Origin of the sequence: Streptomyces prunicolor NBRC 13075 (assembly GCF_000367365.1) — a bacterium.
Lineage (GTDB): Bacteria > Actinomycetota > Actinomycetes > Streptomycetales > Streptomycetaceae > Streptomyces > Streptomyces prunicolor.
In genome coordinates, this window is the sequence record NZ_BARF01000067.1 from 1 (window position 1) to 56127 (window position 56127).

General features: G+C 70.7%; 56 protein-coding genes and 1 riboswitch (1 of these 57 only partly in view). Of the genes, 30 read left to right on the top strand and 26 right to left on the bottom strand.

The features are described 5' to 3' along the window. The 9 genes from SPR02S_RS29550 to SPR02S_RS29590 form a co-directional block, all read right to left on the bottom strand. The coding region (locus SPR02S_RS29550) for a cobyrinic acid a,c-diamide synthase CobB (protein WP_373283350.1) at positions 1–836 on the bottom strand (836 nt) is incomplete at its 3' end. 25 nt (positions 837–861) lie between these two features. Further along, the gene (gene cobO, locus SPR02S_RS29555) at positions 862–1461 is read right to left on the bottom strand and encodes a cob(I)yrinic acid a,c-diamide adenosyltransferase (protein WP_026150966.1); all 600 of its coding nucleotides are present in this window, start codon (positions 1459–1461) and stop codon (positions 862–864) included. Next, the gene (locus SPR02S_RS29560) at positions 1461–3494 is read right to left on the bottom strand and encodes a putative cobaltochelatase (RefSeq protein ID WP_019060639.1); all 2034 of its coding nucleotides are present in this window, start codon (positions 3492–3494) and stop codon (positions 1461–1463) included. Before SPR02S_RS29560 ends, cobO begins: the two co-directional genes overlap by 1 nt. Beyond that, positions 3491–7144 carry a cobaltochelatase subunit CobN gene (gene cobN, locus SPR02S_RS29565; RefSeq protein ID WP_019060640.1) on the bottom strand — a complete coding sequence of 1218 codons (3654 nt, stop codon included), beginning with the start codon at positions 7142–7144 and terminating at the stop codon, positions 3491–3493. Before cobN ends, SPR02S_RS29560 begins: the two co-directional genes overlap by 4 nt. Then, positions 7141–8652 carry a cobyric acid synthase gene (locus SPR02S_RS29570; RefSeq protein WP_019060641.1) on the bottom strand — a complete coding sequence of 504 codons (1512 nt, stop codon included), beginning with the start codon at positions 8650–8652 and terminating at the stop codon, positions 7141–7143. Before SPR02S_RS29570 ends, cobN begins: the two co-directional genes overlap by 4 nt. Beyond that, positions 8649–9590 (bottom strand): cobalamin biosynthesis protein, encoded by a 942-nt coding sequence (locus SPR02S_RS29575; RefSeq protein WP_019060642.1) that lies wholly within the window; start codon positions 9588–9590, stop codon positions 8649–8651. The genes SPR02S_RS29570 and SPR02S_RS29575 overlap by 4 nt, the downstream gene beginning before the upstream one ends. 98 nt (positions 9591–9688) lie before the next feature. Further along, positions 9689–9831: riboswitch (cobalamin riboswitch) on the bottom strand. 135 nt (positions 9832–9966) lie between these two features. Next, positions 9967–10188 carry a hypothetical protein gene (locus SPR02S_RS29580; RefSeq protein WP_019060643.1) on the bottom strand — a complete coding sequence of 74 codons (222 nt, stop codon included), beginning with the start codon at positions 10186–10188 and terminating at the stop codon, positions 9967–9969. A 33-nt stretch (positions 10189–10221) separates the two neighbouring features. After that, positions 10222–11484, bottom strand: coding sequence for an inorganic phosphate transporter (locus SPR02S_RS29585; protein ID WP_019060644.1), 1263 nt, complete (start codon positions 11482–11484; stop codon positions 10222–10224). Positions 11485–11582: 98 nt separating this feature from the next. Continuing rightward, positions 11583–12383, bottom strand: a complete 801-nt coding sequence (locus tag SPR02S_RS29590; RefSeq protein WP_019060645.1) for a lysozyme — start codon at positions 12381–12383, stop codon at positions 11583–11585. Between the two features lie 196 nt (positions 12384–12579). Between SPR02S_RS29590 and SPR02S_RS29595 the strand changes: the two genes are divergently transcribed. The 3 genes from SPR02S_RS29595 (at position 12580) to SPR02S_RS29605 (ending at position 16741) form a co-directional block, all read left to right on the top strand. Continuing rightward, the gene (locus tag SPR02S_RS29595; RefSeq protein ID WP_026150967.1) at positions 12580–13323 is read left to right on the top strand and encodes a class II aldolase/adducin family protein; all 744 of its coding nucleotides are present in this window, start codon (positions 12580–12582) and stop codon (positions 13321–13323) included. A 553-nt stretch (positions 13324–13876) separates the two neighbouring features. Then, positions 13877–15004: an alpha/beta hydrolase family protein gene (locus SPR02S_RS29600; protein ID WP_019060647.1), complete on the top strand. Its 1128-nt coding sequence runs from the start codon at positions 13877–13879 to the stop codon at positions 15002–15004. Between the two features lie 312 nt (positions 15005–15316). Further along, entirely contained in the window at positions 15317–16741 is a 1425-nt protein-coding gene (locus SPR02S_RS29605; RefSeq protein ID WP_078623032.1) for a hypothetical protein, read from the top strand. Between the two features lie 6 nt (positions 16742–16747). Here the strand turns inward: SPR02S_RS29605 and SPR02S_RS29610 are convergent, their stop codons facing one another. Both SPR02S_RS29610 and ypfJ read right to left on the bottom strand, forming a co-directional pair. Further along, on the bottom strand, positions 16748–17212 hold the full coding sequence (locus SPR02S_RS29610; protein ID WP_078623036.1) for a VOC family protein: 465 nt from the start codon (positions 17210–17212) through the stop codon (positions 16748–16750). 112 nt (positions 17213–17324) lie between these two features. Next, a complete protein-coding gene (gene ypfJ, locus SPR02S_RS29615) occupies positions 17325–18215 on the bottom strand; it encodes a KPN_02809 family neutral zinc metallopeptidase (RefSeq protein ID WP_019060650.1) in 891 nt (296 codons plus the stop codon). 344 nt (positions 18216–18559) lie between these two features. Here ypfJ and SPR02S_RS29620 point away from each other — a divergent pair, with 344 nt between their 5' ends. The 3 genes from SPR02S_RS29620 to SPR02S_RS29635 all read left to right on the top strand — a co-directional run bounded on the left by SPR02S_RS29620 (position 18560) and on the right by SPR02S_RS29635 (position 21688). Beyond that, positions 18560–20158 carry an ABC-F family ATP-binding cassette domain-containing protein gene (locus SPR02S_RS29620; RefSeq protein ID WP_019060651.1) on the top strand — a complete coding sequence of 533 codons (1599 nt, stop codon included), beginning with the start codon at positions 18560–18562 and terminating at the stop codon, positions 20156–20158. A 381-nt stretch (positions 20159–20539) separates the two neighbouring features. Next, complete coding sequence (locus SPR02S_RS29630) at positions 20540–20758, top strand: helix-turn-helix domain-containing protein (protein WP_019060653.1); 219 nt, start codon at positions 20540–20542, stop codon at positions 20756–20758. Positions 20759–20875: 117 nt separating this feature from the next. Further along, positions 20876–21688, top strand: coding sequence for an enoyl-CoA hydratase/isomerase family protein (locus tag SPR02S_RS29635; protein WP_019060654.1), 813 nt, complete (start codon positions 20876–20878; stop codon positions 21686–21688). 20 nt (positions 21689–21708) lie between these two features. Here the strand turns inward: SPR02S_RS29635 and SPR02S_RS29640 are convergent, their stop codons facing one another. Continuing rightward, positions 21709–22491 carry a hypothetical protein gene (locus SPR02S_RS29640; RefSeq protein ID WP_019060655.1) on the bottom strand — a complete coding sequence of 261 codons (783 nt, stop codon included), beginning with the start codon at positions 22489–22491 and terminating at the stop codon, positions 21709–21711. Positions 22492–22578: 87 nt separating this feature from the next. Here SPR02S_RS29640 and SPR02S_RS29645 point away from each other — a divergent pair, with 87 nt between their 5' ends. The 5 genes from SPR02S_RS29645 to amaP are packed head-to-tail and all read left to right on the top strand — an operon-like array spanning position 22579 to position 24949. Further along, positions 22579–23064 (top strand): Asp23/Gls24 family envelope stress response protein, encoded by a 486-nt coding sequence (locus SPR02S_RS29645; RefSeq protein ID WP_019060656.1) that lies wholly within the window; start codon positions 22579–22581, stop codon positions 23062–23064. A 55-nt stretch (positions 23065–23119) separates the two neighbouring features. Further along, positions 23120–23305 carry a hypothetical protein gene (locus SPR02S_RS29650; protein ID WP_019060657.1) on the top strand — a complete coding sequence of 62 codons (186 nt, stop codon included), beginning with the start codon at positions 23120–23122 and terminating at the stop codon, positions 23303–23305. After that, positions 23302–23691: an Asp23/Gls24 family envelope stress response protein gene (locus SPR02S_RS29655; RefSeq protein WP_019060658.1), complete on the top strand. Its 390-nt coding sequence runs from the start codon at positions 23302–23304 to the stop codon at positions 23689–23691. Before SPR02S_RS29650 ends, SPR02S_RS29655 begins: the two co-directional genes overlap by 4 nt. Next, positions 23688–24365, top strand: coding sequence for a DUF6286 domain-containing protein (locus tag SPR02S_RS29660; protein WP_019060659.1), 678 nt, complete (start codon positions 23688–23690; stop codon positions 24363–24365). The genes SPR02S_RS29655 and SPR02S_RS29660 overlap by 4 nt, the downstream gene beginning before the upstream one ends. Positions 24366–24370: 5 nt before the next feature. Beyond that, positions 24371–24949: an alkaline shock response membrane anchor protein AmaP gene (gene amaP / locus SPR02S_RS29665; RefSeq protein ID WP_019060660.1), complete on the top strand. Its 579-nt coding sequence runs from the start codon at positions 24371–24373 to the stop codon at positions 24947–24949. A gap of 62 nt (positions 24950–25011) precedes the next feature. Here amaP and SPR02S_RS29670 read toward each other — a convergent pair whose 3' ends face one another. The 5 genes from SPR02S_RS29670 to SPR02S_RS29690 all read right to left on the bottom strand — a co-directional run bounded on the left by SPR02S_RS29670 (position 25012) and on the right by SPR02S_RS29690 (position 29792). Then, positions 25012–25767 carry an SDR family oxidoreductase gene (locus SPR02S_RS29670; RefSeq protein ID WP_019060661.1) on the bottom strand — a complete coding sequence of 252 codons (756 nt, stop codon included), beginning with the start codon at positions 25765–25767 and terminating at the stop codon, positions 25012–25014. A gap of 5 nt (positions 25768–25772) precedes the next feature. After that, entirely contained in the window at positions 25773–27560 is a 1788-nt protein-coding gene (locus SPR02S_RS29675) for a glycoside hydrolase family 15 protein (RefSeq protein ID WP_019060662.1), read from the bottom strand. A gap of 71 nt (positions 27561–27631) precedes the next feature. Beyond that, entirely contained in the window at positions 27632–28426 is a 795-nt protein-coding gene (locus SPR02S_RS29680; protein WP_026150968.1) for an SURF1 family cytochrome oxidase biogenesis protein, read from the bottom strand. Between the two features lie 49 nt (positions 28427–28475). Continuing rightward, positions 28476–28709 carry a metallothionein gene (locus SPR02S_RS29685; RefSeq protein ID WP_078623033.1) on the bottom strand — a complete coding sequence of 78 codons (234 nt, stop codon included), beginning with the start codon at positions 28707–28709 and terminating at the stop codon, positions 28476–28478. A gap of 93 nt (positions 28710–28802) precedes the next feature. Then, on the bottom strand, positions 28803–29792 hold the full coding sequence (locus SPR02S_RS29690) for a DEDDh family exonuclease (RefSeq protein ID WP_026150969.1): 990 nt from the start codon (positions 29790–29792) through the stop codon (positions 28803–28805). Between the two features lie 172 nt (positions 29793–29964). On the opposite strand from SPR02S_RS29690, the gene SPR02S_RS29695 reads away from it, so the two are divergent. From SPR02S_RS29695 to SPR02S_RS29730, 8 genes are all read left to right on the top strand, one after another. Next, positions 29965–30762 (top strand): acetoacetate decarboxylase family protein, encoded by a 798-nt coding sequence (locus SPR02S_RS29695; protein WP_019060666.1) that lies wholly within the window; start codon positions 29965–29967, stop codon positions 30760–30762. Further along, positions 30762–31646, top strand: coding sequence for an SDR family NAD(P)-dependent oxidoreductase (locus SPR02S_RS29700; RefSeq protein WP_019060667.1), 885 nt, complete (start codon positions 30762–30764; stop codon positions 31644–31646). The genes SPR02S_RS29695 and SPR02S_RS29700 overlap by 1 nt, the downstream gene beginning before the upstream one ends. Before the next feature lie 10 nt (positions 31647–31656). Next, on the top strand, positions 31657–32940 hold the full coding sequence (locus tag SPR02S_RS29705; RefSeq protein WP_019060668.1) for an amidohydrolase family protein: 1284 nt from the start codon (positions 31657–31659) through the stop codon (positions 32938–32940). Further along, positions 32937–34211 carry an amidohydrolase family protein gene (locus SPR02S_RS29710; protein WP_019060669.1) on the top strand — a complete coding sequence of 425 codons (1275 nt, stop codon included), beginning with the start codon at positions 32937–32939 and terminating at the stop codon, positions 34209–34211. The genes SPR02S_RS29705 and SPR02S_RS29710 overlap by 4 nt, the downstream gene beginning before the upstream one ends. Before the next feature lie 25 nt (positions 34212–34236). After that, positions 34237–34971: a VIT1/CCC1 transporter family protein gene (locus SPR02S_RS29715; protein WP_019060670.1), complete on the top strand. Its 735-nt coding sequence runs from the start codon at positions 34237–34239 to the stop codon at positions 34969–34971. Between the two features lie 125 nt (positions 34972–35096). Continuing rightward, positions 35097–35975 carry a sterol desaturase family protein gene (locus SPR02S_RS29720; protein WP_019060671.1) on the top strand — a complete coding sequence of 293 codons (879 nt, stop codon included), beginning with the start codon at positions 35097–35099 and terminating at the stop codon, positions 35973–35975. After that, entirely contained in the window at positions 35972–36679 is a 708-nt protein-coding gene (locus tag SPR02S_RS29725) for a lysoplasmalogenase (RefSeq protein ID WP_019060672.1), read from the top strand. Before SPR02S_RS29720 ends, SPR02S_RS29725 begins: the two co-directional genes overlap by 4 nt. A gap of 42 nt (positions 36680–36721) precedes the next feature. Further along, positions 36722–37768, top strand: a complete 1047-nt coding sequence (locus SPR02S_RS29730) for a zinc-dependent alcohol dehydrogenase family protein (RefSeq protein WP_019060673.1) — start codon at positions 36722–36724, stop codon at positions 37766–37768. Between the two features lie 35 nt (positions 37769–37803). On the opposite strand, the gene SPR02S_RS29735 is transcribed toward SPR02S_RS29730, so the two are convergent. From SPR02S_RS29735 to SPR02S_RS29750, 3 genes are all read right to left on the bottom strand, one after another. Next, positions 37804–38814, bottom strand: a complete 1011-nt coding sequence (locus tag SPR02S_RS29735; RefSeq protein WP_019060674.1) for a CopD family protein — start codon at positions 38812–38814, stop codon at positions 37804–37806. A gap of 100 nt (positions 38815–38914) precedes the next feature. Further along, positions 38915–40327: a CoA transferase gene (locus SPR02S_RS29740; protein WP_026150971.1), complete on the bottom strand. Its 1413-nt coding sequence runs from the start codon at positions 40325–40327 to the stop codon at positions 38915–38917. 129 nt (positions 40328–40456) lie between these two features. Further along, positions 40457–41989 carry a S8 family serine peptidase gene (locus SPR02S_RS29750; RefSeq protein WP_019060676.1) on the bottom strand — a complete coding sequence of 511 codons (1533 nt, stop codon included), beginning with the start codon at positions 41987–41989 and terminating at the stop codon, positions 40457–40459. Positions 41990–42232: 243 nt separating this feature from the next. On the opposite strand from SPR02S_RS29750, the gene SPR02S_RS29755 reads away from it, so the two are divergent. The 3 genes from SPR02S_RS29755 (at position 42233) to moaA (ending at position 45383) form a co-directional block, all read left to right on the top strand. Next, positions 42233–42589, top strand: coding sequence for a DUF485 domain-containing protein (locus tag SPR02S_RS29755; RefSeq protein ID WP_019060677.1), 357 nt, complete (start codon positions 42233–42235; stop codon positions 42587–42589). Further along, a complete protein-coding gene (locus SPR02S_RS29760) occupies positions 42586–44205 on the top strand; it encodes a monocarboxylic acid transporter (protein ID WP_019060678.1) in 1620 nt (539 codons plus the stop codon). The genes SPR02S_RS29755 and SPR02S_RS29760 overlap by 4 nt, the downstream gene beginning before the upstream one ends. A gap of 188 nt (positions 44206–44393) precedes the next feature. Beyond that, a complete protein-coding gene (gene moaA / locus SPR02S_RS29765; protein ID WP_019060679.1) occupies positions 44394–45383 on the top strand; it encodes a GTP 3',8-cyclase MoaA in 990 nt (329 codons plus the stop codon). A 54-nt stretch (positions 45384–45437) separates the two neighbouring features. Here the strand turns inward: moaA and SPR02S_RS29770 are convergent, their stop codons facing one another. Both SPR02S_RS29770 and SPR02S_RS29775 read right to left on the bottom strand, forming a co-directional pair. Next, positions 45438–45656: a hypothetical protein gene (locus SPR02S_RS29770; protein WP_019060680.1), complete on the bottom strand. Its 219-nt coding sequence runs from the start codon at positions 45654–45656 to the stop codon at positions 45438–45440. A gap of 224 nt (positions 45657–45880) precedes the next feature. After that, positions 45881–46279 carry a DUF3099 domain-containing protein gene (locus SPR02S_RS29775; protein ID WP_019060681.1) on the bottom strand — a complete coding sequence of 133 codons (399 nt, stop codon included), beginning with the start codon at positions 46277–46279 and terminating at the stop codon, positions 45881–45883. Positions 46280–46526: 247 nt separating this feature from the next. Between SPR02S_RS29775 and SPR02S_RS29780 the strand changes: the two genes are divergently transcribed. Further along, positions 46527–46805, top strand: a complete 279-nt coding sequence (locus tag SPR02S_RS29780; protein WP_019060682.1) for a GlsB/YeaQ/YmgE family stress response membrane protein — start codon at positions 46527–46529, stop codon at positions 46803–46805. A 66-nt stretch (positions 46806–46871) separates the two neighbouring features. Here the strand turns inward: SPR02S_RS29780 and tyrS are convergent, their stop codons facing one another. Genes tyrS through SPR02S_RS29795 form a run of 3 tightly spaced genes read right to left on the bottom strand, consistent with a single transcriptional unit; the run spans position 46872 to position 51100 of the window. Further along, positions 46872–48140: a tyrosine--tRNA ligase gene (tyrS, locus tag SPR02S_RS29785; protein WP_019060683.1), complete on the bottom strand. Its 1269-nt coding sequence runs from the start codon at positions 48138–48140 to the stop codon at positions 46872–46874. Between the two features lie 45 nt (positions 48141–48185). Then, entirely contained in the window at positions 48186–49580 is a 1395-nt protein-coding gene (locus SPR02S_RS29790; protein WP_019060684.1) for a metallopeptidase TldD-related protein, read from the bottom strand. After that, positions 49577–51100, bottom strand: a complete 1524-nt coding sequence (locus tag SPR02S_RS29795) for a TldD/PmbA family protein (RefSeq protein WP_019060685.1) — start codon at positions 51098–51100, stop codon at positions 49577–49579. Before SPR02S_RS29795 ends, SPR02S_RS29790 begins: the two co-directional genes overlap by 4 nt. Before the next feature lie 240 nt (positions 51101–51340). Here SPR02S_RS29795 and fabG point away from each other — a divergent pair, with 240 nt between their 5' ends. The 3 genes from fabG to SPR02S_RS29810 all read left to right on the top strand — a co-directional run bounded on the left by fabG (position 51341) and on the right by SPR02S_RS29810 (position 53347). Further along, positions 51341–52045 carry a 3-oxoacyl-[acyl-carrier-protein] reductase gene (gene fabG / locus SPR02S_RS29800; RefSeq protein WP_026150972.1) on the top strand — a complete coding sequence of 235 codons (705 nt, stop codon included), beginning with the start codon at positions 51341–51343 and terminating at the stop codon, positions 52043–52045. A 5-nt stretch (positions 52046–52050) separates the two neighbouring features. Beyond that, positions 52051–52818 (top strand): enoyl-ACP reductase FabI, encoded by a 768-nt coding sequence (gene fabI, locus SPR02S_RS29805; RefSeq protein ID WP_019060687.1) that lies wholly within the window; start codon positions 52051–52053, stop codon positions 52816–52818. Positions 52819–52993: 175 nt separating this feature from the next. Then, positions 52994–53347, top strand: coding sequence for a hypothetical protein (locus SPR02S_RS29810; RefSeq protein ID WP_019060688.1), 354 nt, complete (start codon positions 52994–52996; stop codon positions 53345–53347). Here SPR02S_RS29810 and SPR02S_RS29815 read toward each other — a convergent pair. Next, positions 53322–54017, bottom strand: coding sequence for a FadR/GntR family transcriptional regulator (locus SPR02S_RS29815; protein ID WP_019060689.1), 696 nt, complete (start codon positions 54015–54017; stop codon positions 53322–53324). The genes SPR02S_RS29810 and SPR02S_RS29815 overlap by 26 nt on opposite strands. 82 nt (positions 54018–54099) lie before the next feature. Here SPR02S_RS29815 and SPR02S_RS29820 point away from each other — a divergent pair, with 82 nt between their 5' ends. The 4 genes from SPR02S_RS29820 to SPR02S_RS29835 form a co-directional block, all read left to right on the top strand. After that, the gene (locus SPR02S_RS29820; RefSeq protein ID WP_019060690.1) at positions 54100–55449 is read left to right on the top strand and encodes a CynX/NimT family MFS transporter; all 1350 of its coding nucleotides are present in this window, start codon (positions 54100–54102) and stop codon (positions 55447–55449) included. A 48-nt stretch (positions 55450–55497) separates the two neighbouring features. Further along, positions 55498–55614 (top strand): SGM_5486 family transporter-associated protein, encoded by a 117-nt coding sequence (locus tag SPR02S_RS65765; protein WP_019060691.1) that lies wholly within the window; start codon positions 55498–55500, stop codon positions 55612–55614. Between the two features lie 184 nt (positions 55615–55798). After that, positions 55799–56005: a hypothetical protein gene (locus SPR02S_RS29830; RefSeq protein WP_019060692.1), complete on the top strand. Its 207-nt coding sequence runs from the start codon at positions 55799–55801 to the stop codon at positions 56003–56005. A 77-nt stretch (positions 56006–56082) separates the two neighbouring features. Beyond that, positions 56083–56127: the 5' end (the start) of a SixA phosphatase family protein gene (locus SPR02S_RS29835; protein WP_019060693.1), read on the top strand. Its footprint extends 486 nt past the window's final position; the window shows 45 of its 531 coding nt (coding positions 1–45); the start codon lies at positions 56083–56085; its stop codon lies off the right edge, out of view.

Genomic DNA, 56127 nt, shown 5'->3' on the forward strand with positions numbered 1-56127 from the left:
GGGGGCGCTGCATCCATTAGCGGCTCCGCCGCGGGAGCCAGGACCTCACCCGCATCCCAAGCCGCACACGACAACGCACCAGCACTACGCGCCAGCGCAAGCAACCCCTCAAGATCACACCCGGCGACCACCTGCGCCCCCATGGCCGCAACGGCCTCCACCGCAGCCGCCTGCCGCTCAGCAACCGGCACCAACCCCAAATGCCGAGAAGGCGTATCCACCTGAGGCGCCCGCCGCAACACCCCCAGCACAGGCACACCCGCCGAGTCCAACGCCTCCCGCAGCAAAGCCTCATGCCGGTCGGACGCCACCTTGTTCAGGATCACGCCCCCGACCCGAACCTCCGGATCCCAGGAAGCAAACCCATGCACCAACGCCGCAACGGACCGTGACTGCGAAGACGCGTCGACGACCAGCACAACAGGCGCCCGCAGCAACTTCGCCACATGCGCCGTGGACGCCAACTCCCCTTCCCCCGCAGCCCCGTCGTACATCCCCATCACACCCTCGACAACAGCGAGATCACACCCGCGAGCACCGTGCGCGAACAGCGGCCCGACCAACTCCGGCCCGCACAGATACGCGTCGAGGTTCCGCCCCACCCGCCCGGTGGCAAGCGCGTGATACCCGGGATCGATGTAGTCCGGCCCGACCTTGTGCGGAGACACGGCAAGCCCCCGCGAGGCGAACGCGGCCATCAACCCCGTAGCAACGGTGGTCTTGCCACTACCGGAAGACGGCGCGGCAACAACCAACCGAGGAACGGAGACCAAGGAAGCCGAGGAAGCCGAGGAAGCCGAGGAAGCCGAGGAAGCCGAGGAAGACGAGAAGGACAAGGAGGACGAGGAAGTCACGACAGATTCACCACTCGATACCCCGCTGACCCTTCTGCCCGGCGTCCATAGGGTGCTTGACCTTGGACATGTCGGTGACGAGGTCGGCGTACTCGACGAGCTTCTCGGGCGCGTTCCGCCCGGTGATCACAACGTGCTGGTTGCCGGGCCGATCCCGCAGCACGGAGACGACCTCATCGACATCGACCCATCCCCAGTGCATCGGATAGGCGAACTCGTCCAGCACGTACAACTTGTAGGTCTCGGCGGCAAGATCCCGCTTGACCTGCTCCCAGCCCTCCCGCGCCTTCTCCTCGTTGTCCATCTGGGAGTCGCGCTGAACCCACGACCACCCCTCACCCATCTTGTGCCAGTCGACGGACCCGCCCTCACCGGAAGCCCCCAGCACCCGAAGGGCGTTCTCCTCCCCGACCTTCCACTTCGCCGACTTGACGAACTGGAACACCCCGATCGGCCACCCCTGATTCCAGGCACGCAAGGCGAGCCCGAAAGCAGCGGTCGACTTGCCTTTCCCAACTCCCGTATGCACAACGACAAGTGGCCGATTACGGCGCTGACGGGTCGTCAGGCCGTCGTCCGGTACGACACTCGGCTGCCCCTGCGGCATTACGCGGCCCTCCTCTGTACGTCCTTCACGAGCCCGGCGATCGAGTCCGCCCGCAACTCGTCCAACGTCACCGCCGTACCCTCCAGTTCACCGGCCAACTGCCCGGCCAGCCCGAGCCGTACGGGCCCCGACTCGCAGTCCACGACCACGGAGGCGACCCCGTCGGCGGCGAACAACCGAGCCGCCCGCCCGGCCAGCGCGACCGGCTCGGGCCCACCGGTGGCCCGCCCATCGGTCACCACGACCACCAACGCCCGCCGAGCCGGATCCCGCAACCGCTCCACCCGCAGCACGTCATGCGCCTTGAGCAGCCCGGCCGCGAGCGGCGTACGCCCCCCGGTCGGCAACGACTCCAGCCGTACGGCGGCGGCGTCCACGGAGGAAGTCGGCGGCAGGGCAACATCGGCGGCCGAACCCCGGAAGGTCACCAGCCCCACCTTGTCCCGCCGTTGATACGCATCGAGCAGCAACGACAGCACAGCCCCCTTCACCGCACTCATCCGCTGCCGCGCCGCCATCGACCCGGAGGCATCCACGACGAACAGCACGAGGTTGCCCTCACGCCCTTCCCGTGTCGCCTGCCGCAGATCGTCCCGCCGCACGACCAGCCCACGCCCGGCCCGCCCGCGCGCCAGCTGATGCGGTGCCGCAGCCTGCACGGTCGCCGCCAAGTGCAGCTTGGTGAGCGCCCCTTGGGGCCGCCGGGCCCCGGTGGTCCGCCCGTGCTCGGTCCGCGCCCGCGAACGCCGCCCGGCGGCACCCTCGCCGAGACCCGGCACGCTCAACACCTTGGTCCGGAAGGGCTCGGAGGCGCGTACGGGCTGCTGCTCACCGGAACCGGAAGGCTGCGGCTCCCCGCCTTCGCCGGCCTCGGGCTGCGCGGCCGTGTCACCGCCCTGGGGACCGTCCGAGTCGTCCTCGGGCGACTGCCCACCGCCGCCACCCGGACCGTCGGGACCATCCGGCCCCGGATCGTCGTCCTCGGGCCCCTGCGTCGGCTCCTGTTCCTGCGTCTGCTCCTGCTCCGCGAACTCCTCCAACGTCTCGTCGAGCTTGTTCTCGTCAAGTCCCGGCGCGTCGAAGGGATTTCGCCGCCGCCGGTGCGGCAGCGCGAGCAACGCGGCCTGCCGTACGTCCTCGGCGAGCACATCGGTCCGCCCGGCCCACGCGGCCAGTGCGGTCGCCGTACGGGCCATCACGATGTCGGCCCGCATGCCGTCCACCTCGAAGGCGGCACAGGTCGCCGCGATCTGCCGCAGCGCCCCGTCGCCCAGCCGCACGGACGGCAACAGCGCACGCGCGGCGATGATGCGCGCCCGTACGGAGGACTCCTCGTCCGCCCAGCGCGCGGTGAAGGCGGCCGGTTCGTCGTCGTAGGCGAGCCTGCGCCGTACGACCTCCACCCGCTGGTCGGGTTCCCGCGAGGCCGCGACCTCCACGGTCAGCCCGAATCGGTCGAGCAACTGCGGTCGCAGTTCGCCCTCTTCGGGGTTCATGGTGCCGACGAGCAGGAAGCGGGCGGCGTGCCGGACGGAGACGCCTTCGCGTTCGACGTACGACGCGCCCATCGCCGCCGCGTCCAACAGCAGGTCGACCAGATGGTCGTGGAGGAGGTTGACCTCGTCGACGTACAGGATTCCCCGGTGCGCGTCGGCGAGCAGGCCCGGTTCGAAAGCCTTGACGCCCTCGGCGAGTGCCCGCTCGATGTCGAGGGCGCCGACGAGCCGGTCCTCGGAGGCGCCGACCGGCAACTCGACCATGCGAGCGGGGCGTTGGACCCCGGGTCCGGTCTCGTGCGGCCCGTCCGGGCAGGCCGGGTCGGGGGAGGAGGGATCGCAGGAGAAGCGGCAGCCGGGCACGACGGCGACCTCCGGCAGCAGCGCCGAAAGCGCGCGCACGGCCGTCGACTTGGCGGTGCCCTTCTCGCCGCGCACCAGCACACCGCCGACCGCCGGCGACACGGCGTTCAGCAGCAGCGCGAGCCGCAGATCGTCCTGGCCGACAACGGCCGTGAACGGAAAGGGAGTTGTCACTGGTCGTCGCCCTCCAGGTCGCCTTCGAGCTCCAGGTAGGTGGCCCGCAGTCGTTCCAGCGTGTCCGCGTCCGGCTCGGCCCACAGGCCACGCTCGGCCGCTTCGAGCAGCCGCTCGGTGATGCCGCGCAGCGCCCATGGGTTGGACTTCTTCATGAAGTCCCGGTTCTCCGGGTCGAAGACGTACTCCGCGCTGAGCTTCTCGTACATCCAGTCGTCGACGACCCCGGCCGTAGCGTCGTAGCCGAAGAGGTAGTCGACGGTCGCCGCCATCTCGAAGGCGCCCTTGTATCCGTGCCGTCGCATCGCCGCCATCCAGCGGGGGTTGACGACCCGCGCCCGGAAGACCCGGTGCGTCTCCTCGCCCAGCGTGCGCGTCTTCACCTGGTCCGGTGTCGCCGAGTCACCCACGTACGCCTCGGGGCTGGTGCCCGTCAGGTGGCGGACCATGGCGACCATGCCGCCGTGGTACTGGAAGTAGTCGTCCGCGTCGACGAGATCGTGCTCGCGGGTGTCAACGTTCTTGGCGGCTACGGCAATTCGCTTGAACGCGGTCTCCATATCGCCCCGCGCCGCCCGCCCGTCGAGCCCACGCCCGTAGGCGTACCCGCCCCACACCGCGTACACCTCGGCCAGGTCGGCATCCGAACGCCAGTTGCGCGCGTCGATCAGCGGCAGCAGACCGGCGCCGTACGCCCCCGGCTTGGAGCCGAAGATGCGGGCCGTGGCCCGGCGTCGGTCGCCGTGTTCGGCGGTGTCCTCGTCGGCGTGCTTGCGGACGTAGTTGGACTCGGGCGGCTCCTCCAGTTCGGCCACCGCCCGCACCGCGTCGTCGATCAATCCGACGACGTGCGGGAACGCGTCCCGGAAGAAGCCGGAGATGCGCACCGTGACGTCGATGCGCGGCCGGCCCAACTCCGTGACGGGCACGATCTCGAAGCCGGTCACCCGGCGCGAGGCGTCGTCCCAGACGGGACGGCAGCCCAGCAGCGCGAGGATCTCGGCGATGTCGTCACCCTGGGTGCGCATCGCCGACGTACCCCACACCGTGAGCCCGACGGACTGGGGGAACTCGCCGTTGTCCTGGAGGTAGCGCTGCACGAGCGAGTCGGCCAGGGCCTGCCCGACCTCCCAACTCAGCCTGGACGGAATGGCCTTGGGGTCGACGGAGTAGAAGTTCCGGCCGGTCGGCAGGACGTTGACCAGACCGCGGGTCGGGGAGCCCGACGGACCCGCCGGGACGTAGCCGCCGTTGAGCGCGAGCAGGATGTGGTCGATCTCGTCGGTCGTGCGGGCGAGTCGGGGTACGACCTCGACGCAGGCGAACTCCAACACCGCGACGGCGTCCGGGAGTTCGGTGCCGATGACGGCGCGGACGAGCGCGGGGACGGCCGTGACCTCCCACTCCTGGGACTCCATGCCCTCGGCGAACCGGCGGCACAGCTGCTCCAGCAGATCGATCGCGTCGGCGGCGGAACGGGCCGGCCCGTCGACCAGCTCGCTCAGCTCCACCGGCACCTTCACCGGCGCCCCCGGCTCGGCCAGCAACTCCTTCTCCACCAGGCCGAAATGCTCGGCCAGCGCGGCCCGCAGACCCGGCAGCGCGTTCGCCTTACCGCCCCACACCTGCGAGGCGCGCAGCACCGCGAGCACGAGGTTCACGCGCGCCTCGCCGACCGGACCGCCGCCGAGGATGTGCAGTCCGTCGCGGATCTGCACGTCCTTGATCTCGCACAGATAGCCGTCGATGTGCATCACGAACTCGTCGAACACCGCGTCGTCCGGCTGGTCGTCCACATGCAGGTCGTGGTGCAGCTCGGCCGCCTTCACCAGCGTCCAGATCTGCGCGCGCACGGCCGGCGCCTTCGTCGGGTCCAGATCGGACACGAGGGCGTACTCGTCGAGGAGTTGCTCCAGCTTCGCCAGATCGCCGTAGGTGTCGGCACGCGCCATCGGCGGCACCAGGTGGTCGACGACCGTGGCGTGCCCGCGCCGCTTGGCCTGCGTCCCCTCGCCGGGGTCGTTGACGATGAACGGGTAGATCAGGGGAAGTTCACCCAGTACGGCATCCGGCGCGCAGCCGCTGCTGAGCCCAAGTCCCTTGCCGGGCAGCCATTCCATGGTGCCGTGCTTGCCCATGTGGATGATCGCGTCGGCGTCGAAGCTGTTGTCCAGCCAGCGGTACGCGGCCATGTAGTGGTGCGAGGGCGGCATGTCGGGGTCGTGGTAGATCGCGATCGGGTTCTCGCCGAAGCCGCGCGGCGGCTGGATCATCACGACGACGTTCCCGAACTGGAGCGAGGCGAGCACGATGTCGTCGCCGTCGACGTAGAGGTTGCCGGGCGGCTCGCCCCACGCGTCCAACATGCCCTGCCTGAGCTCCGGTTCGAGCTTGTCGAACCATGCCTGGTAGTCGGCGAGCGGCACGCGCGCGGGCGCGGCGGCCAGCTGCTCCTCCGTCAGCCACTCCACGTCGTGGCCACCGGCGTTGATGAGCCGGTGGATCAACTCGTCCCCGTTGTCCGGGTGTTCGTCGACCCCGTACCCGGCGTCCCGCAGGGCATCAAGCACTCGAATCGCAGAAGCGGGCGTGTCCAGACCGACCGCGTTGCCGACCCGCGAGTGCTTCGTCGGATAGGCGGTGAAGACGATCGCGAGCTTCTTCTCGGCGTTCGGCTGGTCCTTCAACTTCGCGTGCCGTACGGCGATTCCGGCGACCCGCGCGGCCCGCTCGGGGTCGGCGACGTAGACCGGGACGTCGTCCGGACCCTGCTCCTTGAAGGAGAACGGGACCGTGATCAGCCGCCCGTCGAACTCGGGGATCGCGACCTGCATCGCGGCGTCCATGGGGGAGAGGGCGGCGGAGGACTCGTCCCAGGTCGCCCTGGACGACGTAAGGCAAAGTCCTTGCAGCACAGGGACGTTGAGGTCGGCGAGCGCGCCGATGTCCCACGCCTCCTCGTCACCGCCGGCCGATGCCTGCGAGGCGTGCGTACCGCCCGCGGCGAGGACGGTGGCGATGAGCGCGTCGGCCTTGCCGAGGATCTCGTACAGCCCGGAGTCGGCACCGCGCAGTGAACCGCAGTACACGGCAAGGGCGTTGGCGCCCTTCGCCTCGATCTGGTCGCAGAGGGTGTCCACGAAGGCGGTGTTGCCGCTGAGGTGATGCGCCCGGTAGAAGAGGACGCCGACCGTCGGCCGGCCCTCGACGAAGGCACGCTCGCCGTGGACGCCGAACTCGGCCATCTTCCGCGGCTCTTCGAAGCCCTCGCCTGTGAGCAGCACGGTGTCCGAGAGGAACCGGGCGAGTTCGACGAGGTTCTCCGGACCGCCCTCGACGAGATACCTGAGCGCCTCGGCGACCACACCCGCCGGTACCGACGACTCGGCCATCAACTCCGCGTCGGGGACGGCCTCCCCGCCCAGCAGCACGGTCGGAATCCCGGACGCCTTCAGCGCGGCGAGCCCGTCCTCCCAGGCACGCTTGCCGCCGAGCAGTCGTACGACGGCGATGTCCGAACCGGAGATCAGGGCGGGGAGTTCCTCCGCCGCGTCCACCCGGGACGGGTTGCCGATCCGGTACCCGGCGCCGGAGGCCCGGGCCGCCAGCAGATCCGTGTCGGCGGTCGACAACAACAACACTGTGCTCATGCGGGCGCTCCCGGTGGAATGAAAGGCAGTCCTTGCGGCGCGCCGGACTCGATGAGTCGCCAGAGCGCGTCCGTGTCCGCGTGCTGTTCGATGAGGTCGCCGAGCCGGTCGAGCTGCTCCTCGCGCAGCGCGGCGAACGAGGTGTCGGGCGCCGGTACGAACCGGCGGCCCGCGGCGGCCGCCACCTCGCGCAGAAACGCCCGCCGGAACCCGTCCGACTCCAGCGAGCCGTGCCAGTGGGTGCCCCAGGTCTGACCGACCCGACAGCCGTCCAAGAAGGTTTCCCCGCCGGTCAGTTGGGCGACCCCGTGATGGATCTCGTACCCCTCGACCGGTTCGCCGAGGGCTTCGCCGACGGGCCGAGTGAGGGTCTTCTCGCGAGCGAACCGCACACGCAGCGGCAGCACCCCAAGTCCCTCCACCGCCCCCTGCCGGCTCTCGACCTCGTCGTCGATGTGCTCGCCGAGGATCTGAAAGCCGCCGCAGATACCGAGAGTTGGCCGCTGCTCGGCGGCCCTGCGCACGAGGGCTTCCGCAAGTCCCCGCTCCCGCAGCCACTCCAGCGCCTTCACCGTCCCCCGGGTGCCGGGGATCACGACGAGGTCCGCGTCGGCCAACTCCTCCGGCCGGTCCACGAACCGCACCACGACGCCCGGTTCGGCGGCCAGCGCGTCCACGTCGGTGAAGTTGGACATGAGGGGGATCGCGCAGACGGCGACCCGCAACACGTCCTCGCCGACCGGCGGCGCGGTGTTCGACTCGCGCACGGTGCCGCGCAGCGAGATCCGCAGCCCGTCCTCCTCGTCGATCCCGAGCCCGTGCCGGAACGGCAGCACGCCGTACGTCCGCCGCCCGGTGAGGTCGTGCAGCATCTCCAACCCCGGTTCCAGCAGCGACACATCGCCCCGGAACTTGTTGACGAGGAACCCGGCGACGAACGCCTGGTCCTCGGGGCTGAGCAGCGCGACGGTCCCGAAGAAGGAGGCGAAGACGCCCCCGCGGTCGATGTCGCCGACGACGAGAACGGGCAGTCCCGCATTGCGCGCGATGCCCATGTTCACGATGTCGGTCCGCCGCAGATTGATCTCGGCGGGACTGCCGGCCCCCTCACAGATCACCGCGTCATACGTGCCCCGCAACTCGGCGAGACAGTCCAACACGGTCCCGAGCAGGGCCTCTTGGCGCCCGCCGTGATACCCACGGGCACTCATCTCGCCAACGGGCTTGCCCATGAGGACGACTTGGCTGGTGCGGTCGCTGCCCGGCTTCAGCAGCACGGGATTCATCAGCGCGGTCGGCTCGATCCGGCACGCCTGCGCCTGCATGGCCTGCGCCCGCCCGATCTCGGCGCCCTCGCGTGTCACGAACGAGTTCAGGGACATGTTCTGTGCCTTGAACGGCGCCACCTTCACGCCCTGCCGTACCAGCCACCGGCAGATCCCGGCGGTGACGACACTCTTGCCGGCGTCCGAGGTGGTGCCGGCCACCAACAGCCCGCCGCCGCTCATGACTTGCGTCCCTTCACGAGGAGCCGCCCGGCGACACTGACGCCGAGCGCGAGCAGACCGACGCGCCGGGACAGCCGTACGGCACGCGCGATGTCCGGCACGGCGACGGCGCGTCCGTCGCCGTTGAGCACGGGCCGGTGTTCGACCCGGCCGCCGTAGGAGAGCGTTCCGCCGAGGCGTACGCCGAGGGCTCCCGCGAAAGAGGCCTCCACGGGGCCGGCGTTGGGGCTCGGGTGTTTGCGGGCGTCGGTGCGCCAGGCGCGTGCCGCTCCGCGTGGGTCGCCGCCCGCGACGGTCGCGAGGGCGGCGGTGAGGCGGGCGCCCGGCCAGCCGGCGACGTCGTCGAGGCGGGCCGAAGCCCAGCCGTAGCGGCGGTACTTGGCCGACTTGTGGCCGACCATGGCGTCGAGGGTGTTCACGGCCCGGAAGCCGAGCAGGCCCGGGACGCCCGCGATGCCGCCCCACACCAGGGCGCCGACGACCGCGTCGGAGGTGTTCTCGGCGACGGACTCGACGACGGCCCGGGCGATCCCGTCGGCGTCGAGGGACTGCGGGTCCCGCCCACAGAGGTGGGGGAGTCGGGCCCGGGCACCGTCGATGTCACCGGCCTCCAGCGCGCGCCCGATGACCCCGGCCTCGCGCGCGAGGGAGGCCCCGCCGAGGACGGCCCAGGTGGCGGCGGCGGTGAGGGCGGCAGAGGCCGTACGGGAAGGTCGTAGGGCCGAAGTGGCCGTGGCGGCGAGGGTGATGGTGCCACCGACGCACACGGCGGTGTGCAGGGCGCCCCAGCCTCGGTGGTCGCGCCACAGCACCTGTTCCACGGCACCGGCGGCACGGCCGAAGGCGGCGACCGGATGCCTGCGGCGGGGATCGCCGAGCAGGTGGTCGCCGAGGAGGCCGGCGGCGGCGCCGTACGCGTAGACGCGATCGGCACGCATCGGCTCAGCCGATCGCTGGGGCGGGCACTGCGCTGGTACGGGACCTCGAACGGCAGCCGAGCATGGCGATATGTCCTCACTCAGGGTGTCCACGCCCTGGTTCGACGAGACCGGCGGTGAGAGTTCCTGGCTCCCGGGGGTGTCTACCCCGGTGACAGTGGCGGGACCGCGCCGGATTCGCACCGGCTTCCTCTCCTGCCGCCGTACATGGCTCCGGCAGTCCACCATGCTGTTGGAAGGGCCGTCAACTTGCTGTTGACCTGCGGGGACGGAGTGTGCTGATGCCCACACGGGAGGGGGCGGAGGGGTCACGCGGACGTGGGGTGCGGGACGGCGATCCGTCCCGCACCCCACGGTGGGTCCAACTGGCGGCCGGTCAGGCCACGATGAGATAGATCCCGTACGCCACCGCCGCCGCGCAGGCCGCGAAGCAGGCGTACGCGCCGGTCAGGGCGAGGGGCGCGGAGTCGCCCTGGGCGGTGGCGCGTTCACGGTGGGAGAGACCGACGATGCCGAGGGTGAAGACGGCCACCAGGGCGACGGTGGCGCCGAGGCTGACGCCGAAGACGGAGCCGAGGGCTGCCCAGTCGATGTGCATGCTGATTCGTTCCTTCGTGTCCGGGGCGCGGGCTCAGACGGCGGCGGCCGGCGGTGTCGCCGGGTCGGACTTCACGACCGGGGCCGGGTTCACGGGCGGCGAGAGGATCGTCGCCGTGAGGCCTTCGGAGAGGGCGACCGACGGGGGCGGCGGGGTCACGGCGGCGATCGCGGTGGTGATCACGCCGGCCGGTTCGTCGATCTCGTTGACGTTCGAGGCGTCGACGACCTGGCGGCGGGAGAGCAGCCAGATGCCGGCGCTGGAGGCGACCAGGAAGACGGCCACCAGTGCGGTGCCCCAGTCGCCGAGGTCGGTCACGGACTCGGCGAGCGCGCCGACCAGTGCGGCGGCCGGCAGGGTCAGGCCCCAGGCGACGAACATCCGGGTGGCGGTCGACCAGCGGACGACCCCGCCCTTGCGGCCGAGGCCCGCGCCCATCACCGAGCCGGAGACGGCGTGCGTGGTGGAGAGCGAGAAGCCGATGTGCGAGGAGGCCAGGATGACCGCGGCGGCGCTGGTCTGGGCGGCGAAGCCCTGCTGCGGCCGGAGGTCGGTCAGGCCCTTGCCCATCGTGCGGATGATGCGCCAGCCGCCGATGTACGTGCCCATCGCGATGGCGAGGCCCGCGGAGAGGATGACCCAGGTGGGCGGGTCCGAGTCGGGGGCGATGGAACCGCCGGCGATCAGGGCGAGGGTGATGATGCCCATCGTCTTCTGCGCGTCGTTCGTGCCGTGGGCCAGCGAGACCAGCCCGGCGGAGGCGATCTGGCCGACACGGAAGCCCTTGTCGGCGGCCTTGCCCTCGGCGTTGCGGCTCAGGGCGTACGAGAAGCGGGTGGCGAGCATCGCCGCGAGGCCGGCGACGATCGGGGCGGCGATCGCCGGCAGCAGGACCTTGGTGACGAGGACGTCGCCGTGGACCGCGCCGGTGCCGGCCGAGGCGATGGTGGCGCCGATCAGACCGCCCATCAGGGCGTGCGAGGAACTGGACGGCAGGCCGACGAGCCAGGTCACCAGGTTCCAGAGGATCGCGCCGACGAGAGCGGCGAAAATGACCTCGGGACGGATGCCGCTCTCATCGACCAGGCCCTTGGAGATCGTGTTGGCGACCTCCACGGAGAGAAAAGCGCCCACCAGGTTGAGGGTGGCCGACATGGCCACCGCGACCTTGGGCTTGAGTGCGCCGGTCGAGATGGTGGTGGCCATCGCGTTGGCGGTGTCGTGGAAACCGTTCGTAAAATCGAACGCGAGTGCGGTGATTACCACAATCGCGAGGATCAGCGAGAAGTTTTCCATTTACCCAGGCAATCGTTCGAAGTCATTGGTGCGTTGACCGTAGGAAACCAGGGTGAACGGAAGATGAACTGAGAGGGTCTCTGTGGTGGCCGGATTGCCTAGTAACCGCGGGCGAACTTCCGCAGCTGACTCACCGTCCCGTTGAAGAGATTCTGATCACCCGGCAGGCTCCCGCTGTTGTCGTACTGCCAGAAGGTCCAGTACGACCATCCGGCGGGCAGCGAGCCCGCGTCCGCCGCGTTGTGGCGGGCGATCCACAGCGCGTGTGTCGAGGCCAGGGAGCTGTTGTCGCCCGTGCAGGTCTTCCACCACAGGGTGGTGGTGTAGATCACCGGGCGGCGGCCGGTCTCCCGGTTCACCTCGGTGCTGAAGGCCTTGATCCAGCTGACCATCTTGGCCTTGCTCAGCCCGTAGCAGCCGTGCTTCTTGTCGTACGGGTTGTATTCGATGTCCAGCGCGGGCGGCAGCGTCCAGCCGTCCGCCTTCCAGTCGCCGCCGTGTGCCACGAAGTACGCGGCCTGGCTCGCGCCCGACGACTTGTTCGGCAGGGCGAAGTGGTACGCGCCGCGGATGATGCCGGCCTTGCGGGCGCCGTCGTACTGCTGACCGAAGTACGGGTTGCGGTAGGTGGTCGACTCGGTCGCCTTGACGTAGACGAACGTGGCGCCCTTCGCCTTCGCGCCCGGCCAGTTGACGTTCTTCTGGTGCGAGGAGACGTCGTGGCCCTTCGGCGGGCTCGCGGCGATGTCCGCGGCGGTGGCCGGGATCTCGGCGAGCGCGAGGGTGGTGCCGCCGACGGTGAGCGCGGCGACGGCGGCCGCGGCGAGGCGGGCGCGGGGGTGGAGATGGAGGTGGAGGCGGCGGGCGTGGGTCAGGGACGGTTTGCGATCACGGGCCATGGTTCCCCCGGAAATGGCGGCGTGCACGACAAATCCCCCAGAGGTTATTGGAAGATCCGTCAACGCCGGTCGGTCTCCGGCCAAGCGGCCGGAGTGGGTGGTTGGCACCCATATGTCATCTTTCGGATGCGCGCCTTCCGGCCTAAAGTGCCTTCGCCCGAACGTGCGTTGGAGCACCGGCTGACAGGATCACGGCATGGCTGAGCAACGGCGGGACCAGCGGGGCGGGCGAGACACCCGGGAGAGTGCGGGCACCGTGGGGGAGACGCGGAGGAGGAGTGTGCGCGCCGAGGAGGCGCACGCCTGGGGCGCACTCGTCGCGACCGCCCGCCGGACGGTCTCCGACGGCCTGGTCGTCGGCACCTCCGGAAACGTCTCGGTACGCGTGGGCGACACCGTCCTGGTCACACCCTCAGGCGTCCCCTACGGCCGCCTGGCTCCCACCGACACGGTCGGCGTCGACCTCGACGGCCGACAGGTCCTCGGCACCCTGCTCCCGACGAGCGAACTCCCCATGCATCTCGCCGTCTACCGCAGCACCGACGCCCACGCCGTCGTCCACACCCACGCCGTCCACGCGACGGCCGTCTCGACCCTCGTCCCCGAACTCCCCTCCGTCCACTACATGTCCGGCGCCCTCGGCGGCCCGGTCCGGGTTGCCCCGTATGCGACCTACGGCACGGAGGAGTTGGCCGAGAACATGCTCCGGGCCCTGGCGGACCGCTCGGCCTGCCTCCTCCAGAACCACGGCACGATCGCCTACGGCGCGTCTCTGGACCAGGCCTTCGACCGCACGGCCCAGCTGGAGTGGATGTGCCGGTTGTGGCTCACGGCGTCGTCGGTGCCGGGGCTGTCGCCTACGTTGCTGACGGGGGAACAGGTGGCGGAGGCTGGGGAGCGGTTGCGGGGGTATGGGCAGGGGGAGCGGGCGGTGGGGTGAGGGGGAGGGTGCGCGGTGGGGTGAGGGGGCAGGGGGTGGAAGCGGGGGTGACGGTGAAGGGGGCGAGGTCCGCTGGGGTGAGGGTGGCCGGAGTTGAGGGCAGCCCGGGTGAGAGCGACGGAGTGACGGCAACAGGGGCGGATGGCGACGGGGCTTGAGGGCGACGGGGATGAGGGCAACAGGTGTGACGGTCGCTGTCTGCGGTGGGCCTCTTGCCGGTGCTGACGCCTTTCCCGGCGGTACCCCTGCCGTCGTCGACAACTCCTGCCGGTCCTCCCACCGCCGTGCCGCCCCCCTCGCCGACGCGTTCGGCCAGTCGCGTCGCTGCTCGGCCGTGGTGAGCTTTTCCGGTGACGCCGAGCCGCCGAGCCGCTGTGCCGCCCCCTGTCGCTGACGCGTTCCGCCCGTCGCGACGCCGCTCGGCCGCCGTGAACCCTTCCGGTGACCCCGAGCCGCCCCGCCTCACCCGACCCCCGCCGCTGAAATCGCCTCGCCCGTCACCCCAGACCCGCTCCGGCTGGCCGCCCGCCCGTTGCGCCGGGACACTGGACCCGTGCGCACAGTCAAAGCGACGGCCGCGGCCGTCTCCGTGGCCCTCGCGGCCGGTGCGGCCGGCGTCGCCGCCGGCCGGTACGCCAGCGACGCCGCGCTGAAGGCGCCGCCCGGCCGCCCGCTGCCGGGCGAACCCCGGCTCACGGTGCACTCCACCGCTGCCGGCCAGATCACCCTCACCCGGGACCTGGCCTCGCTGCGCCCCGGCACCTACGGCCTCGCCGGTGACGGCTCCCACGCGGTCGTCGGCCCGGTCATCGATACGGCGGCCCCCTCCGCCGACGCCGTCGTACGCCGCCTGGAACGCGTCACCCACGGCACCCTGCGCCCCGGCGACAAGGTGTGGCTCACCCCGAACGTCCACATCGGCAACCCGAGCGCCGCCCTCGGCCTGGACCACGCCGACATCGACATCCCCGGCGAACTCGGCTCCCTGCCCGCGTGGTTCGTGCCCGGAGCGCGGAGCACCTGGGTGATCGCGGTGCACGGACTGGCCGCCACCCGCGAACTCGCCCTGAACGTCATGGAGTTCCTGCACCGCAGCAGCTTCCCGGTGCTCGCCCTCGCCTACCGCGGCGACCTCGGCGCACCCCGCAACCCCGACGGCCTGAACCACCTCGGCGAGACCGAGTGGCGCGACCTGGACGCGGCGATCCGCTACGCCGTGCGGTACGGCGCCGAGCACGTCGTGCTGTACGGCTGGTCGACCGGCGCCACCATGGCGCTGCGCGCCGCCGCCCACTCCGCGATGCGCGACCACGTCTCCGGCCTGGTGCTGGACTCGCCGGTGCTCGACTGGGAGACCACGCTGCGCGCCCTCGCCACGGCCCGGCACACCCCGGGCGCGCTGCTGCCGCTGGCGGTCCGCGCCGCCCAGGGCCGCACCGGTCTGCACGGCGACCGCATCGCCGAGGCCGCCGACCCGACCCGGCTCAGGGTCCCGACCCTGATCTTCCACGGCCCCGACGACACGGTCGCCCCCTGGACCCTCTCCCGCCGCTTCGCCGCCCACCGCCCCGACCTGATCACCCTCCAGCCGGTCGCCCACGCCCCGCACAGCGCGATGTGGAACGCCGACCCGGCCGGCTACGAGGAGATCCTGCGCCGCTTCCTGACACCGCTGATGTGAGCGGATGCGATCCGCACACCGCGGATGCGATCCGCACACCGCGGATGCGATCCGCGCACCGCGGATGTGCCCCGCACACCGCTGACGTGATCCGCGCACCGCTGATGTGATCCACCGGCCCGTACCGGACACCCCCCTTCACTACCCCGGACTCGCACCCCCACCCCATCCCGCCGACCTTCCGTTTAGCCCTGTACCACTGGCCTGATCCCGGTCCCCAGCTGCCCGCGGGACCCCGTGCCTTGGCCCTCCCCGTCGCCCGCCGTGACATTCCGTTTGGGTTTTCGGACCGTCAACCGGAAGACTGCACCCGTGACGTCCCGTATCCCGCGCGACTCCAGGCTTCGACTCGTCCGCCCGCGACCCCTGGCCGCCGCCCCCCGAGCGATGAACCAGCGGCGCTCGCGCCGCCCCGCACCCCGCCCTCCGGAGGGCACACCGGCCCCCGCGGAACTGGCCAGAATGGCACGCTCCGGCCTGGCCGGAGCCGCCCGCGTCGCCCACTGGGCCGACGCCGCACTACGCCCCGGCCGTGACAGCGCGAGCCCCGACGGCAAGGGCACCCTCTCCGACGCGACCGCCGAACTCGCGGCCGAGGAGCTGGGCCTGACCCCGGCTCAGGTCCGCGCCGACTGGGACACCGCCCGCCTCGCCGGCCTCGTCGAGGTGCACGGCGACGAGGCCCGCCCCGGCTGGCGGCTGCGTGCCTGGGACCGCGACGACAGCGCCGTACTGCGCGGCTGGGTCGCCCTCTTCGACGCCTGGTCGCTCGCCCACCCGGAACCCCGGGAGCACGAGCCCTCAGCCGTCGCCGAGGTCGTCTCGGCCATGCCCCAGGTGCTCTCCTTCCTCCAGCTCTCCGCCGGGCCCGTCCCCGTCGAACAGCTCCTCGACCTCCTCGGCCAACGGGTCACCGAACTGCGCACCGAGCGCTGCGAGATCCCCTACGGCCCCCAGCCCGAACCCGTCCAGCAGCCACCGGCCGCCGACGCCTCCATCGACACCCCCCTCGACACCCCCCTCGACCCCCTCCTCGACTGGGCCCTGCACGCCCTCGCCTCCGTCGGCGCCCTCACCTACGGCGACGCCCAGGCCACCCTCACCCCGCTCGGCAGCTGGGCGGTCTGGGTCAAGCTGGAGCAGATCTGCGTCGCCGCGCAGAGCCCCGCCGGGAACATCGAGCAGTCCGCCGAGGACATGCTCCGCGGCTGCTCCCAGCTCCGCCCGAACGCCGCCCGCGCCGAGTACCGCGCCTGGCTCGCCGCCCGCACCGTGGGCACCGCGGTCGGCCAGCTGATCGACGCCGCCCGCGGCGAGGACGCCCTGCTGCGTGGCCTCGCCTTCGAGGCGCTGCGCGTCGTCGGAGCCCCTGCCGAGCCCGACGTCCGCGCCGTCGCCGACGAGGCCACGCTGCGGCCGTACGCCCTGCTGTGGCTCGCCGAGCACGACGGGATCGACCCGGAGGACGCCCACGAGGTCCTCACCCGCGAAGAGGCCACCTGGCTGTGGGTCGACAGCGCCGCCGCCGTCGCCGACCACGGGGAGGCCCCGCTGCTGGTGCGCCACCTGGAGTCCGCGATCCAGCCGACCGTCCCGATGCTCCTCGACGAGGTGCGCGCCGTAGGCCATCCCCGCACCGTGCAGGTCCTCGTCGCGCTCGCCGCCGCCCACCCCGACCCGGCCCTCGCCAAGGCCGTACGCCGGGCGGCCTTCCAGGTGCACACGGGGGGAAGCTAGGCGGGGTCAGGCCCCTGTCTTCGGTCTCTCCGGCAGCTCCGGAGCGTATGTACCGAAGCTCCAGATGTTGCCCTCGGCGTCCCGGGCCATGTAGTCCCGCGAGCCGTAGTCCTGGTCCGTCGGGGGCATCAGGATCTCCGCGCCGTGCTCCACGGCCCGCCGGTGATGGGCGTCGACGTCGTCCACGACGATGTACACCCCGGCGGGACCCGCGCTCTTCATCGCCTCGTCGAAACGGCCGCCGCGGCCCTTGGAGCCGAGCATCACCGCGCCGTTGCCCTGCACCAGCTCCGCGTGCATCACCGAGCCGTCCTCGCCCTCGTACACCGCCAGCTCGGTGAAGCCGAAGGCCTCCGTGAGCTGGCGGATCGCCGCCTTCGCGTCCGCGTACAGCAGGGACGGGTAGATGGACGGGGAGATGCCGGGACGCCCGCTGTCCTCGCCTGCCATGCCGATCACTTCCTTGTGCATCGGGTGTTCGTCGCCCATCGGGTGTTTTTCGATGGTCTGAGTGCTTTCGACGAGTCTTGCACCTGCCACTGACAACGCCCCTCGAACCGGGAACAGCGGCCGACGACGGCCGTCAGCGGAAGGTGTTGCACTGCGCCATGTCCCCGGTCCGGTAGCCCTGGTAGAACCACTGCTGCCGCTGCGCCGCCGACCCGTGCGTCCAGCTCTCCGGCGTCACCCGGCCCTGGAACCGCTCCTGGATCCGGTCGTCGCCCACGGCCGCCGCCGCGTCCAGCCCGTCCTGGATGTCGGCGTCCGTGAGGCTGGTGATCAACGGCCGTCCGGTCGACTCGTCCTTCGTGGTGGTCGCGTGGTGCGCCCAGACCCCGGCGTAGCAGTCGGCCTGCAGTTCCACCTTCACCGCGTTGCTGTTCGCGCCGGTCCGCCCGTCCTGCGACCTGCCGAGCGTGCCCATCAGGTCCTGCACGTGGTGCCCGTACTCGTGCGCCACGACGTACGCCTGCGCGAACTGCCCGCCACTGGAGCCGAACTTCGTCCGCAGCTCGTCGAAGAACCCCAGGTCCAGATAGACCTTCCGGTCGCCGGGGCAGTAGAACGGGCCCACCGCGGAGGTCGCCGTCCCGCACGCGGTGGCGACCTGCCCGCTGAAGAAGACCGTCGGCGACCGCGTGTACGTACCGCTGCGCCGCTCGAACTCCTGCGTCCAGAAGTCCTGCACGCTGTTGACCACCGCCACGATGCGGCAGTCCTCCTTGGTGTTCGCGTCCTGCCCGGTACGGCAGGTCGACTGCACCTGGGCCAGCGAGGACGCGGTCGCCACCGGTGAGTCGCTGCCCGACGACAACCCCAGGTTGTCGGGACCGACACCGAAGAAGAGCCCGAGCAGCAGCGCGATCAGCCCCGCGAGGCCACCGCCCACGGTCGCCCGGCCACCGGGAATCCGGCTGCCGCGCACGTCCTGCACCTCGGAGGTGTCCAGATTCGCGTCGTCGTCGAACTGCATGGCGTCATCCTCGCCCGCCGCCCCCGGCGGGGCGCCGGACCTGCGTCCGAACGGGGGACGACCTCGGTCCCGGCCACCCGGCTCCACGCACGCGCGTGCCGTACGTCACGGTGTCGGCGCCCCTCGCCGATCCGTACAGCCCCGTACCGCCCAGCTCATCGCCGTGCACGGCCCCGGCCGCATCACTCCGGGCCGCGCGCCCCACGGCAATGACCCACTGCACACAGGAAAAGCGCTTGCACGGCCCCGTTAGACTTGGCCCATGGCCATTCTCCTCGCGCATTAGACGGCGGGAACGTCCTCAGCCGCCCCTTCCGCCTACGACCCCGCTCTGGAGTCTGACCGTGATCTCCGCCTCCGGTATCGAGCTGCGCGCCGGTGCCCGCGTCCTCATCGAGTCCGCCACCTTCCGTGTCGCCAAGGGCGACCGCATCGGTCTGGTCGGGCGCAACGGCGCCGGCAAGACCACCCTGACCAAGGTCCTGGCCGGCGAGGGCCAGCCCGCCGGCGGCACCGTCACCCGCTCCGGCGAGGTCGGTTACCTCCCGCAGGACCCCCGCACCGGCGACCTGGACGTGCTCGCCAGCGACCGCATCCTCTCCGCGCGCGGACTGGACACCCTGATCCGCAAGATGCGCGAGAACGAACAGCGCATCGCCAACGGCAGCGGCGCCACCCGCGAGAAGGCGATGCGCCAGTACGAGCGCCAGGAGACGGAGTTCCTCACCAAGGGCGGCTACTCCGCCGAGGCCGAGGCCGCCACCATCGCCGCCGCGCTGAACCTCCCGGACCGCGTGCTCGGCCAGCCGCTCCATACGCTCTCCGGCGGTCAGCGCCGCCGTATCGAGCTGGCCCGCATCCTGTTCTCCGACGCGGACACGCTCCTCCTCGACGAGCCCACGAACCACCTCGACGCCGACTCCATCGTCTGGCTGCGCGACTACCTGAAGACGTACCGCGGCGGCTTCATCGTGATCTCCCACGACGCCGACCTCGTCGAGACCGTCGTCAACAAGGTGTTCTATCTGGACGCCAACCGCTCCCAGATCGACATCTACAACATGGGCTGGAAGCTCTACCAGCAGCAGCGCGAGGCCGACGAGAAGCGCCGCAAACGCGAGCGGCAGAACGCCGAGAAAAAGGCCGCCGCCCTGCACTCGCAGGCCGACAAGATGCGCGCCAAAGCCACCAAGACGGTCGCCGCGCAGAACATGGCCAAGCGCGCCGACCGACTGCTCGCCGGGCTCGACGCGGTGCGTGTCTCCGACAAGGTCGCCAAGCTGCGCTTCCCGGAGCCCTCGCCCTGCGGCAAGACCCCGCTCATGGCGGAGGGCCTGTCGAAGTCGTACGGCTCCCTGGAGATCTTCACCGACGTCGACCTGGCCATCGACAAGGGTTCGCGCGTCGTCATCCTCGGCCTGAACGGCGCGGGCAAGACGACCCTCCTGAAGCTCCTCGGCGGCGCCGAGAAGCCGGACACCGGCGAGGTCATCGAGGGCCACGGCCTCAAGCTCGGCTACTACGCGCAGGAGCACGAGACCCTCGACCCGGAGCGCACGGTCCTGGAGAACATGCGCTCCGCCGCCCCCGACCTGGACCTGGTCGAGGTCCGCAAGACCCTCGGCTCGTTCCTGTTCTCCGGAGACGACGTCGACAAGCCCGCCGGGGTCCTCTCCGGCGGCGAGAAGACCCGCCTCGCGCTCGCCACCCTGGTGGTGTCGTCCGCGAACGTCCTCCTCCTGGACGAGCCGACGAACAACCTGGACCCCGCCAGCCGAGAGGAGATCCTCGGCGCGCTGCGCACCTACAAGGGCGCCGTCGTTCTCGTCACCCACGACGAGGGCGCCGTCGAGGCGCTCCAGCCGGAGCGCATCATCCTGCTGCCGGACGGCGTCGAGGACCTGTGGGGTGCCGATTACGCGGATCTCGTCGCGCTCGCCTGACGGCTGCCGCTCGACAGCTGCCGCCCGACGGTCAGTGCCGCTTGACCGAATGCTTGATCCACGGCGTATGGATCATTCGGCCCACCGGTGATCCACCATCTGTGTGAGATCTCCTCGTACCGAGGTGTGTCGTACACCGATTTCCCGGCCGAGTCCTTTATCGACAAGGGCTCGGCCGTCCTGCGTCTCTGACCAGGTACTTCACGGAACAACTCGTTCGGCCGTACGGACAGGACCCTCAGGAATTCCACATTCCACTTGTGGGGACGCGCTCCTGTCGTCAAAACCTTGTCTTACGGACCTTGCCGAATGGGTGGCCATGAACGCTTGGAGGGGTGATCATGAGGAGACCAAGAGCGCACTTCCCATGAGGAGGCACGGGTGGCCGAGACTCTGAAGAAGGGCAGCCGGGTAACCGGCGCCGCGCGCGACAAGCTCGCGGCAGACCTGAAGAAGAAGTACGACTCCGGTGCGAGCATCCGAGCGCTGGCCGAGGAAACCGGCCGCTCGTATGGCTTCGTCCACCGGATGCTCAGTGAGTCGGGCGTCACGCTCCGTGGGCGTGGCGGGGCGACCCGGGGCAAGAAGGCTTCGGCCTGACCCCGGGTGGCTCATCGGCTTCGATGGTGGCCACCCGGTCGGACGACTGACCGACCGGGTGGTTACTGTGCAGTCACTTAGCTCTGCTCTGTTGACCGCACACATCGGAGGCGCCCCATGGCTTCGCCCGAACAGGACGACAAGGACCTCGGTCCCGTACTCGACAAGGACGGCGTACGGCTCACCGTGGACGACGCGATCGCCACGGTGACCCTGACCAACCCGGCCAAGCGCAACGCTCAAAGTCCTGCTCTCTGGCGGGCGTTGGCGGAGGCCGGGCGGTTGCTGCCGGGCTCCGTCCGCGTCGTGGTACTGCGTGCCGAGGGCAAGTCCTTCTCGGCCGGACTCGACCGACAGGCGTTCACGCCCGAGGGCTTCGACGGCGAACCGTCGTTCATCGACCTCGCGCACAGCAGTGACGCCGTGCTGGACGGGACCATCGCCGAGTACCAGGCGGGCTTCACCTGGTGGCGACGCAGCGACATCGTGTCCATCGCCGCCGTCCAGGGGCATGCCATCGGGGCCGGATTCCAACTCGCCCTCGCCTGTGACCTGCGCGTCGTCGCCGACGATGTGCAGTTCGCCATGCGCGAGACCAGCCTCGGACTCGTGCCCGACCTGACCGGCACCCACCCCTTGGTGGGCCTCGTCGGCTACGCCCGCGCGCTGGAGATCTGCGCGACCGGGCGCTCTGTCCTGGCCGAGGAAGCCGTCAGCACTGGTCTCGCGAACATCGCCGTGCCCGCCGACCAGGTCGAGGACGCCGTACGCGACCTCGCGACCGCACTGCTGGCCGCCCCACGCGACGCCGTCATCGAGACCAAGGCGCTGCTCCAGGGCGTCCAGGGCCGCGCCTACGACGATCAGCGCGCCGCCGAGCGTGCCGCCCAGGCGCGTCGCCTGCGGGACCTGGCCGGCGTCGGCGAATAAGCCGTCGGCCCACCCTGGCGTCAGCCCACCTTGGTGACCAGTACGGTCACGGTCGGGTGATCCGGCAGCGCCTCGCCGACCCCTGCGCGGACCTCCCGGGCCACATCCAGGGCCCGGTGGTCCGCGCGTACCGCGAGTTCCACGCGCGCGTGGCGACGAGGCAGCGCCCCTTCGCCGGCGAGCTCCTCGATGTGCACCGCCCGGCCGAGCCCGCCCAGCGCACCGGTCAGTCGGGCCACTCCCGGGACGACGAGCGCGGCGGCGGCGACCAGGGACTCGTCGTCGCCGTCAACACGGTCAATATCGTCCACACGATCAATGTCATCAACATGGTCAAGGTCGGCGGCAGGATCGCGATCCGCATCGTCCACACGGTCGACATCGTCCATGGCGTCAACGTCGTCCATATGGTCCAGCAGGACCGTCACTTGTAGATCAACCTCGTCCACGATCAGACCGAGCCGCTCCGCAGCGGCCGTGGCCAGGGCCGTACGCAACCGGGACGCCGTGGCCGGCAGCGGCTCGGTCGCCACGGCGGCGAAGTCGGCCGTGATCCGCAACGGCCCGGGCGGCAGCGCCCCCGGCGGAGGCGGTACGGCGGGCTCGTGCGCGTCCTCCGGGTCGGCGAGCGCGATCCGCAGCGCGCCCAGCCGCACACCCCGCACCTGCCGCGCCGCGCCCCGCAGCACCCCCTCCGCCGCCCGCTCCGCGATCCACGCGCCGTCGCGCCGATCACCCAGGGGAAGCAGCCTGCCCAGCCGCAGTTGATGCCGTACCGCTCGCGTCCACGCGTCCGCCGTCATCCCTCCAGCCTGCCGCATGTCCAGCGCGGGACCGAGCAACCGCAACTACCGTGGTCGAAGGACGACGACCGAAAGGGACGTACGGCGATGACCGACATGACGGAGCGGAACCGGACCCAGGACCCCGACGGTGAGCGGGAGCCCGTACAGACCCGCAAACCCCCCACCAAACGCGGCGGCGGCGATCCCGCGTCCCGGGGGCGGACCACCATCGCCGACGGGGTCGTGGAGAAGATCGCCGGGCTGGCCGCCCGGGACGTCCTGGGCGTACACGCCATGGGTAGCGGGCTGTCCCGCACCTTCGGGGCCGTGCGCGACCGGGTGCCCGGCGGTACGAAATCGGTGTCCCGGGGTGTGAAGGCCGAGGTCGGCGAGGTGCAGACCGCGCTCGACCTGGAGATCGTCGTCGACTACGGGGTGTCGATCGCGGACGTGGCCCGGGCCGTACGGGAGAACGTCATCGCGGCCGTCGAGCGGATGACCGGACTCGAGGTCGTCGAGGTCAACATCGCGGTCAGCGACGTGAAGCTGCCGGACGAAGAGGACGAGGAACCGGAGCCCCGACTCCAGTGACCGAGCCGGCGAACGAACCCATGAGCGGGCCGACGAACGAGTTGAGGAGCGCAGGATGAGCAGGGCCGTGGTCGGCATGATCGCCGGAATGGCGCTGGGCTTCGCCGGATACTTCGGCGGGTTCGGGGCCTTCCTGCTGGTGGCGGCCCTGGGCGCCATCGGGTTCGTCGTCGGCCGGTTCCTGGAGGGGGACCTGGAACTCGGCGACTTCTTCCGCTCGCGTGACGACCGGCGGCGATGACGTCCATGAGCGGCGCGGACGGCGCGGTCGACGAGCGCGGCAGACCCCTGGCGGTCGTCGCGCCCGGCGAGCGGGGCGCCACCCGGATCGCCGACCGGGTGGTGGCGAAGATCGCCGCGCAGGCCGCGCGTGAGGCGCTCGGACCGCTGCCCCCGGAGGCCGCACCGCCGCATGCCACCGTCGTCGTACACCACGAGACGGTACGCGTACGCGTGCACCTCGAACTCGACTATCCCTGCGATATCGGCGACCGCTGTTTCCAGGTGCGTCGACAGGTGGTTCAGCGGGTACGCGCGTTGGTGGGCATGGAGGTGCCCGAGGTCGCCGTCCAAGTGGAACGGCTGCATCCGGCACAGGCGCGCGCGGTACAGGGGAGGACGCGATGAGCGAGCCCCAGGGCTCCGACGGCACGACCCAACGACTACCGGTCATCGAGAAGGAGACCGATCCAGGACACGGCGGGTACACGACCCCGTCGGACTACGACCCCGTTCCCGTCGTCCATGACGGCGACGGCAAGGGCGGCCGCTTCTGGTCGACGCGCCGCGTCCCCGCGGGCATCGTCGCCGTCCTGCTGCTCGTCGCCGCGGGCACCCTGCTCTACGACGTCACCGCCGTGCGCGCGGAGCGGCCCGCCGCGCACTGGCGCCGGGAACTGGCCCGGCAGCTCGCCGAACGGCCCCTGGACGACACCTGGGTGCTCGTCGGCGCCGGTATCGCCGCCGCCCTCGGCCTCTGGCTGATCGTGCTCGCCCTGACGCCCGGCCTGCGCCAGGTGCTGCCGATGCGCCGCACCCACGCCGACGTCCGGGCCGGCCTGCAACGCGCCGCCGCCGCGATGGTGCTGCGCGACCGGGCCATGGAGGTCTCGGGCGTGCAGTCGGTACGCGTGCGCACGAGCCGTACGAAAGCCGACGTCCGCGCGGTGTCGCATTTCCGTGAACTCGACGACGTACGGGCCGACTTGGACGCCGTGCTCGGCGACGCGATCACCGGGCTCGGACTCGCCCGGCCGCCCGCCCTGTCGGTGCACGTCGACCGTTCCGGACGGAAGGGATGAGGCCGATGCTCAGGATCGTCAACCGCGCGGTGATCGGTGTCGTGGGCCTCGTCCTGCTCGTGCTGGGCGGCTCTGTACTGGCCGTCGGCCTCGGCGTGAAGCCACCCTCCTGGTGGATCTACGACGGGCGCCACGACGTCCTGCTCAGCGACGCCCGGCGCACGCGCTGGCGGGGCGACGGCTGGTGGTGGCCGACGGTCCTCGCCGTACTCGCCGTCCTCGTCCTGCTCGCCCTGTGGTGGCTCGTCGCGGTGCTACGGCGCCGTCGGCTCGCCGAGGTCGCCGTCAGCACCGGTGACGGCGAGGGCGCGCTGCTGCGGGGCCGCGCCCTGGAGGGCGTCCTCGCCACCGACGCGGGCGCCCTGGACGGCGTCGCCCACGCGCACGTGCGGCTCGCCGGCACCCGTACGGCCCCCGAGGCTCGCGTCCAGCTCAGCCTGGAACCGCACGTGGACCCCGGAGTCGCCCTCGACCACCTGACGGCCAACGCCCTCTCCCACGCCCGCGAATCGGCGGGCCTGGAGACGCTGCCGACGGAGGTCCGCCTGACGGGCGTCAAGCACCGCGCGGAGCGGGTGAGTTGACAGGTTGATTCGGCGGGTTGACTGGGAGCTTGAGTTGAGTGGGGGCTTGAGTTGACGGGGCGTCAGAACCCGTGCCGCATCCCACCGTCGACAGGCACCATGATCCCCGTCAGGTAGGACGCGGCCGGCGACAGCAGGAATGCCGCCACCCGCCCGAACTCCTCAGCCGTCCCGTACCGTCGCAGCGGAATCCGCGACTCGTTGGCCGCGCGCGTGGCCTGCGGGTCCGCGGACAACCCGTCCAGCTCGCGCGCGCGATCCGTGTCGATGCGGGCCGGCAGCAGCCCCACGACACGGATGCCGCGCGGCCCCAGCTCGTCCGCGAGGGACTTGGCGAAACCGGCGAGACCCGGCCGCAGCGCGTTCGAGATCGTCAGCCCGGGGATCGGCTCGTACACCGACCCGGACAGCACGAACCCGATGACACCGCCCGCCCCCAACTCCCCGGCCGCCGCGCGGGCGAGCCGCACCGCGCCCAGGAACACCGACTCGAACGACGCCTGCCACTGCTCGTCGGTGGTGTCGGCGACGAACCCGGCGGGCGGCCCGCCGACGCTCACGAGGATGCCGTCGAAGCCCCCGAAGTGCTCGCGCGCGGCGGCGATCAGCCGGGCCGGCGCCTGAGCGTCGGCGTTGTCGACGGCCACGCCGACCGCGTTCGGCCCCAGCTCGGCCGCCGCTTCGACGGCCCGCTTCTCGTCCCGCCCGCTGACGACCACCTTCGCGCCGTCGGCCACCAGCCCGCGCGCGGAGGCGTTGCCCAGCCCGCGGGTGGCCCCGGTGACGACGTACACCCGGTCCTTCAGTCCAAGATCCATGGCCCCTATCCTGCCTTCTCGTCCCCGAACAGGGCGAGGGCGCTGCTCACGAGGCCGATGTGGCTGAACGCCTGTGGGAAGTTGCCCAGCTGACGGCCGGCCACGGGGTCGTACTCCTCCGCGAGCAGCCCCACGTCGTTCGCGAGGCCCACCAGGCGCTCGAACAGGACCCGGGCCTCCTTCTTGCGGCCCGTCATCTGGAGCGCGTCCACGAGCCAGAAGGAGCACGCCAGGAAGGCGCCCTCGTCGCCGGGCAGCCCGTCCACGGGGGTGTCGGCGGCGGTGTCGTAGCGGCGTACGAAGCCGTCGTGGCCCAGGGCCTCGCGGACCGCGTCGACCGTGCCGACGACCCGTGGATCGTCGGGCGGCAGGAAACCGAAGCGGGGGATGAGCAGCAGGGCGGCGTCGAGTTCCTGCGAGCCGTAGTACTGCGTGAACGTGTTGCGCACCGGGTCGTAGCCCTTCTCGCACACGTCCCGGTGCACCTCGTCCCGCAGTTCGCGCCAGCCCGCCAGGTCCCCGGACAGGTCGGAGTACTCCTCCAGGGTGCGGACGGCCCGGTCGGCGGCCACCCACACCATGACCTTGGAGTGCACGAAGTGCCGGCGCCCGCCGCGCACCTCCCACAGGCCCTCGTCCGGTTGCCGCCACTGCTCGCGCAGCCACTCCAGGAGGACGCCCTGGAGCGACCACATGTGCGGCTTGGGCGACAGGCCCGCGCGCCGGGCCAGCCACAGGGAGTCCATGACCTCGCCGTACACGTCCAGTTGGAGCTGGTTCACAGCGTCGTTGCCGACCCGGACGGGCGCCGAACCGGCGAAGCCCGAAAGGTGCGGCAGTTCGAACTCGGGGAGCCGTCGCTCGCCCGCCACGCCGTACATGATCTGCAGGTCGGCGGGATCGCCGGCGACCGCGCGCAGCAGCCAGTCGCGCCAGGCCTCGGCCTCCTTGTGATAGCCCGCCGAGAGGAGCGCGCCGAGGGTGAGGGTGGAGTCGCGCAGCCAGCAGTAGCGGTAGTCCCAGTTGCGGACGCCGCCCATCTCCTCGGGGAGTGACGTGGTGGCGGCGGCGACGATGCCGCCGGTCGGGCGGTAGGTGAGCGCCTTGAGGGTGATCAGGGACCGTACGACCGCGTCCCGGTAGGGGCCGTCGTAGCGGCAGCGGGCCGCCCAGCGCTTCCAGTCCGCGACGCTGGTGCGCAGCGACTTGTACGGGTCGACGAGCGGCGGACGGGGCTCGTGCGAGGGATGCCAGGTGAGGACGAAGGCGACCTTCTGGCCGGCCTCGACGGTGAACTCCGAGAGGGTGCTGAAGTTCTCGCCCCAGGTGCGTACCTTGGGCTCGCTGCGCAGCCACACCGAGTCGGGGCCCGCGACGGCCACATGGTGCCCGTCGGACCGGCGCATCCACGGCACGACCGCGCCGTAGTCGAAGCGTAGGCGGAGCCTGCTGTGGACGGTGACCTTGCCGCTGATGCCTTCCACGATGCGTACGACGTCGGGGGCGCGGTGGCGCTGGGGCATCAGGTCGGTGACGCGGATCGTGCCCTCGTCGGTCTCCCACTCCGTGTCCAGGACCAGGGTGTCGGGGCGGTAGCCGCGGCGGGTGCAGCGGTCCGCGCCCTTGGGGGCGATGCGCCAGTGGCCGTTGTCCTGGTCGCCGAGCATTCTGGCGAAGCAGGCGGCCGAGTCGAAGCGCGGCAGGCACAGCCAGTCGACCGAGCCGTCCATGCCGACCAGGGCCGCGGTCTGTTCGTCGCCGATGAGGGCGTAGTCCTCGATACGTGGGTGCACGGGGTGCGGGTTCCCTGCCTGTCGGTGAGGCAATCAAGGTTCGGGGCCGGGCGGGTGAAGCGGGGGAGGGCTCACACCGGCGCGGGCTCGGCCTCCGCCGTCTCCGCTTCCTTCGCCGCCGCCTCCCGGCGGTCGCGGGCCTCTCGGCGGGCGAGGACTACGTAGCCGACGGGTACGGCCGCGGCGAACAGCCACCACTGGATCATGTACGCGTAGTTCAGCGGGGCGTCTTCCTTGCCCGGGTCGGAGATCTGCTCCGGCGTGTCGCCCTTCGGCTCCGGCGCGGTCTGCTCGACATACCCGCCGAGCACCTGGGCGTTGAGGCGCTTCGCCTGTTCCTCGCTGTTGATCAGCATGATCTGGCGGTCGGGCAGGCCCTTGATGTCCTTGATACCGCTCGCCGCGGTCGTCTCGTCGGCCATCAGGCGCCCCGTGATGGTGGTCCTGCCGGCCGGCGGTGCGGGGATCTTCGGGAAGGCCGTCTGCACCCCGGTCGCCGGGATCCATCCACGGTTGATCAACACGACCTTGCCGTCCGTCAACACGAACGGGGTCAGTACATGGAAGCCGACCTCGTCGTCGTCATTGGTACGACGCCGGACGACGACTTCTTTAGAAGTCTCGAAGGTGCCGGTCGCGGTGACGGTGCGGTACTTCTCCGTACGGGTGACCGCGTGCCCGGGGGTGCTGATCGTCTCCACGGGGACCGGCTTGGCGTGCAGCGCGTCCGCGACCAACTGGTTCCGGGCGCTGCGCATCTCGTAGCGGTGCATCTGCCAGATGCCCAGCCTGATCATCGTCGGGATCAGGAGAAGGGTGATCAACGCGAGGATCACCCACTGCCGGGACATCAGGAAGCGGTACACCCCACGACCGTACAACTCGGTCGCGGGGCGCATTGAGGGGGGTCTGTCCTCACACCTTGTCGATGATCCCCACCATCCCCTCCGCCCGCGCGCAGTGGCCGCCGCAGAACCAGTGGCCCTCGACCTCCACGCCCTGGCCGATGATCTGCACCCGGCAGTGCTCGCAGATCGGGGCCATGCGGTGGATCGCGCAGGAGAAGCAGTCGAAGACGTGCACCGCGCCCTGCGCGTGCACCTCGAAACTCATGCCGTAGTCATTGCCGCACACTTCACATCTCGCCATGCGCCACAGGGTGAGCCGTCCACCCGGCACGGGCGAGCGGGCGCGGGGCGAGTCGTACGACAATCACCCGTCCGTACGGTCGCCGGGGCGCCGTCAGTCCGCCGCCTCGACGTCCCGCAGCAGCTGCCCGAACGCCGCCTCGTCCACCACAGGGGTGCCGAACTGTTTGGCCTTGACCACCTTCGAGGTGCCCGAGTCCGGGTCGTTCGTGACGAGCAGGCTGGTCAGCCGGGACAGGCTCGTCGCGACATGCAGGCCGGCCTCCACTGCCCGGTCCTCCAGCAACTCGCGCTCGATGGACGTGTCCCCGGAGAACGCGATCCGCATCCCCTGCTTGAGCGGCCTGCCGTCCTCGAACCGCCCCGGGTTCGGATACGGGCACGCGGGCCGCTTGCGCGCGGGGCGCCAACTGCCCGCCCCGTAGCCGCTGTAGCCGCCCGCCTGCTGGCCGATCCGGGGCGCGGGCCGGTCGGCGGTCCACTCGGTCAGCGGCCGGCACTCGTGCAGCGGCAGCCGTACGCCGCCCAGTGCTGCCGCCCGCAGGCTCGGCCGGAATGCCTCGGCGAGCACGCGCGCGTCGTCCAGCGCGTGGTGCGCGCGCTGCTGGACGACACCGAAGTGCGCCGCCAGGGACTCCAGTTTGTGGTTGGGCAGCGGCAGGCTCAGCTCCTTGGAGAGCGCGATGGTGCACAGCCGCTGACGGACCGGGGGCTCGATCTGCACGCGCGCGTACTCCCGCGCGATCATCTGCCAGTCGAAGACCGCGTTGTGCGCGACCAGCACCCGGCCCTCCAGGCGGGTCGCGAACTCCTCGGCGATGTCCTTGAAGAGGGGCGCTCCCTCCAGGACGTCACTCGTCAGACCGTGGATCCACACGGGGCCGGGATCGCGCTCCGGGTTGACCATCGTGTACCAGTGGTCCTCGACCTCGCCGAGCGCGTCCAGACGGTAGACGGCCGCGGAGATTATCCGGTCGTCCCGGGCCAGGCCGGTGGTCTCCACGTCAACTACCGCATACCCCTGGGGATACGCGGCCGGCCACGGAGTGGCTGCGGACACTGTCGGCGAGTGGTCTTCGAGCATGGTCACTGAGGATACGGGCCGTCACTGACAGCCCTGTCCCTCAGGTGCCTTGTCCCGGCCGCCCGTTCGGGTCCGCCGAACGCACGCGCGCGTGGCTATGGACCTTTTGCCCGCCCGGTGCAAGCGTGCTGCCCGCCTGACGGATGACGGCCTACGAAGGGCGGTACGGCGTATGGCACGCGTACGGTACGGCGCACGGACCGAGGCGGAGATCGCCGCCGCACGCACAGCGAGCTCCAAGCTCCCCGACATCTGGTCCACCGGTGTGGTGGCCGTCTGGGAGAGCGACCCGGACGTGGTCGCGGCGGTCCTGCCGCCGCCCCTCAAGCCCACCGGGCGGCCCCTGGTCCGAGTGAACATCAGCAAGGTCGAACTGACCGGATACCCCCTGGGCGCGGGCTCGTTCGCGGTCGCCGCCGCACACGACGGCGTCGAGGGCTGGTACCCCCTGGTGATGCCGATGACCCACGAACGGGCCCTCACCGGCGGCCGTGAGGTCTTCGGAGAGCCCAAGAAACTCGGCGAGGTCACCGTCGAACGCGTGGGCCTCGTCGTGCACGCGTCCCTCGCCCGGCACGGCATCGCCTTCGTCGAGGTCCGCGGCGCGATCAGCGAGGAACTGCCCCTCCCCGGGCCGACGCAGAAGACCGACTTCTACTTCAAGTTCCTTCCCGCGGTGGACGGTTCGGGCTTCGACGCCGACCCCGTGCTCGTGCACTGCCTGCGCAACGAGAAGGTCCGCCGCCTGGAGCGCGTCACCGGAGACGTCGTCCTGCGCGAGTCCATGTACGACCCCGTCGCCGACCTCCCGGTACGCACCCTCGTCGACATCACCATCGGCGAGAAGACCAGCGACCAGCGCGGCAGGGTCGTCGAACGGGTCGACGCGCGCGCCCTGTTGCCGTACATCCACCAGCGCTACGACGACCCGCAGCAGATCCACGACGGACCGCCCGAGGGGAGTGCCTGATGGAGTTGAGGGAGGGTCAGGTCGCCGTCGTCACCGGGGCCGCGAGCGGGATCGGGCTCGCGATGGCTCGGCGGTTCGCCGCCGGCGGGCTCAAGGTGGTGCTCGCCGACGTCGAGCAGGGCGCCCTCGACAAGGCCGCCGCCGATCTGCGCGCCGACGGTGCCGACGTGCACGCGCGCGTGGTCGACGTCGGCGTACGCCAACAGGTCCTGGATCTGGCCGAGTCGGCCTACGAGACGTACGGCGCCGTCCACGTCCTGTGCAACAACGCCGGGGTCGGCTCGGGCGCCGAGGGCCGGATGTGGGAGCACGAACCGAACGACTGGCAGTGGGCGTTCGCCGTCAACGTGTGGGGCGTCTTCCACGGCATCCAGGCGTTCGTGCCGAGGATGATCAAGTCGGGTCAACCCGGTCATGTCGTCAACACGTCCTCCGGGGACGGCGGGATCGCCCCGCTGCCCACCGCCTCCGTTTACGCCGTCACCAAGGCGGCCGTTGTGACGATGACCGAGTCCCTGTACGCCCACTTGAAGGCGGAGCACGCGCGCGTGGGCGCCTCGGTGCTCTTCCCGGGGCCGCACATGCTGCGCACGGGCCTGTGGGAGTCGCACCGCAACCGGCCCGACCGGTATGCGAAAGAGCGCCCCCGTAGGACCCCGTACCGCAGCCTCGACCAGTGGGAGACGGCGATGAAGGCGGCGGGCAAGGAGGTCGCCTTCACGCCCGTCGAGGAGGTCGCCGACCTCGTCGTGGACGGCATCCGCGCGGACCGCTTCTGGCTGCTGCCCGAGAGCGAGCACAGCGACGCCCAGATCCGGGCACGGGCGGGCTCGATGCTCGACCGCGCGAACCCGTCGTACCTAGAGAGCTTCATCCTGGACTGAGGGGGCTGTTGTGACCGACCAGGAGCCGTACCTGATCATCTCCTCCGACTGCCATGCCGGGCTGCCCACCGAGGAGTACCGGCCCTATCTGGACGCCCGGTTCCACCGGGACTTCGACGAGTTCCTCGCCGGACGCGACCGGCGCCGCGAGGAGATGACCCGGCTCGGCATCCGCAACGAGGCGTTCGCGGCCAAGTGGTTCCAGGACAACGAGGAAGGCCTGCGCGGGGGTTGGGACACCGCGCAGCGCCTCAAGGAGCTGGACGGGGACGGGGTGGCCGCCGAGGTGGTCTTCCCGGACGCCGACGCCGTGGACAGCCGGACGGCCGCGCCCTTCGGGGTGGGCCTCGGCCTCTCCGGCGACCAGGACCCCGACTTGGGCATGGCGGGTGCCCAGGCGCACAACCGCTGGCTCGCCGACTTCGTCTCCGAGCACCCCGAACGGCACTGCGGAGTCGCCCTGTTGCCCGTGACGGCCCCTACGGAGAAGGTCGTCGCGGAGATCCACCGCGCCAAGGAGTCCGGCCTCGGGGCCCTGATGATCCCCTCCATGTGGGTCGACAAGGAGCCTTACCACGACCGCCGTTACGACCCCGTGTGGGCGGCAGCCGCCGAGTGCGCGATGCCCGTACTGACCCACTCCGGGGCCGCGCCCCGCCACGAGTACGGCGACCATCTGGGCATCTATGTGAGCGAGGTGACCTGGTGGCCCGCCCGGCCGCTCTGGTTCCTGCTCTGGTCCGGGGTCTTCGAACGCCACCCGGGCCTCAAGTTCGGTGTGGCGGAGTCGGGTTGCTGGTGGCTGCCGAACCAGCTGTGGTTCATGGACCGCCTCTACCTGGGTGCCCACGGCGGCAAGAAGCTCTCACCCTTCGCGGAGCTGAAACGGCCGCCGAGCGAGTACCTCGACCGGCAGGTCTTCATCTGCGCCACCAACACCAAGCGCCGCGAACTGGCCCAGCGGTACGAGATCGGCGTCGACAACATCCTCTGGGGCAGCGACTTCCCGCACCCCGAGGGCACCTGGCCCGACACGCGCGCGTGGCTGAAGCGCACCTTCCACGACATCCCGGTCGACGAGACCCGCCGCATGCTGGGCCTGGCGGCGGCGGACGCCTTCGGCTTCGACGTGGCGGCCCTGGAGCCGCTGGCCCGCCGGATCGGCCCGACCCCCGCCGAACTCGGCCAGCAGGACGACCAGGCGGCCGTGACGGCGTCCTGGGCGCGCTCGCGCGAGGTCGGACGGCACTGGCTGACCGACCACGACTTCCCGGTCCTGGGAGCGACGCCATGACCCCCACGGGCTCCATGGGTTCCGTGGGCTCCGACGGCGCGGACCGGTACACGGTCATCTCCGCGGACTGCCACGCGGGCGCCGATCTCCTGGACTACCGGCCCTACTTGGAGAAGCGGTACCACGACGACTTCGACGCGTGGGCGGCCACGTACGTCAACCCGTACGAGGACCTGGTCGCCGACACGGCCGACAAGAACTGGAACTCCGAGCGGCGGATCGCGGAGCTGGAGCAGGACGGGATCGTCGCCGAGGTCGTCTTCCCGAACACCATCCCGCCGTTCTTCCCGTCCGGCTCCTTGATGGCGCCCGCGCCGACGCCCGAGGAGTTCCGGCGCCGCTGGGCCGGCCTGCGCGCCCACAACCGCTGGCTGGCGGACTTCTGCGCGGCCGCGCCGGGCCGACGGGCGGGCGTCTTCCAGATCCTCCTCAACGACGTCCAGGAGGCCGTCCAGGAGATCCGGTGGGCGGTCGAAGCGGGCCTCCGGGGAGGCCTGTTGCTGCCCGGTACCCCGCCGGGCTCAGGACTGCCGGAACTGTACTCGTCGACGTACGACCCGATCTGGGCCGTGTGCGCGGAACTCGGCGTCCCCGTCAACCACCACGCGGGCTCGGCCTCCCCGCCCCTCGGCGACGAACCGGCCGCCCGCGCGGTGTACATGGTCGAGACGACCTGGTTCTCGCACCGTGCCCTGTGGCACCTGATCTTCGGCGGCGCCTTCCGCCGTCACCCGGACCTGAAGCTGGTCCTGACCGAGCAGGGTTCGGGCTGGATACCCGGGGTGCTCGACATGCTGGACTACTACCACGGGCGCCTGGTCGCGGCGGCCACGAAGGCGTCGGCGGCATCGACCGCGGAGTCCAAGTTCGGCGCGGGGCTTGCCACTTCGATGGGCAAGGGTCCCTCGGAGGTCTGGCGCGACAACTGCTTCGTGGGCGCCAGTTTCATGCGCCCCCATGAGGTGCCCCTGCGCGAGCGCATCGGCATCGAGAAGATCATGTGGGGCAGCGACTACCCGCACGACGAGGGCACGTACCCGTACTCCAGGGAGGGCCTGCGCTTCGCCTACGCGCGCGTGCCGCGCGACGAGGTCGCCGCCATGATCGGCGGCAACGCGGCCCGCGTCTACGGCTTCGACCTCGACGCCCTGGACCCGATCGCGGCGAAGGTCGGCCCCACGGTGACCGAGATCGCGGAGCCGCTCGCCGAACCGCCGGCGGGCGCGACGAGCCCGGTGTTCGCGCGGGGAGCGTCGGTACGGGTGTGGTGAGGGCGGGGGTGCGATCCTTCGCGGTGTGACGGAACCGACCAACGACGAGGCCCACGGCGAGAGCCATGACGAGGCCCATGACGGCTCCCTGGGCTCGCGGTTGAACTGGCTGCGGGCCGCGGTACTGGGAGCCAACGACGGCATCGTGTCCACCGCCGGTCTCGTCGTCGGCGTGGCCGGTGCCACGGACGACCGCTCGGCGCTGCTGACGGCCGGCCTCGCGGGCCTCCTGGCCGGCTCCATGTCGATGGCGGCAGGGGAGTACGTGTCCGTCTCCACCCAGCGCGACTCGGAGAAGGCCGCCCTCGCCCTGGAGAAGCGCGAACTGAAGGAGCAACCAGAGGCCGAACTGGAGGAGTTGACCGAGCTCCTCCAGGACCGCGGCCTGACCCGTGAGGTGGCCATGGAGGCAGCGGCCCAGCTCACGGAACGCGACGCGCTGCGTGCCCACGCGCGCGTGGAGCTCAACATCGACCCCGACGACCTCACCAACCCCTGGCACGCGGCCTGGGCGAGCTTCCTGTCCTTCACGGTCGGCGCCCTGCTGCCCCTCTTGGCGATCGTCCTGCCCCCGGCCGACTGGCGGCTCGGCGTCACCGTGGTGTCGTCACTGGCGGCGCTGGTGCTGACGGGCTGGAGCAGCGCACGGCTCGGGACGGCGGACACGAGGCCGGCGATGCTGCGGAACGTGGCAGGCGGGGCACTGGCGATGGGGGTCACCTATGCGGCGGGGGCGTTGCTGGGGGCGGCCGGGGTGTAGTGACCCACAACCGGGACATGGCGGGCCCATTGGCGGAGATCGCCAACAAGCAAGCGCATACCCCCGGTAATACTTGTCGGTAACAACGTCTAGTCGCGGCCGATCTGCGGTCCTACGGTTCACCCATGCCGAACCTGCCCGATGTCGTGCTCTGGTCGATACCCGCCTTCGTGCTGCTCGCCGTGATCGAGATGATCAGCGTGCGCGTGCACCCGGACGACGACGCGGCGGGCTACGAGACGAAGGACGCCGTCACAAGCGTCGGCATGGGACTCGGGAGCCTCGTCTTCGACTTCCTCTGGAAGATCCCGATCGTCGCCGTCTACACGGCGATCTACGAACTCACCCCGCTGCGCGTGCCCGTCCTGTGGTGGACGATCCCGCTGATGCTGCTCGGGCAGGACTTCTTCTACTACTGGTCCCACCGCGGCCACCACGTCATCCGCATCCTGTGGGCCTGCCACGTCGTCCACCACTCCAGCCGCAGGTTCAACCTCACCACGGCCCTGCGCCAGCCCTGGACGACCCTCACGGTATGGCCGTTCTACGTCCCGCTCGTCGCCCTGGGTGTACATCCCGCCGCGCTGGCGTTCTGCTCCTCGGCGAACCTCGTCTACCAGTTCTGGATCCACACCGAGCGGATCGACCGCATGCCCCGCTGGTTTGAGTTCGTCTTCAATACCCCCTCCCACCACCGGGTCCACCACGCCTCCCAGGGCGGCTATCTGGACCGCAACTTCGGCGGCATCCTCATCGTCTGGGACCGGCTCTTCGGGTCGTTCGTCCCGGAGGTTGAGCGGCCTGTCTATGGGTTGACCAAGAACATCAACACGTTCAACCCGATCAAGGTGGCCACCCACGAGTACGTCGCCATCGCCAAGGACCTGAAGACGGCGACCAGTTGGCGCGAGCGCGCGGGACGCGTGTTCCGGGGACCGGGCTGGCAGCCAGTACCCGTCCCGGAGCAGGGTGTACCGGCCGCCGAGGAGACCGCGGCCGCGTGAATCCACGTACCGCACACCCGGCCGTCTCCCGCGCGCTCCTGACCGGCTTCGCACTGGTGGCCGTCGTGGACCTGCTCTCGCTCGCCGTCGGCTACGACCCCGCCCACACCGTCACCAAGCCCCTCCTGATGCCGCTCCTCGCCGCCTACGCGGCCCTGCGTGGCGCACCCCGGCTCCTCGTCGCCGCGCTCCTCTGCGGCTGGGGCGGCGACACCTTGCTGCTCTCCGACGCCGACGCCGCATTCCTCGCCGGCATGGCCTGCTTCGCGGCCGGCCACCTCTGCTACCTCGCCCTCTTCAGGACGTACGGCGGCCCGAAACGTGCTCCACGCGTGCGTGCCGGTCTCCTCGTCGCCGGGTACGCCGTCGCCCTGGCTTTCACCGTCACGCTGCTGTGGCCGGACCTCCCGGCGGACCTGCGCGTCCCCGTGGCCGGCTACAGCACCCTCCTGACGGCCATGGCGTGTGCCGCGGCCACCCGGCTCGGTCTCGTCGCCGGGGTGGGCGGGGCGCTCTTCATGGTCTCCGACACCCTCATCGCGACCGGCGTCGCCGACTGGCCGCAGCCGCCCAGGCCCGACTCCTGGATCATGCTGACGTACGCCGCCGCGCAGTTCCTGCTGGTCCAGGGCGTGCTCGGCACCCTCGCCGAGCGGCGCGCACCGGCGGCGGCGTACCGTGAAGTGCGCTCGACCACCCCCTGAGCGCACCGCACCCGCACACCCGCAACGAGAAGGACCCTCGCCATGCGCGCCACCACCATCCACGCCCCGTTCGACATGCGCGTGGAGGACGTGCCCGAGCCCCTCGTGCAGTTGCCCACCGACGCGGTGGTCCGGGTGCTGCGCGCCTGCATCTGCGGGAGCGACCTGTGGGCGTACCGCGGCGAGTCGGCCCGGCAGCCGGGGCAGCGCATCGGGCACGAGTTCCTCGGGATCGTGGAGGAGACCGGCTCCGAGGTGAGCGGCGTCAGGACCGGCGACCTCGTGGTCGCGCCCTTCGTGTGGTCCGACGGCGTCTGCGACTACTGCCGCGAGGGCCTCACCACCTCCTGCGTCCACGGCGGCTTCTGGGGCGCCGTGGGCTACGACGGCGGCCAGGGCGAGGCGGTACGCGTGCCCTTCGCCGACGGCACCCTCGTACGGCTGCCGAAGGAGGCGGCCTCCGACGACCATCTGCTGTCCGCGCTGCTGACCCTGTCCGACGTCATGGGCACCGGCCACCACGCGGCCCTCGGCGCGGGCGTCCGCAAGGGCGCCACCGTCGCCGTCGTGGGCGACGGAGCGGTCGGCCTGTGCGCCGTGCTCGCCGCCAAGCGGCTGGGCGCCGAGCGGATCATCGCGCTCGGCCGCCACGAGGTGCGCACGGACATCGCCCGCCGTTTCGGCGCCACCGACGTCGTCGCCGCACGCGGGGAGGACGCCGTCGCGGCCGTCCATGAACTCACCCGCGGCCAGGGCGCACACGCCGTCGTCGAGGCCGTCGGCACCGAGCAGTCCATGCGGACGGCCGTCGGCATCGCGCGCGACGGCGGCGCGATCGGCTTCGTCGGCGTGCCGCACGGCAGCGGCACCGGTCTCGACCTCGGGGTCATGTTCGACCGGAACATCGCGCTGCGCGGCGGGGTCGCACCGGTCCGCACGTACATCCCGGAACTGCTGCCCGACATCCTGGACGGCACCATCGACCCCTCGCCCGTCTTCGACCTGACGGTCGACCTGGAGGGCGTACCCGACGGCTACAAGGCGATGGACGAGCGCACGGCGCTGAAGGTCCTGGTCACGAACAGCTGATCAAGTATTGATCGATGGACTGATTGCTTGATCGGTCAATGCCAGCGGATCGGCACCGGCAATGCCGTCAACAGTCCGGAGACCACGACCACCACTCCCAGGGCGACGACCTCGGCCCGCGCGGGTGAGTGCGCGGTCAGCGGATCGGAGGACCTGCGCAGCCGGTACCGTGCCCACAGCGCGAGGACGGCGACGGCGGCGACGAGGATCACCTTGGCGAGCAGGGTGCGCCCGTACGCCGTCGTCGTCAGCTGGTCCAGGATCGTGCCGGCCGGCATCCGACGCAGCGAACTCCACACGCCCGTGGCGGTGATCGCGGCTAGCAGCACAGCGGCCACGCGCGCGTAGAGCCCCAACAACGCGGCCCCCGCCTCGGCACCGCCCCATTGCCGCAACGTCCGCAGCGCGTGCAGCAGACCGCCCACCCACAGCGCCGCGCACGTCAGGTGCACCAGGGTGAGTTCGGAGCCGACCAGGGGGCTGTGCTCGCTCGCCGGGTGCACGCGCAGCGCCTCCGCGACGACCACGGCGGCCAGGGGCCACACCTGGAGGCCGGGCCTGCGCGACCGGGCACACAGGGCCGCCACGGCGAACGCGTTGACCTCCAGGAGCGCCAACTTGCCGTCCCGGGACTGATAGAGGCCGCCGACATCGATCTGGGCGAGGCTGTGCGGCACCAGGTTGCCCGTCGCCACGACCGACGCGAGCCCCAGCGCGGCGACGAAACCGGCACCGGCCGCGTACGGGGCCCAGCTGCGGGGGCCGATTGGGGGAGCGCCGGGCACGGTACGCGCGAGCCGGTTCACGAACAGCTCCCCCAGGGGGACGCACAGCGCCCCGAACAACACCGCCCGCAGCAGCGCGATGCCGCCGACACCGGGCGCGGCGGCCTCCCCGGTGTCGTGCAGCGCGGCGGACGGGCCGAGCAGCGGTATCAGCGCGGCGAGCACCACCAGGGCCAGTACGGCGACAGCCCGACGCGTACCGGGGCGCCGCCCGGAGCCGCTCGTGTCGGCCGCTTCGACAGTCGGTCGTATCAAGGTCACCCCAAGATCTTCACCAGCCGCCACAGAACCGGGCAAGTGCAACAAAACAACTGGCGGAACGGCATTCCGCTCATAGGTACGTTTCCGGTCGACCCCCGGATCAAGCCCAACGAGCCGGGTCCGTGCCCCAACAACCCGGCGGACGCGCCCAGTTCACAGGCCCACCGACGAACGACACCGGCGACAGGGCATGCCGCAGCCGCCCGATACCGCTGTCCGTCTCGACCAGCCAGGCATCCGGCTGGTTGTACGCCGTCCCGCGCAGCCCGTGGGCCATTCCTCCCCGCTCGCCCGCCCCGTCCGCCGTCAGCCAGGCCGCGGTCCGCGCGAGCGCCAGCCGCAGGACGAGGCTGTGCCCCTGCTCCGACTGCTCCGCCAGCGCCCGCAGCACCGCGCCCGCCAGCAGATACCCGGTGCCGTGGTCGAGGGCTTGCGCGGGCAACGCGCCGGGCCGTTCCGGCGCCCCCTCGATCCCTTCGATCCCCTCGGTCGCCGCGATGCCGGTGGCGACCTGCACCAGGCTGTCGAACCCACGCCGGTCGCCCCACGGCCCGTACGCGCCCCACGCCGACAACTGCGCCACGATCAGCCCGGGCCTACGGTCGACCAGTGCCTCGGGGGAGAGCCCGAAGCGGTCCAGCGCACCCGGCCGATACCCGGTGACGACCACGTCCGCCCGCGCGAGCAGCTCCTCGAAGGTCCGCCGGTCGGCAGCCGTGCCGAGGTCCAGCCGGGTCGACCGCTTCCCGAAACCGGTGTCCGCGTGCGCGTCCGGGTCCTCCGGCAACTGCGGGGCGTCCACGCGCAGCACGTCAGCGCCCAGCAACGCGAGCGTGCGGGTGGCGACCGGGCCCGCGATGACCCGCGTCAGGTCGAGCACGCGCAATCCCGCGGCGGGCAGCAACGGGAAGCCGTCGAGCGGCGGGAAGGCACGCGCGCGTGCGCTGCCGAGCCGCTCCCGTTCGACCAGCGGCCGCCCGGCCACCGCGGCCCCCTGCGGATGTGCGGCCCATTCCTCCGCAGTCCGCAGCGCGACCGCGAGACCTCCGGCGCCGTACACCGCGGTCTCGACCTCCAGGGCTGACCGCTCGGCGAGCACGCCGGCCACGTCCGCCACCGACGCGTCCCCCGGCAGCTTCAACGCGCTCAGCAGCCGCGCCCGGTGGTGCGGATAGTTCGCGTGGGTGCGGACCCAGCCGTCGGTCGTCCGCCAGAACCGCGACAGCGGCGCGAAGGTGACCGGCGCCCGCCCGTCGATCAACAGATGCCGCTCACTGACGAACGCCGTGGCGACGGCCCCGTCGTCCACCCGAACCGCGGGCACCTCCGCGAGCCCGGCCCGCCGCGCCCCTAGTTCCGCTGCGGCCAACGCGCACGCTCCCACGCAGGCCCGCGCCAACTCCCGTACGGGAAGCCGCGCTTCGAGCGTCCCCTGACGCGTGACGGTCGAGACGTATGAGACCAGAGCGGGATCGCCGCCCATCGCGGCCCATGCCACCTTGATGTCAATCATGACTGCACTATGCAGTATTGATTCAATCAATATAGATATGTGGATCATGCAGATCATGCAGATATGGATGACCGTACGGACACAGAAGGGCCGGGCGGAGATCCGCCCGGCCCTGTGAACGGGTGTCGGCTACTTCACCGCCCGCAGCGCGTTGACGATGCCGAATCCGTAGAAGCCGTTGACGCGCTTGCCGCCCACGCAGGTCGCGTCCGCGACACCGTCGCCGTTGGTGTCGTACGGGTCGGTCGGGCAGCCCGGGTTGTCCGCCTCGGCCTTCAGCAGCGCCTGCAACTGGGCCGGACCGGCGTGCGGGTGCGTCGACTTGAGCAGCGCGGCCACGGCGGCGACGTGCGGGGTCGCCATCGAGGTGCCCTGGAGATAGCCGTACGTGTTGTTCGGCAGCGTGGACAGGATGCGGCCGTTCTTCGACGGGGTGTCCGGGATCTGCCGGGCGTCCCCGCCCGGCGCCGACACGTCGATCACGCCCTTGCCGTAGCTGGAGAAGTACGACTTGGCCTTCGTGACGCCGACCGAGCTCACCGTGACGACACCCGGCAACTGGGTCGGCACGTCGAAGCACTCGTGCGGGTCGACCGTGCGGGTCGTCGCGGTCGAGTCGTCGGGGCTGGAGGCGTCGACCAGGGCGTCGGAGTCGAGGTCGTCGTTGGAGTTGCCGGCCGCCGCGACATTGAGCGTGCCCTTGTGCTGCGCGTACAGCTGGGCCCTGTTGACCGCGTCGACGATGGCACGTTGATCGGGGTCGTCCATGCAGTTGTACAGCCAAGGATCAACGTAGTAGCTGTTGTTGGTGATCTCCACGCCGTGATCCGCGGCGAACACGAACGCGCAGACCACGCTCTCCGGGTAGAACAGCTGGGTCGAGTCCGGCTCGGCCACCGTGATCCCGGAGACCTTCACACCGGGCGCGACCCCTGCCACACCGATGCCGTTGCGGGCGGCGGCGATCTCACCCGCGACATGCGTGCCGTGGTAGTGGGCGGAGTCCACGGGACGCCAGGAGCCGTACGTCGTGTCCGCCTTGCCGCCCACGCAGTTGGCGGACTGCGAGGCGGAGAAGTTCGGGGCGATGTCCGGGTGGGTGTCGTCGACGCCGACGTCGATCACGGCGACCGTCACGCTCTTGCTGCCCGGGTTGATCTTCGCGGCCTTGTCGGCGCCGATCGCGGGCAGGTCCCACTGGTCGGCTTCGAGCGGCTCGGTGTCACCGGCGGCGGCGGAGGCCTTCGCCGTCTCCGCGGCCTGGTCCTTGGACAGGTACTGCACCGCGCCCTCGTCGGTCGTCGAGGCGGGGCTCAGCGGCGCGGTGCGCGTGGCACCGGCCGACTGCACACCGTGCACCTTGCGGATGGTCGGCCCGAAGTCGGGGTTCGCCGAGTGCACGACGATCACACCGATCTTCTCGTACGTCACCACGATGGTGCCGCCGGCCGCATTGATCGCCTTCTTGACCGAGTTGATCGTCCAGTGGTCCAGCCGGGTGTTGACCACATACGCAAGGTTGGGCGCGTCAGCGGTCTGCGCGGTGGTCTCCGCGGCCGGGACCGCCGAGGCCGCCGACGGAAGGAAGCCGAGCGAGGCGGTCAGCGACAGCACGACCGGTACGGCCAGGGCGAGCCGGCGTCTGCGGCGCAGATGAGCCATGGGATCTCCACATCATCCGGAAAACGAGACGGCCCGAGACGTGGCGGTGCGTTCGGGCAGGTACATGACTAGTGGTGCAGACCTGAAGCTATCTCCCGTGGTGGCTGGCCAGCAATGATTTCCCAAAGACGACTACCGAAAGAAGTCAAAGGAGTTGAACCGGTCGACGTGTCGCGCCGTGCCCTTGGGCAGGAAGCGCCGAGCCAGACCAGAACCCGCAGGTCCGTAACGCGAGGAGACACCGTGGCCACCGAGACACCACCCCCCTCGAAAGCCGAACACCAACTCCCCAGTACCGAGGAGTTCGAACAGGTCCAGGAGAGCGCGGAGTTCGCCGAACTGCGCAGCGCCCACCGCTCCTTCGCCTTCCCGGTGACCGTCGCCTTCATCGTCTGGTACCTGCTGTACGTGCTGCTGTGCAACTACGCGGACGACTTCATGGACACCAAGGTCGTCGGCAACATCAACATCGCCCTGGTCCTGGGCCTCGCCCAGTTCCTCACCACGTTCCTCATCGCCTGGTGGTACGCGCGCTACTCCGCCGCGAAACTCGACCCCAAGGGTGAGGCCATCAAGTCCCGGATGGAGGGCGGCGCATGAGCCCCGAGATCACCCTGGCCGCAGGCGAGGCGAGCCAGCACCGGCCGCTGATCATCACCCTGTTCGCGATCTTCGTCGCCGCCACGCTCGTCATCACCGTATGGGCGGGCCGCCAGACCAAGAGCGCCGCCGACTTCTACGCGGGCGGCCGCCAGTTCACCGCCTTCCAGAACGGCCTCGCCGTCTCCGGCGACTACATGTCCGCCGCGTCCTTCCTCGGCATCGCGGGCGCCATCGCGCTCTTCGGCTACGACGGCTTCCTGTACTCCATCGGCTTCCTGGTCGCGTGGCTGGTCGCCCTGCTCCTGGTGGCCGAACCGCTGCGCAACTCGGGCCGCTACACCATGGGCGACGTCCTCGCGTACCGCATGCGCCAGCGCCCGGTCCGTACCGCGGCCGGCACCTCCACCATCGTGGTGTCGATCTTCTACCTGCTGGCCCAGATGGCGGGCGCGGGTGTCCTGGTCTCGCTGCTCCTCGGCATCACCACCGACGCGGGCAAGATCGGCATCGTCGCCCTGGTCGGCGTCCTGATGATCGTCTACGTCACCATCGGCGGCATGAAGGGCACCACCTGGGTCCAGATGGTCAAGGCCTGCCTGCTCATCGCCGGCGCCCTGCTGCTGACCTTCCTGGTGCTGCTGAAGTTCAACTTCAACATCTCCGACCTGCTCGGCAAGGCCGCCTCCAACAGCGGCAAGGGCTCCGCCTTCCTGAACCCCGGCCTCAAGTACGGCGCCACCGGCACCACCAAGCTGGACTTCATCTCCCTGGGCATCGCCCTGGTCCTCGGCACCGCGGGCCTGCCACACATCCTGATCCGCTTCTACACGGTGCCCACCGCCAAGGCCGCCCGTAAGTCGGTCATCTGGGCCATCGGCCTGATCGGCGCCTTCTACCTGATGACCCTGGCCCTCGGTTTCGGCGCCGCCGCACTGATCAAACCCGACGAGATCATCGCCTCCAACAAGGCGGGCAATACGGCCGCCCCACTCCTGGCACTCCATCTGGGCGGCGTCGACTCCAACTGGGGCGCCATCCTCCTGGCCACCATCTCGGCGGTCGCCTTCGCCACGATCCTCGCGGTCGTCGCCGGCCTGACCCTGGCCTCGTCCTCCTCGTTCGCCCACGACATCTACGCGAACGTCATCAAGCGGGGCAAGGCCACGGAGAAGCAGGAGATGGCCGCCGCCCGCTACGCCACGGTCGGCATCGGCGCCGTCTCCATCGTCCTGGGCGCCCTCGCCCGCGACCTGAACGTGGCCGGCCTGGTCGCCCTCGCCTTCGCGGTCGCGGCCTCCGCCAACCTCCCGACGATCCTCTACAGCCTCTTCTGGAAGCGGTTCACCACCTCCGGAGCCCTGTGGTCGATCTACGGCGGACTGGTCGCCGCGGTCGGCCTGGTCCTGTTCTCGCCCGTGGTCTCGGGCAAGCCCACGTCGATGTTCCCGGACGTCGACTTCCACTGGTTCCCCCTGGAGAACCCGGGCATCATCTCCATCCCCGTGGGCTTCCTGCTGGGCTGGCTCGGCACGATCCTCTCCAAGGAGGAGCCGGACACCGGCAAGTACGCGGAGCTGGAGGTACGGTCCCTGACCGGCACCGGAGCCCACTGAGCCGCCCCGCCCAGTCCACCTGAGTCCCCCCACCAGGTCCCCCCCCCCACGTCGACGGCCGCGTCGTAGATCCCTACGACGCGGCCGTGTCGTACCTCGTGGGATCGGGCCGCCCTTGTTGTCAGAGGTGTCGCGTAGGCTCGCAGGTGTCGGAAAACATGCGATCCGAATCGAGGGAGGGGGCCCACGTGCTCATCGACACCTATGGCCGAGTAGCAACCGACCTGCGGGTTTCGCTGACCGACCGGTGCAATCTCCGGTGTACGTACTGCATGCCCGAGGAGGGCCTGCAATGGCTGGCAAAGCCCGACCTCCTCACGGACGACGAGATCGTCCGCCTGATAGACATAGCGGTCACCTCCCTGGGCATCGAGGAGGTCCGCTTCACCGGCGGCGAGCCGCTGCTGCGCCCCGGCCTGGTCGGCATCGTCGAGCGGGTCGCGGCCCTGGAGCCCCGCCCCCAGATGTCGCTGACCACCAACGGCATCGGCCTCAAGCGCACGGCGGCCGCCCTGAAGAAGGCGGGCCTGGACCGGGTCAACGTCTCCCTGGACACCCTGCGCCCTGACGTCTTCAAGACCCTCACCCGCCGGGACCGCCTCAAGGACGTCCTCGCGGGCCTGGAAGCCGCCCACGACGCGGGCCTGACCCCGGTGAAGATCAACTCGGTGCTGATGCCGGGTCTGAACGCCGACGAGGCCCCGGACCTGCTGGCCTGGGCCGTGGAGCAGGACTACGAACTGCGCTTCATCGAGCAGATGCCCCTGGACGCCCAGCACGGCTGGACGCGCGAGGGCATGGTCACGGCGGGCGACATCCTCGCTTCCCTTCGCACCCGCTTCGAGCTGACCCCCGAAGGCTCCGACGAGCGCGGCTCGGCCCCCGCCGAGCGCTGGATCGTGGACGGCGGCCCGCACCGCGTGGGTGTCATCGCCTCGGTCACCCGCCCGTTCTGCGGAGCCTGCGACCGCACCCGCCTGACCGCCGACGGCCAGATACGCAACTGCCTGTTCGCCCGCGAGGAGACCAGCCTCCGCGCGGCGCTGCGCTCCGACGCCCCGGACGAGGAGATCGCCCGCATCTGGCGCCTGGCGATGTGGGGCAAGAAGGCGGGCTCGGGCCTGGACGACCCGTCGTTCCTCCAGCCGGACCGGCCGATGTCGGCGATCGGCGGCTGAGCAGCCGTCGTAGACGAAGAGGCCCTACGGGTCCTGGTTCTACGGGTCCTGGTCCTACGGGGCCTCGGGCTCTTCCCAGTCCGTGAACTTGACGACGTCCTTCAAGAACCCGCGTACACCGAGGAACTGGGAGAGATGCTCGCGATGCTCCTCGCACGCGAGCCACGTCTTGCGCCGCTCCGGCGTATGGATCTTCGGGTTGTTCCACGCGAGCACCCACACGGCGTCGGCGCGGCAGCCCTTCGCGGAGCAGATCGGGGTCTCGTCACTCACGGGAACTCACGGGATTTCGTCTCACAGATGCGCTGAAAAGGCGACGCCGAGCAGCCACGGGGGGAGCTGCCCGGCGTCGGTCCGTCGCTCCGACGGGGGATGCGGAGCGCGTACGAAGTATGTCACGGGTGACCGGTCGCCCGGCACCGGAACAACATGATTGATCTGAGCTTTTCTTGAGCTTGGTGCGGAGCCGACTTCCGCTTGTGGCGCGTTCGCCATGGTCACGACCGGTCGGAAGGTTCGCCTCCCGCACGGGGTGCCGGCTCGGGTACGACGTCTTCCGGGAAGGATTCCGCGAACGCCTCGTCCGACCTCGGCGGTGTGATCATCGGCCGCAGCGGAGCGGTGACAAAGGTCGACGGAAGCCCCGGCGCGTTCTCCCGCCCGGCGTTCGCGATCACGACGGCGACATAGGGGAGCAGCACACCGAGCACCAACGCGACGATCGCGACGTGCCGTTCGACGTTCCACAGCGCGCACGCGAGGATCACCGACACCGTACGGATCGACATGGAGATGACGTACCTGCGCTGCCGTCCGCGGATGTCCTCCGCGAGTCCCGTCCGGGCCCCGGTGATCCGGAACACCTGGGCGTTGCCTTCGCCGTGCAGCTTCCGCATCACATTCCACCATCCGCCCGCATCGGACTCTCCCCGGCCCGCAACCCCGGTCCGCACCCGATCCGGGAACCGGGCCCCGACACGTCCCACGTTACGCCGCGCCTCCGTCGCCTTCGAGACCGGGGGACCTCCGGTCCGGGCGACCGAACTGCGCCGTAGCGCGTATGGCCGCACCCGACATGCGCCGTACGGCGACCGGACCCACACTTGGCGTAATGCTCACGTAGAGCCGTACAAGGAGGCAGCCATGGGCTGGTTGTGGGCGATCATCGTGGGATTCGTGCTGGGTCTGATCGCGAAGGCGATCATCCCGGGCAAGCAGCACAGTCCCCTCTGGCTGACCACCATCTGCGGCATTCTCGGCGCCATCGTGGGTAACGCGATCGCCCGAGCGGCCGGCGTCGACGCGACCAGCGGCATCGACTGGAGCCGCCACGCGTTCCAGCTCGTCGCCGCGGTCATCATCGTCTTCGTCGTCGATATGGCGTACATGGCGACGATCGGCAAGAACAAACAACGAGCCTGACAGCCGTACGACGAAGGGGCGGTCTCCCGAACCGGGAAACCGCCCCTTCGTCATGCGCTCAAGCACTCACGCGCCCGTGACCTCCACGGCCGCCAGGTTCTTCTTGCCCCGCCGCAGCACCAGCCACCGCCCGTGCAGCAGATCTTCCTTGGCCGGCACGGCATCCTCGGCCGCGACCTTCACGTTGTTCACGTAGGCCCCGCCCTCCTTCACGGTCCGCCGCGCGGCCGACTTGCTCGCCACCAGGCCGACCTCGGCGAACAGGTCGATGACCGGGCCGAGTTCGGCGACCTGGACGTGAGGCACCTCGGAGAGGGACGCGGCCAGTGTCTTCTCGTCGAGCTCGGCCAGCTCGCCCTGTCCGAAGAGGGCCTTGGACGCGGCGGTCACGGCGGCCGTCTGCTCGGCACCGTGCACCAGCGTCGTCAGCTCCTCGGCCAGCGCCCGCTGCGCCGCACGGGCCTGCGGACGCTCCTCGGTCTGCTTCTCCAGCTCCTCGATCTCCTCGTGGGACCGGAAGCTGAAGATGCGCAGGAACTTGGAGGCGTCCCGGTCGTCCGCGTTCAGCCAGAACTGGTAGAAGGCGTACGGCGTGGTCATCTCGGGGTCGAGCCAGACCGTGCCGGACTCCGTCTTGCCGAACTTGGTGCCGTCGGCCTTGGTGATCAGCGGCGTGCCCAGCGCGTGCACCTCGGCCTCCGGGTCGACCCGGTGGATCAGGTCGGTGCCCGAGGTGAGGTTGCCCCACTGGTCGCTGCCGCCGGTCTGGAGCGTGCAGCCGTGCCTGCGGTACAGCTCCAGGAAGTCCATGCCCTGGAGGATCTGGTAGCTGAACTCGGTGTAGCTGATGCCCGCGTCGGAGTTGAGCCGCCGGGAGACGGCCTCCTTGGCGATCATCTTGTTGACCCGGAAGTGCTTGCCGATGTCCCGCAGGAACTCGATGGCCGACAGGCCCTGGGTCCAGTCCAGGTTGTTGACCATGATCGCGGCGTGCGGGCCCTCGAAGTCCAGCAGCGGGGCGATCTGCGCGCGCAGCCGGTCGACCCACTGGGCCACGACCTCGGGCTCGTTCAGCGTCCGCTCCGAGTTCGGCTTCGGGTCGCCGATCAGGCCCGTGGCCCCGCCGACCAGGCCCAGCGGGCGGTTGCCCGCCTGCTGGATCCGGCGCATCGTCAGGATCTGCACGAGGTTGCCGAGGTGCAGGCTGGGCGCGGTCGGGTCGAAACCGCAATAGAACGTGACGGGACCGTCCGCGAACGCCTTGCGCAATGCGTCCTCGTCAGTGGAGAGAGCGATGAGCCCCCGCCACTGCAGTTCGTCGACGATGTCCGTCACGGTTCTCGTATCTCCTTGGGATGGTCTCGTGGATCAGGTACGAGGTTATACGCCCTGACTGACAGAGCTCATATTGAAGTCCGGCACCCGCAGCGCGGGCATCGCAGCCCTAGTGAACCAGTCGCTCCATTCCCTCGGCAGCGTCTTTTCCGTCCGCCCCGCCTCGGTCGCGCGCCCCAGCAGATCCACCGGCGACTCGTTGAACCGGAAGTTGTTCACCTCGCCCACCACCTCACCGTTCTCGACGAGGTAGACACCGTCCCGGGTCAGCCCGGTGAGCAGCAGCGTCGCCGGGTCGACCTCGCGGATGTACCAGAGGCAGGTCAGCAGCAGCCCGCGCGCGGTGTTCGCGACCATCTCCTCCAGGGAACGGTCCTCGCCCCCGCTCAGGATCAGGTTGTCGATCGACGGTGCCACCGGCAGCCCGGTCAGCCCCGCGCTGTGCCGGCTCGTCAGCAGGTGCTGCAACTCGCCCTCGCGCACCCAGTCGGTGGCGGTCAGCGGCAGCCCGTTGTCGAACACCGACTGGTCGCCCCCGGAGGTGTGCGCGAGCACGAACGGGGCCGATTCCAGGCCCGGTTCGTTCGGGTCGCTGCGCAGCGTCAACGGCAGTTCGGTGAGCTTCTCGCCTACGCGGGTGCCGCCGCCGGGCTTGGAGAACACCGTGCGCCCCTCGACCGCGTCCCGTCCCGACGCCGACCACATCTGGTAGATCAGCAGGTCCGCGACCGCGGTCGGCGGCAGCAGCGTCTCGTACCGGCCCGCGGGCAGCGGGATCCTCCGCTCCGCCCAGCCCAGTCGTACGGCCAACTCGGCGTCCAGCGCCGCCGGATCGACGTCCTTGAAGTCCCGGGTCGAGCGGCCGGCCCACGCCGAGCGCGTACGGTCCGGGGACTTGGCGTTCAGCTCCAGCGTGCCGTTGGGCTGGTCGTGCCGCAGGCGCAGCCCCGTCGACGTACCCAGGTAGCTGCTGACCAGCTCGTGGTTGGCGAAGCCGTACAACTCGCGACCGCCCGCACGCGCGCGTGCGAACGATTCGCCGAGCGCCGGGGCGAAGTCGGTGAACACGGAGGACGAGGTCTCGGCGGGCGCGTCCGTGAAGTCGGGCGACTGCGGTACGCCCGTGACCAGCGGCTGCGCGTCCTCGGCGGGCGCGGCACCGCGCGCGGCGGCCTCGGCGGCCCGCACCAGCGGCTCCAGCTCCTCCGGGGTGACGGCCGACCGGGACACGACCCCCGAGGCCGTGCCCTCCTTGCCGTCGACGGTCGCGATCACGGTGAGCGTGCGCCCGCGCGTGACGCCGTTCGTGGTCAGCGCGTTGCCCGCCCAGCGGAGGTTGGCGGTGGACTGCTCGTCGGCGATGACGACACAGCCGTCGGCCCGCGACAGTTCGAGGGCGCGCTCGACGATCTCGTGCGGCTTGTTCGTACGGGCGCTCATCGACCGGCCTCCTGCGTGGTGTTGAGGATGTTGACGCCCGTGAAGAGGGCCGACGGGCAGCCGTGCGACACCGCGGCGACCTGGCCCGGCTGGGCTTTGCCGCAGTTGAAGGCGCCGCCCAGGACGTAGGTCTGCGGACCACCGACGGCCGCCATGGACCCCCAGAAGTCGGTGGTCGTCGCCTGGTACGCGACGTCCCGCAGCTGCCCGGTGATCCGCCCGTTCTCGATCTTGAAGAACCGTTGCCCGGTGAACTGGAAGTTGTAGCGCTGCATGTCGATCGACCAGGACCGGTCGCCGACCACGTAGATCCCGCGGTCGACCCCGCCGATCAGATCCTCCGTGGACAGCCCCGCCGGGTCCGGCTGGAGCGACACGTTGGCCATGCGCTGCACCGGCACATGGCCGGGGGAGTCGGCGTACGCGCAGCCGTTGGAACGCTCGAAGCCGGTCAACTTGGCGATACGGCGGTCGAGTTGGTAGCCGACCAGGGTGCCGTCCTTGACGAGGTCCCAGGACTGGCCCTCGACGCCCTCGTCGTCGTAGCCGATGGTCGCGAGGCCGTGTTCGGCCGTGCGGTCGCCGGTGACGTTCATCCGCTCGGAGCCGTACTTCAGTTTGTTGAGCTTGTCGAAGGTGGCGAAGGACGTACCGGCGTAGGCGGCCTCGTAGCCGAGCGCGCGGTCCAGTTCGGTCGCGTGGCCGATGGACTCGTGGATCGTCAGCCACAGGTTGGACGGGTCTACGACGAGGTCGTACAGGCCCGCCTCGACGCTGGGGGCCCGCATCTTCTCGGCGAGCAGCTCCGGGATCCGCGCCAGCTCCTCGTCCCAGTCCCAGCCGGTGCCCGTGAGGTACTCCCAGCCGCGGCCCACGGGCGGCGCGATGGTGCGCATGGAGTCGAACTCGCCGCTCGACTCGTCAACCGACACGGCGTTCAGCTGCGGGTGCAGCCGGATCCGTTGCTGTGTGGTCACCGTCCCGGCGGTGTCGGCGTAGAACTTGTTCTCGTGCACGGTGAGCAGCGAGGCGTCCACGTGGTTGACGCCGTCCGCCGCCAGCAGCCGGGCGCTCCAGTCCGCCAGCAGCCCCGCCTTCTCCTCGTCGGGCACGGAGAACGGGTCGATCTCGTACGACGAGATCCACGTCCGCTCCTCGTGCGCGGGCTCGGCGGCCAGCTCGACGCGCTCGTCCGACCCGGCCGCCTTGATCACCTGGGCGGAGAGCTTCGCCATCGCCACCGCCTGCGAGGCGACCTTGGCGGCGGCGTCGAGGCTCAGGTCCACGCCCGACGCGAATCCCCAGGTGCCGCCGTGCACGACCCGCACCGCGTACCCGAGGTCGGTGGTGTCCGACGTACCGGCGGGCCGGGCGTCCCGCAGCCGCCAGGACGCGCTGCGCACCCGCTCGAACCGGAAGTCCGCGTGCTCGGCACCGAGCGCACGCGCGCGTGCCAGCGCCGCGTCGGCCAGGGCCCGTAGCGGAAGTGCCGTGAAGGCTTCGTCGATGGAATGAGGCACGGAGGTCTCCCTGCTGTCGTGGCCAGTCGGGTCCGATCATGTCGCGCGAGCGGGTCCGGGGACCACACGTTTCCGCCGTGCGTCGGCACATTCTGTAGGGACCCGACAGCGAGTCCCGTAAGCCACTGTCGGTGCCCGATTGTCCGCCGGACGGGGCGGACCGATAGGTTTTCGATAAAGCCGCCTGTCAACCAGGTGTACCGGGCAGGCGTGCAGGACCGCTATCGAAAGGGTGATCCGTTGAGCCGCTCGGTTCTCGTCACCGGAGGCAACCGGGGCATCGGCCTCGCCATCGCCCGTGCGTTCGCCGACGCCGGCGACAAGGTCGCCATCACCTACCGCTCGGGTGAGCCGCCGGCCGGCTTCCTGGCCGTGAAGTGCGACATCACCGACTCCGAGCAGGTGGAGCAGGCCTACAAGGAGATCGAGGCCGAGCACGGCCCGGTCGAGGTCCTGATCGCCAACGCCGGCGTCACCAAGGACCAGCTCCTGATGCGCATGACCGAAGAGGACTTCACCTCGGTCATCGACACCAACCTCACCGGCACCTTCCGCGTCGTCAAGCGCGCCAACCGCGCGATGCTGCGCGCCAGGAAGGGCCGCGTCGTCCTGATCTCGTCGGTCGTCGGCCTGATGGGCGGCCCCGGCCAGGCGAACTACGCCGCCTCCAAGGCCGCCCTCGTCGGCTTCGCGCGCTCCCTCGCCCGTGAGCTGGGCTCGCGCAACATCACCTTCAACGTCGTCGCGCCCGGCTTCGTCGACACCGACATGACCAAGGCGCTCACCGACGAGCAGCGCGAGAACATCGTCAAGCAGGTGCCGCTCGGCCGTTACGCGCAGCCCGAGGAGGTCGCCGCGACGGTGCGGTTCCTCGCCTCGGACGACGCCTCGTACATCACTGGAGCCGTCATCCCCGTAGACGGCGGACTGGGAATGGGTCACTGATCACCATGAGCGGAATTCTCGAGGGCAAGCGCGTCCTGATCTCCGGTGTGCTGCTGGAGTCCTCCATCGCCTTCCACGCCGCCAAGCAGGCCCAGGAGCAGGGTGCGGAGATCATCCTGACCGCGTTCCCGCGGCCCACGCTGACCGAGCGCATCGCCAAGAAGCTCCCCAAGCCCACCAAGGTCATCGAGCTCGACGTGACGAACAGCGAGCACCTCGCGCGCGTCGCCGACGTCGTCGGTGAGGAGCTGGGCGGCCTCGACGGTGTCGTGCACTCCATCGGGTTCGCGCCGCCGGACGCGCTCGGCGGCAACTTCCTGAACACGCCGTTCGAGTCCGTCGCCACGGCGATGCACGTCTCGGCGTTCTCCCTGAAGTCGCTGACCATGGCCTGCCTGCCGCTGATGCAGAACGGCGGCTCGGTCGTCGGCCTCACCTTCGACGCGTCCTTCGCGTGGCCGCAGTACGACTGGATGGGCCCGGCCAAGGCCGCCCTGGAGGCCACCAGCCGCTACCTCGCCCGCGACCTGGGCAAGCAGAACATCCGCTGCAACCTCGTCTCCGCGGGCCCGCTCGGCTCGATGGCCGCCAAGTCCATCCCGGGCTTCAGCGAGCTGGCCTCCGTGTGGGACAACCGCTCCCCCCTGGAGTGGGACCTCAACGACCCGGAGCCGGCCGGCAAGGCCATCGTCGCCCTCCTGAGCGACTGGTTCCCGAAGACCACCGGCGAGATCGTCCACGTGGACGGCGGCCTGCACGCCATCGGAGCCTGACCTCCCGACCCGGCCTCTCCTACGGCGTCGACGCCCCGTTTCCCGCACCGCGCGGGGATCGGGGCGTCACCCGTTCGGCCCCTCCGGCCGGGCGGGGGCAGGGCACAACTGCGCACTCTTGATTACGCGTTCACCACGCGATTCCCTCCCCAGCACTGCCGAGGAGGTTTCCCTTGTGCGCCTGTCCCGCAGCCTGGCCTCAGTGACCGTCGCCGTCGCGCTCGTCATCTCCCTGGCGTACGAGGCGATGCCCCACACACGCGTGGAGGCCCGAAAACCGGCCGCGCCCCAACTGTTCGGCGCCGACTGCCGCACCGCCGTCCACGGCTCGCAGGTGATCGCGTACTGCCACAACCCGTACCCCGGCACCGACCGCGTCAGCCTGCACATCGAGTGCGACCGCTGGTGGGACATCGACAGCGACGGCATCGCGACCGACGCGGGCCCGGCGCAGACCGTACGGCTCACCGGCCGCTGCTGGGAGGACGTCCGCGCGGTGTGGGTCAGCCACCAGAAGCGGGCGAGCTGAGCCTCCCCGGGCGGCACACGAACGGATAGCCCGCGGCCTCCTCGGCGGCCGCCTGCCCGTCACCCGTGCGGATCGCGTCCACCAGGCGCGTGTGGTCCATGTACGTCTCCGGAGTCAGCGCCTCGCCGACGTCCGCGCGCAGCCAGTCCCGCAGCACCTCGCCCAGGTCGGCGTACATCGCCGTCATGACGTCGTTGTGGGAGGCCGCCACCACGGCCATGTGCAGGGTCGCGTCGGCCGTCACGAAGGCCTCCGTGTCGCCCGATGCCCAGGCCTCTTCCCGTCGTACGAGGAGGGCGTCCAGCTGCTTGAGGTCCTTCTCGGTGCGCCGCTCGGCCGCCAGCTGCGCCGCCGCCGACTCCAGCGTGGAGCGCAGTTCGGCGATGTGCCGGGGGTCGGCGTCCGCGAAGCGGCGGTGCATCACGCCGGCCAGCTCGCTCGTCGCCACGACGTACGTCCCGGAGCCCTGGCGGATGTCCAGCAGGCCGTTGTGCGCGAGCGCGCGGACGGCCTCGCGGACCGTGTTGCGGGCGACCCCGAGCTGCTCGACCAGCTCCGGCTCGGTCGGGATCCGGGAGCCGACCGGCCACTCGCCCGAGGTGATCTGGTTCCGCAGTGAGGCGATGACCTGCTCGGACAGCACCGAACGGCGGGGGTGGCTCAGGGGCATGGCACACCTTCGCATGTGCGGGGCGGGAGCGGGCCACCCGGGGATGGACAACCAATCATCCCATCATTCTATGATGGGCGGCATGGCAAGCGAGGAAACCCGGACACTGAAGTCCACGACGAACGTCAGCGGCAACGTCGACAGCTCGGCCGCGAGCGACTCCCCGGCGCCGACAGGAAAGCGGACCGGGACGCAGCCCGAGAAAGCGTCCACGCGCGCGTGGACGACGCGTCTGCTCGTCCTCGGCATCGTGCTGGCCGCGCTGAACCTCCGCCCCGCCATCACCAGCCTCGGCGCCCTCCTCGAAGAGGTACGCGACGGGCTCGGCATGAGCGGCAGCGTCGCCGGACTGCTGACCTCCGTACCCCCGCTGTGCTTCGCGGTCTTCGGCGTCATGGCCCCGCGCCTCGCCCGCCGCTTCGGCCCGCCCGCGGTGGTCTGCGCGGGCATGGTCCTCATCTCCGCGGGCCTGCTCATACGGCCCTACATAGGCGGCACGACCGGCTTCCTGGTCGGCAGCGCGCTCGCGCTCATGGGCATCGCGGTCAGCAACGTCCTGATGCCGGTGATCGTCAAGCGCTGGTTCCCCGACCGGGTCGGCTCCATGACCGGCCTCTACTCGATGGGCCTGGCCCTCGGCACGGCTTCCGCCGCCGCGGTCACCGTGCCCATCACCGATGCCCTGGGCGGCAGTTGGCGCTCCGGCCTCGCCGTGTGGGCAGCGCTGGCCGCCGCTGCCGTACTGCCGTGGATCGCTCTCGTACGACACCGGGAGCTGCCCTCCGGAGCGGAGGCGGCCGGGGAGCAGCGCTCCCGCGCGCGGGACGCCGAGCAGGCGCAGCCGGTGCTGCGGATCACCCGCAGCCGTACCGCCTGGGCGCTCGCCGTGTTCTTCGGGCTCCAGGCCACCGCCGCCTACATCACGATGGGCTGGATGGCACAGATCTTCCGGGACGCGGGGGTCTCCGCGGGCACCGCCGGACTGCTGCTCGCCGTCACCATGGTGATGGGCGTGCCGCTGGCCTTCGTCATCCCGCGCGTGGCCACCCGGCTGCCCCGGCAGGGCCCGATCGTGATCGCCCTCGGCGTCTGCGGCCTCGCCGGATACGCGGGCCTGTACCTCGCGCCGGCCGGCGGCGCCTGGGCCTGGGCGGTGCTGCTCGGCATCGCCAACTGCTCCTTCCCGCTGGCCCTGACGATGGTCGGGATGCGGGCCAGGACCGGTGCGGGCGTGGCCCAGTTGTCGGCCTTCGCGCAGAGCACCGGGTATCTGATCTCCATCCCGGGGCCGCTCCTGGTCGGTGTGCTCTACCAGCACAGCGGCGGCTGGGGACTGCCGATCGCGCTCATGGCAGGCCTGATGGTCCCGCAGATGGTTGTCGGCGTCCTCGCGGGGCGCAACCGCACGGTGGAGGACGAGGCGGCCCGCTGACCTCACCCCGGCGGACGTGGCGTCGTCGGCGGGTGCGAGACTTGCCGTATGCCAGTGCTCGACCCGAACCCCCAGAACGGCCAGCGGAAGATGCTCATCGTCTTCGGCTCGTTCTTTGCCATCTTCATCGTCATCGCCATCATCGCGACGATCGCGTCCCCGTGACCACGTGCCCGTGAACGCGCCTCCGCGGGCCGATGGTGGGGTTGTCCCCACCATCCCCTAGGGGGTGAGGCTCAGGGTCAAGTGGGTGGATCTCCGGATGGGTTGGGGGCCGCGGGTTCCGTAACTTCGAGGTGTGACCGCGAGAAGCGGATCGCGGACCACTCGGAGACCAGCGGAGGCATCCATGTCGGCCCCAACGCACACCCGGCCCCTCCCGGCGACCACGGGCGGCGTCGACATCAGGCTGCCGTGGTGGGCTCTCGCCCTGCCGGCGCTCGCGTTCGTCGTGCTGCTCGTGATGATGCTCAACCCGACGGACGCGCAAGCGGCGACCTCGGACCCGATGATCACCCAATTGTTCGAGCGCGTGCAGCAGCTCATAACCCGCTGAGCACCGGTTGTGCACGTGCGGAGCCGCCCGGTCAACTCCCTGCGCCCCATGGCCTGTTTCATGCGAAGCTGGATCCCATGAGCGTCGCAGAATCCCGCAGGATTGTCCTCTTCCGGCATGCG

What these genes read in the sequence shown, in the direction of transcription:
- cobO (WP_026150966.1), bottom strand. Translation starts at nt 1,461, where the DNA reads ATGCCGCAGGGGCAGCCGAGTGTCGTACCGGACGACGGCCTGACGACC.
- cobN (WP_019060640.1), bottom strand. Translation starts at nt 7,144, where the DNA reads ATGAGCACAGTGTTGTTGTTGTCGACCGCCGACACGGATCTGCTGGCG.
- SPR02S_RS29570 (WP_019060641.1), bottom strand. Translation starts at nt 8,652, where the DNA reads ATGAGCGGCGGCGGGCTGTTGGTGGCCGGCACCACCTCGGACGCCGGC.
- SPR02S_RS29575 (WP_019060642.1), bottom strand. Translation starts at nt 9,590, where the DNA reads ATGCGTGCCGATCGCGTCTACGCGTACGGCGCCGCCGCCGGCCTCCTC.
- SPR02S_RS29580 (WP_019060643.1), bottom strand. Translation starts at nt 10,188, where the DNA reads ATGCACATCGACTGGGCAGCCCTCGGCTCCGTCTTCGGCGTCAGCCTC.
- SPR02S_RS29585 (WP_019060644.1), bottom strand. Translation starts at nt 11,484, where the DNA reads ATGGAAAACTTCTCGCTGATCCTCGCGATTGTGGTAATCACCGCACTC.
- SPR02S_RS29590 (WP_019060645.1), bottom strand. Translation starts at nt 12,383, where the DNA reads ATGGCCCGTGATCGCAAACCGTCCCTGACCCACGCCCGCCGCCTCCAC.
- SPR02S_RS29595 (WP_026150967.1), top strand. Translation starts at nt 12,580, where the DNA reads ATGGCTGAGCAACGGCGGGACCAGCGGGGCGGGCGAGACACCCGGGAG.
- SPR02S_RS29610 (WP_078623036.1), bottom strand. Translation starts at nt 17,212, where the DNA reads ATGCACAAGGAAGTGATCGGCATGGCAGGCGAGGACAGCGGGCGTCCC.
- ypfJ (WP_019060650.1), bottom strand. Translation starts at nt 18,215, where the DNA reads ATGCAGTTCGACGACGACGCGAATCTGGACACCTCCGAGGTGCAGGAC.
- SPR02S_RS29635 (WP_019060654.1), top strand. Translation starts at nt 20,876, where the DNA reads ATGGCTTCGCCCGAACAGGACGACAAGGACCTCGGTCCCGTACTCGAC.
- SPR02S_RS29640 (WP_019060655.1), bottom strand. Translation starts at nt 22,491, where the DNA reads ATGACGGCGGACGCGTGGACGCGAGCGGTACGGCATCAACTGCGGCTG.
- SPR02S_RS29645 (WP_019060656.1), top strand. Translation starts at nt 22,579, where the DNA reads ATGACCGACATGACGGAGCGGAACCGGACCCAGGACCCCGACGGTGAG.
- SPR02S_RS29650 (WP_019060657.1), top strand. Translation starts at nt 23,120, where the DNA reads ATGAGCAGGGCCGTGGTCGGCATGATCGCCGGAATGGCGCTGGGCTTC.
- SPR02S_RS29655 (WP_019060658.1), top strand. Translation starts at nt 23,302, where the DNA reads ATGACGTCCATGAGCGGCGCGGACGGCGCGGTCGACGAGCGCGGCAGA.
- SPR02S_RS29660 (WP_019060659.1), top strand. Translation starts at nt 23,688, where the DNA reads ATGAGCGAGCCCCAGGGCTCCGACGGCACGACCCAACGACTACCGGTC.
- amaP (WP_019060660.1), top strand. Translation starts at nt 24,371, where the DNA reads ATGCTCAGGATCGTCAACCGCGCGGTGATCGGTGTCGTGGGCCTCGTC.
- SPR02S_RS29670 (WP_019060661.1), bottom strand. Translation starts at nt 25,767, where the DNA reads ATGGATCTTGGACTGAAGGACCGGGTGTACGTCGTCACCGGGGCCACC.
- SPR02S_RS29685 (WP_078623033.1), bottom strand. Translation starts at nt 28,709, where the DNA reads ATGGCGAGATGTGAAGTGTGCGGCAATGACTACGGCATGAGTTTCGAG.
- SPR02S_RS29690 (WP_026150969.1), bottom strand. Translation starts at nt 29,792, where the DNA reads ATGCTCGAAGACCACTCGCCGACAGTGTCCGCAGCCACTCCGTGGCCG.
- SPR02S_RS29695 (WP_019060666.1), top strand. Translation starts at nt 29,965, where the DNA reads ATGGCACGCGTACGGTACGGCGCACGGACCGAGGCGGAGATCGCCGCC.
- SPR02S_RS29700 (WP_019060667.1), top strand. Translation starts at nt 30,762, where the DNA reads ATGGAGTTGAGGGAGGGTCAGGTCGCCGTCGTCACCGGGGCCGCGAGC.
- SPR02S_RS29710 (WP_019060669.1), top strand. Translation starts at nt 32,937, where the DNA reads ATGACCCCCACGGGCTCCATGGGTTCCGTGGGCTCCGACGGCGCGGAC.
- SPR02S_RS29720 (WP_019060671.1), top strand. Translation starts at nt 35,097, where the DNA reads ATGCCGAACCTGCCCGATGTCGTGCTCTGGTCGATACCCGCCTTCGTG.
- SPR02S_RS29730 (WP_019060673.1), top strand. Translation starts at nt 36,722, where the DNA reads ATGCGCGCCACCACCATCCACGCCCCGTTCGACATGCGCGTGGAGGAC.
- SPR02S_RS29740 (WP_026150971.1), bottom strand. Translation starts at nt 40,327, where the DNA reads ATGATTGACATCAAGGTGGCATGGGCCGCGATGGGCGGCGATCCCGCT.
- SPR02S_RS29750 (WP_019060676.1), bottom strand. Translation starts at nt 41,989, where the DNA reads ATGGCTCATCTGCGCCGCAGACGCCGGCTCGCCCTGGCCGTACCGGTC.
- SPR02S_RS29760 (WP_019060678.1), top strand. Translation starts at nt 42,586, where the DNA reads ATGAGCCCCGAGATCACCCTGGCCGCAGGCGAGGCGAGCCAGCACCGG.
- SPR02S_RS29775 (WP_019060681.1), bottom strand. Translation starts at nt 46,279, where the DNA reads ATGCGGAAGCTGCACGGCGAAGGCAACGCCCAGGTGTTCCGGATCACC.
- SPR02S_RS29780 (WP_019060682.1), top strand. Translation starts at nt 46,527, where the DNA reads ATGGGCTGGTTGTGGGCGATCATCGTGGGATTCGTGCTGGGTCTGATC.
- SPR02S_RS29790 (WP_019060684.1), bottom strand. Translation starts at nt 49,580, where the DNA reads ATGAGCGCCCGTACGAACAAGCCGCACGAGATCGTCGAGCGCGCCCTC.
- fabI (WP_019060687.1), top strand. Translation starts at nt 52,051, where the DNA reads ATGAGCGGAATTCTCGAGGGCAAGCGCGTCCTGATCTCCGGTGTGCTG.
- SPR02S_RS29815 (WP_019060689.1), bottom strand. Translation starts at nt 54,017, where the DNA reads ATGCCCCTGAGCCACCCCCGCCGTTCGGTGCTGTCCGAGCAGGTCATC.
- SPR02S_RS29820 (WP_019060690.1), top strand. Translation starts at nt 54,100, where the DNA reads ATGGCAAGCGAGGAAACCCGGACACTGAAGTCCACGACGAACGTCAGC.
- SPR02S_RS65765 (WP_019060691.1), top strand. Translation starts at nt 55,498, where the DNA reads ATGCCAGTGCTCGACCCGAACCCCCAGAACGGCCAGCGGAAGATGCTC.
- SPR02S_RS29830 (WP_019060692.1), top strand. Translation starts at nt 55,799, where the DNA reads ATGTCGGCCCCAACGCACACCCGGCCCCTCCCGGCGACCACGGGCGGC.